The organism is Pseudanabaena sp. UWO311, assembly GCF_006937785.1.
Classification (GTDB): Bacteria; Cyanobacteriota; Cyanobacteriia; order Pseudanabaenales; family Pseudanabaenaceae; genus Pseudanabaena.
This window is the reverse complement of sequence record NZ_SJEE01000002.1, coordinates 170,327-227,997: the sequence shown is the minus strand read 5'-3', so window position 1 is coordinate 227,997 and position 57,671 is coordinate 170,327. Positions and strand designations below refer to the sequence as shown.

The 57,671-nt window shown below is 43.2% G+C and carries 50 protein-coding genes, 1 tRNA gene and 2 pseudogenes (2 of these 53 running past the window's edge); 28 read left to right on the top strand and 25 right to left on the bottom strand.

Annotation, left to right across the window (positions count from 1 at the left end; genetic code table 11):
- The 3 genes from glgA to PseudUWO311_RS02815 form a co-directional block, all read right to left on the bottom strand.
- Window positions 1-1,063 carry the 5' portion of a glycogen synthase GlgA gene (glgA, locus tag PseudUWO311_RS02825; RefSeq protein ID WP_142653565.1) on the bottom strand. Its footprint begins 314 nt before the window's first position, so the window shows 1,063 of its 1,377 coding nt (coding positions 1-1,063); the start codon lies at window positions 1,061-1,063; the stop codon falls past the left edge of the window.
- A 353-nt stretch (window positions 1,064-1,416) separates the two neighbouring features.
- Complete coding sequence (locus PseudUWO311_RS02820) at window positions 1,417-3,738, bottom strand: inverse autotransporter beta domain-containing protein (RefSeq protein ID WP_142653564.1); 2,322 nt, start codon at window positions 3,736-3,738, stop codon at window positions 1,417-1,419.
- A 238-nt stretch (window positions 3,739-3,976) separates the two neighbouring features.
- A complete protein-coding gene (locus PseudUWO311_RS02815) occupies window positions 3,977-4,717 on the bottom strand; it encodes a response regulator transcription factor (RefSeq protein WP_142653686.1) in 741 nt (246 codons plus the stop codon).
- 291 nt (window positions 4,718-5,008) lie between these two features.
- On the opposite strand from PseudUWO311_RS02815, the gene sds reads away from it, so the two are divergent.
- Both sds and PseudUWO311_RS02805 read left to right on the top strand, forming a co-directional pair.
- A complete protein-coding gene (gene sds, locus PseudUWO311_RS02810; protein WP_142653563.1) occupies window positions 5,009-5,992 on the top strand; it encodes a solanesyl diphosphate synthase in 984 nt (327 codons plus the stop codon).
- A 60-nt stretch (window positions 5,993-6,052) separates the two neighbouring features.
- Entirely contained in the window at window positions 6,053-6,748 is a 696-nt protein-coding gene (locus PseudUWO311_RS02805) for a Uma2 family endonuclease (protein WP_142653562.1), read from the top strand.
- 38 nt (window positions 6,749-6,786) lie between these two features.
- On the opposite strand, the gene clpX is transcribed toward PseudUWO311_RS02805, so the two are convergent.
- From clpX to PseudUWO311_RS02785, 4 genes are all read right to left on the bottom strand, one after another.
- Window positions 6,787-8,124, bottom strand: a complete 1,338-nt coding sequence (gene clpX, locus PseudUWO311_RS02800; RefSeq protein WP_142653561.1) for an ATP-dependent protease ATP-binding subunit ClpX — start codon at window positions 8,122-8,124, stop codon at window positions 6,787-6,789.
- Between the two features lie 17 nt (window positions 8,125-8,141).
- Entirely contained in the window at window positions 8,142-8,810 is a 669-nt protein-coding gene (clpP, locus tag PseudUWO311_RS02795) for an ATP-dependent Clp endopeptidase proteolytic subunit ClpP (RefSeq protein ID WP_142653560.1), read from the bottom strand.
- A 179-nt stretch (window positions 8,811-8,989) separates the two neighbouring features.
- Entirely contained in the window at window positions 8,990-10,399 is a 1,410-nt protein-coding gene (tig, locus tag PseudUWO311_RS02790; protein WP_142653559.1) for a trigger factor, read from the bottom strand.
- A gap of 261 nt (window positions 10,400-10,660) precedes the next feature.
- Entirely contained in the window at window positions 10,661-11,137 is a 477-nt protein-coding gene (locus PseudUWO311_RS02785; RefSeq protein ID WP_223807422.1) for an FHA domain-containing protein, read from the bottom strand.
- A gap of 179 nt (window positions 11,138-11,316) precedes the next feature.
- On the opposite strand from PseudUWO311_RS02785, the gene PseudUWO311_RS02780 reads away from it, so the two are divergent.
- Window positions 11,317-12,399, top strand: a complete 1,083-nt coding sequence (locus tag PseudUWO311_RS02780) for an NAD(P)/FAD-dependent oxidoreductase (RefSeq protein ID WP_142653558.1) — start codon at window positions 11,317-11,319, stop codon at window positions 12,397-12,399.
- Here PseudUWO311_RS02780 and crtD read toward each other — a convergent pair.
- Together crtD and PseudUWO311_RS02770 are read right to left on the bottom strand one after the other, a co-directional pair.
- Window positions 12,373-13,875 carry a C-3',4' desaturase CrtD gene (crtD, locus tag PseudUWO311_RS02775; RefSeq protein ID WP_142653557.1) on the bottom strand — a complete coding sequence of 501 codons (1,503 nt, stop codon included), beginning with the start codon at window positions 13,873-13,875 and terminating at the stop codon, window positions 12,373-12,375. The genes PseudUWO311_RS02780 and crtD overlap by 27 nt on opposite strands.
- 243 nt (window positions 13,876-14,118) lie before the next feature.
- Window positions 14,119-14,961 (bottom strand): response regulator transcription factor, encoded by an 843-nt coding sequence (locus PseudUWO311_RS02770; RefSeq protein WP_142653556.1) that lies wholly within the window; start codon window positions 14,959-14,961, stop codon window positions 14,119-14,121.
- Window positions 14,962-15,097: 136 nt separating this feature from the next.
- On the opposite strand from PseudUWO311_RS02770, the gene PseudUWO311_RS02765 reads away from it, so the two are divergent.
- Window positions 15,098-15,526, top strand: coding sequence for an NUDIX domain-containing protein (locus tag PseudUWO311_RS02765; protein WP_142653555.1), 429 nt, complete (start codon window positions 15,098-15,100; stop codon window positions 15,524-15,526).
- Between the two features lie 219 nt (window positions 15,527-15,745).
- A tRNA-Glu gene (locus PseudUWO311_RS02760) sits at window positions 15,746-15,818 on the top strand.
- Between the two features lie 73 nt (window positions 15,819-15,891).
- Here the strand turns inward: PseudUWO311_RS02760 and dapB are convergent.
- From dapB to PseudUWO311_RS02745, 3 genes are all read right to left on the bottom strand, one after another.
- The gene (gene dapB, locus PseudUWO311_RS02755; protein ID WP_142653554.1) at window positions 15,892-16,713 is read right to left on the bottom strand and encodes a 4-hydroxy-tetrahydrodipicolinate reductase; all 822 of its coding nucleotides are present in this window, start codon (window positions 16,711-16,713) and stop codon (window positions 15,892-15,894) included.
- Window positions 16,714-16,757: 44 nt separating this feature from the next.
- Window positions 16,758-17,156, bottom strand: a complete 399-nt coding sequence (locus tag PseudUWO311_RS02750) for a hypothetical protein (protein ID WP_142653553.1) — start codon at window positions 17,154-17,156, stop codon at window positions 16,758-16,760.
- A 93-nt stretch (window positions 17,157-17,249) separates the two neighbouring features.
- Complete coding sequence (locus PseudUWO311_RS02745) at window positions 17,250-17,621, bottom strand: cupin domain-containing protein (RefSeq protein WP_142653552.1); 372 nt, start codon at window positions 17,619-17,621, stop codon at window positions 17,250-17,252.
- A 409-nt stretch (window positions 17,622-18,030) separates the two neighbouring features.
- On the opposite strand from PseudUWO311_RS02745, the gene rpmB reads away from it, so the two are divergent.
- Both rpmB and PseudUWO311_RS02735 read left to right on the top strand, forming a co-directional pair.
- The gene (rpmB, locus tag PseudUWO311_RS02740) at window positions 18,031-18,267 is read left to right on the top strand and encodes a 50S ribosomal protein L28 (RefSeq protein WP_142653551.1); all 237 of its coding nucleotides are present in this window, start codon (window positions 18,031-18,033) and stop codon (window positions 18,265-18,267) included.
- A 48-nt stretch (window positions 18,268-18,315) separates the two neighbouring features.
- Entirely contained in the window at window positions 18,316-19,185 is an 870-nt protein-coding gene (locus PseudUWO311_RS02735) for a prephenate/arogenate dehydrogenase (protein WP_142653550.1), read from the top strand.
- Window positions 19,186-19,215: 30 nt separating this feature from the next.
- On the opposite strand, the gene PseudUWO311_RS02730 is transcribed toward PseudUWO311_RS02735, so the two are convergent.
- From PseudUWO311_RS02730 to PseudUWO311_RS02705, 6 genes are all read right to left on the bottom strand, one after another.
- On the bottom strand, window positions 19,216-19,686 hold the full coding sequence (locus PseudUWO311_RS02730; protein WP_142653549.1) for a low molecular weight protein-tyrosine-phosphatase: 471 nt from the start codon (window positions 19,684-19,686) through the stop codon (window positions 19,216-19,218).
- Window positions 19,687-19,849: 163 nt separating this feature from the next.
- Window positions 19,850-21,004, bottom strand: coding sequence for an iron-containing alcohol dehydrogenase (locus PseudUWO311_RS02725; protein ID WP_142653548.1), 1,155 nt, complete (start codon window positions 21,002-21,004; stop codon window positions 19,850-19,852).
- A gap of 51 nt (window positions 21,005-21,055) precedes the next feature.
- Window positions 21,056-22,828 (bottom strand): pyruvate kinase, encoded by a 1,773-nt coding sequence (pyk, locus tag PseudUWO311_RS02720; protein WP_142653547.1) that lies wholly within the window; start codon window positions 22,826-22,828, stop codon window positions 21,056-21,058.
- Window positions 22,829-23,091: 263 nt separating this feature from the next.
- The gene (locus tag PseudUWO311_RS02715) at window positions 23,092-24,570 is read right to left on the bottom strand and encodes a cyclic nucleotide-binding domain-containing protein (protein WP_142653546.1); all 1,479 of its coding nucleotides are present in this window, start codon (window positions 24,568-24,570) and stop codon (window positions 23,092-23,094) included.
- Between the two features lie 226 nt (window positions 24,571-24,796).
- Window positions 24,797-25,885 (bottom strand): two-component regulator propeller domain-containing protein, encoded by a 1,089-nt coding sequence (locus tag PseudUWO311_RS02710; RefSeq protein ID WP_142653545.1) that lies wholly within the window; start codon window positions 25,883-25,885, stop codon window positions 24,797-24,799.
- Window positions 25,886-26,073: 188 nt separating this feature from the next.
- On the bottom strand, window positions 26,074-27,198 hold the full coding sequence (locus PseudUWO311_RS02705; RefSeq protein ID WP_142653544.1) for a FecR family protein: 1,125 nt from the start codon (window positions 27,196-27,198) through the stop codon (window positions 26,074-26,076).
- Between the two features lie 211 nt (window positions 27,199-27,409).
- Between PseudUWO311_RS02705 and rplI the strand changes: the two genes are divergently transcribed.
- The gene (gene rplI, locus PseudUWO311_RS02700) at window positions 27,410-27,871 is read left to right on the top strand and encodes a 50S ribosomal protein L9 (protein WP_103667642.1); all 462 of its coding nucleotides are present in this window, start codon (window positions 27,410-27,412) and stop codon (window positions 27,869-27,871) included.
- 106 nt (window positions 27,872-27,977) lie between these two features.
- Here rplI and pdxA read toward each other — a convergent pair whose 3' ends face one another.
- The gene (gene pdxA, locus PseudUWO311_RS02695) at window positions 27,978-29,060 is read right to left on the bottom strand and encodes a 4-hydroxythreonine-4-phosphate dehydrogenase PdxA (protein ID WP_142653543.1); all 1,083 of its coding nucleotides are present in this window, start codon (window positions 29,058-29,060) and stop codon (window positions 27,978-27,980) included.
- Between the two features lie 189 nt (window positions 29,061-29,249).
- Here pdxA and dnaA point away from each other — a divergent pair, with 189 nt between their 5' ends.
- The 3 genes from dnaA to PseudUWO311_RS02680 all read left to right on the top strand — a co-directional run bounded on the left by dnaA (window position 29,250) and on the right by PseudUWO311_RS02680 (window position 32,191).
- Entirely contained in the window at window positions 29,250-30,722 is a 1,473-nt protein-coding gene (dnaA, locus tag PseudUWO311_RS02690; protein ID WP_142653542.1) for a chromosomal replication initiator protein DnaA, read from the top strand.
- A 46-nt stretch (window positions 30,723-30,768) separates the two neighbouring features.
- Entirely contained in the window at window positions 30,769-31,146 is a 378-nt protein-coding gene (locus tag PseudUWO311_RS02685) for a glutamyl-tRNA amidotransferase (RefSeq protein ID WP_142653541.1), read from the top strand.
- Between the two features lie 79 nt (window positions 31,147-31,225).
- Complete coding sequence (locus PseudUWO311_RS02680) at window positions 31,226-32,191, top strand: VOC family protein (protein WP_142653540.1); 966 nt, start codon at window positions 31,226-31,228, stop codon at window positions 32,189-32,191.
- Between the two features lie 46 nt (window positions 32,192-32,237).
- On the opposite strand, the gene PseudUWO311_RS02675 is transcribed toward PseudUWO311_RS02680, so the two are convergent.
- Window positions 32,238-33,917: a CocE/NonD family hydrolase gene (locus PseudUWO311_RS02675; protein ID WP_142653539.1), complete on the bottom strand. Its 1,680-nt coding sequence runs from the start codon at window positions 33,915-33,917 to the stop codon at window positions 32,238-32,240.
- Between the two features lie 57 nt (window positions 33,918-33,974).
- Window positions 33,975-34,160 carry a hypothetical protein gene (locus tag PseudUWO311_RS02670; RefSeq protein WP_103667647.1) on the bottom strand — a complete coding sequence of 62 codons (186 nt, stop codon included), beginning with the start codon at window positions 34,158-34,160 and terminating at the stop codon, window positions 33,975-33,977.
- Window positions 34,161-34,347: 187 nt separating this feature from the next.
- Between PseudUWO311_RS02670 and PseudUWO311_RS02665 the strand changes: the two genes are divergently transcribed.
- On the top strand, window positions 34,348-35,826 hold the full coding sequence (locus PseudUWO311_RS02665; protein ID WP_190303371.1) for a phosphoglucomutase/phosphomannomutase family protein: 1,479 nt from the start codon (window positions 34,348-34,350) through the stop codon (window positions 35,824-35,826).
- A 385-nt stretch (window positions 35,827-36,211) separates the two neighbouring features.
- Here PseudUWO311_RS02665 and PseudUWO311_RS02660 read toward each other — a convergent pair whose 3' ends face one another.
- A complete protein-coding gene (locus PseudUWO311_RS02660) occupies window positions 36,212-37,051 on the bottom strand; it encodes a sigma-70 family RNA polymerase sigma factor (RefSeq protein ID WP_142653538.1) in 840 nt (279 codons plus the stop codon).
- 319 nt (window positions 37,052-37,370) lie between these two features.
- Here PseudUWO311_RS02660 and PseudUWO311_RS02655 point away from each other — a divergent pair, with 319 nt between their 5' ends.
- The 4 genes and pseudogenes from PseudUWO311_RS02655 (at window position 37,371) to PseudUWO311_RS24800 (ending at window position 41,304) form a co-directional block, all read left to right on the top strand.
- The gene (locus PseudUWO311_RS02655; RefSeq protein ID WP_142653537.1) at window positions 37,371-39,731 is read left to right on the top strand and encodes a PAS domain S-box protein; all 2,361 of its coding nucleotides are present in this window, start codon (window positions 37,371-37,373) and stop codon (window positions 39,729-39,731) included.
- Window positions 39,682-40,305 (top strand): annotated as a pseudogene (locus PseudUWO311_RS24810) (PAS domain-containing sensor histidine kinase); the annotation flags it as partial. The gene PseudUWO311_RS02655 and the pseudogene PseudUWO311_RS24810, both read left to right, overlap by 50 nt.
- Window positions 40,306-40,317: 12 nt before the next feature.
- A pseudogene (locus PseudUWO311_RS24805) lies at window positions 40,318-40,845 on the top strand (sensor histidine kinase); the annotation flags it as partial.
- Between the two features lie 54 nt (window positions 40,846-40,899).
- Window positions 40,900-41,304: a response regulator gene (locus tag PseudUWO311_RS24800; RefSeq protein WP_411729372.1), complete on the top strand. Its 405-nt coding sequence runs from the start codon at window positions 40,900-40,902 to the stop codon at window positions 41,302-41,304.
- Window positions 41,305-41,603: 299 nt separating this feature from the next.
- Here the strand turns inward: PseudUWO311_RS24800 and cobT are convergent, their stop codons facing one another.
- Window positions 41,604-42,662, bottom strand: a complete 1,059-nt coding sequence (gene cobT, locus PseudUWO311_RS02645) for a nicotinate mononucleotide-dependent phosphoribosyltransferase CobT (protein ID WP_142653535.1) — start codon at window positions 42,660-42,662, stop codon at window positions 41,604-41,606.
- A gap of 344 nt (window positions 42,663-43,006) precedes the next feature.
- On the opposite strand from cobT, the gene PseudUWO311_RS02640 reads away from it, so the two are divergent.
- The 10 genes from PseudUWO311_RS02640 to PseudUWO311_RS02600 all read left to right on the top strand — a co-directional run bounded on the left by PseudUWO311_RS02640 (window position 43,007) and on the right by PseudUWO311_RS02600 (window position 52,141).
- Window positions 43,007-44,152, top strand: coding sequence for a Re/Si-specific NAD(P)(+) transhydrogenase subunit alpha (locus PseudUWO311_RS02640; protein ID WP_142653534.1), 1,146 nt, complete (start codon window positions 43,007-43,009; stop codon window positions 44,150-44,152).
- 267 nt (window positions 44,153-44,419) lie between these two features.
- Entirely contained in the window at window positions 44,420-44,710 is a 291-nt protein-coding gene (locus PseudUWO311_RS02635) for an NAD(P) transhydrogenase subunit alpha (protein WP_094533598.1), read from the top strand.
- Between the two features lie 18 nt (window positions 44,711-44,728).
- Entirely contained in the window at window positions 44,729-46,129 is a 1,401-nt protein-coding gene (locus PseudUWO311_RS02630) for an NAD(P)(+) transhydrogenase (Re/Si-specific) subunit beta (protein ID WP_142653683.1), read from the top strand.
- A 152-nt stretch (window positions 46,130-46,281) separates the two neighbouring features.
- Window positions 46,282-47,046, top strand: coding sequence for a GUN4 domain-containing protein (locus PseudUWO311_RS02625; RefSeq protein ID WP_142653533.1), 765 nt, complete (start codon window positions 46,282-46,284; stop codon window positions 47,044-47,046).
- Window positions 47,043-47,234 carry a hypothetical protein gene (locus PseudUWO311_RS02620; RefSeq protein ID WP_142653532.1) on the top strand — a complete coding sequence of 64 codons (192 nt, stop codon included), beginning with the start codon at window positions 47,043-47,045 and terminating at the stop codon, window positions 47,232-47,234. Before PseudUWO311_RS02625 ends, PseudUWO311_RS02620 begins: the two co-directional genes overlap by 4 nt.
- On the top strand, window positions 47,176-47,331 hold the full coding sequence (locus PseudUWO311_RS23875) for a hypothetical protein (protein ID WP_190303369.1): 156 nt from the start codon (window positions 47,176-47,178) through the stop codon (window positions 47,329-47,331). The genes PseudUWO311_RS02620 and PseudUWO311_RS23875 overlap by 59 nt, the downstream gene beginning before the upstream one ends.
- Before the next feature lie 149 nt (window positions 47,332-47,480).
- Window positions 47,481-48,017 (top strand): hypothetical protein, encoded by a 537-nt coding sequence (locus PseudUWO311_RS02615; protein WP_142653531.1) that lies wholly within the window; start codon window positions 47,481-47,483, stop codon window positions 48,015-48,017.
- A 107-nt stretch (window positions 48,018-48,124) separates the two neighbouring features.
- Entirely contained in the window at window positions 48,125-49,021 is an 897-nt protein-coding gene (locus PseudUWO311_RS02610; RefSeq protein WP_142653530.1) for an ABC transporter permease, read from the top strand.
- On the top strand, window positions 49,018-49,731 hold the full coding sequence (locus PseudUWO311_RS02605; protein WP_142653529.1) for a hypothetical protein: 714 nt from the start codon (window positions 49,018-49,020) through the stop codon (window positions 49,729-49,731). Before PseudUWO311_RS02610 ends, PseudUWO311_RS02605 begins: the two co-directional genes overlap by 4 nt.
- Window positions 49,732-50,350: 619 nt before the next feature.
- On the top strand, window positions 50,351-52,141 hold the full coding sequence (locus tag PseudUWO311_RS02600; RefSeq protein WP_142653528.1) for a proline--tRNA ligase: 1,791 nt from the start codon (window positions 50,351-50,353) through the stop codon (window positions 52,139-52,141).
- A 27-nt stretch (window positions 52,142-52,168) separates the two neighbouring features.
- Here PseudUWO311_RS02600 and PseudUWO311_RS02595 read toward each other — a convergent pair whose 3' ends face one another.
- Together PseudUWO311_RS02595 and PseudUWO311_RS02590 are read right to left on the bottom strand one after the other, a co-directional pair.
- Window positions 52,169-53,476 carry a plasmid pRiA4b ORF-3 family protein gene (locus PseudUWO311_RS02595; RefSeq protein WP_142653527.1) on the bottom strand — a complete coding sequence of 436 codons (1,308 nt, stop codon included), beginning with the start codon at window positions 53,474-53,476 and terminating at the stop codon, window positions 52,169-52,171.
- A gap of 123 nt (window positions 53,477-53,599) precedes the next feature.
- Window positions 53,600-54,880 (bottom strand): response regulator, encoded by a 1,281-nt coding sequence (locus tag PseudUWO311_RS02590; RefSeq protein ID WP_142653526.1) that lies wholly within the window; start codon window positions 54,878-54,880, stop codon window positions 53,600-53,602.
- Window positions 54,881-55,343: 463 nt separating this feature from the next.
- Here PseudUWO311_RS02590 and PseudUWO311_RS02580 point away from each other — a divergent pair, with 463 nt between their 5' ends.
- On the top strand, window positions 55,344-57,062 hold the full coding sequence (locus PseudUWO311_RS02580) for a DUF3352 domain-containing protein (protein WP_223807420.1): 1,719 nt from the start codon (window positions 55,344-55,346) through the stop codon (window positions 57,060-57,062).
- 225 nt (window positions 57,063-57,287) lie between these two features.
- On the top strand, window positions 57,288-57,671 hold the 5' portion of the coding sequence (locus PseudUWO311_RS02575) for a DUF3386 domain-containing protein (RefSeq protein WP_142653524.1). Its footprint extends 333 nt past the window's final position; 384 of the gene's 717 nt are visible here — the first part of the coding sequence; the start codon lies at window positions 57,288-57,290; the stop codon falls past the right edge of the window.

The window sequence follows — 57,671 nt, the reverse complement described above, 5'->3', positions numbered from 1 at the left end:
AACGACTTGGCATCAAAAAGGCATCTGAACCAGCATAAACACGATGGGAAAGCGCTGAGTTAAACAAAATTTGCGCTGACATGCGACCGGGGTAGCGGGCAGCAATTTGCCATAGTTGCGATTCGTAATAACGATCGCCTGTACCTAAGACCACAAACTGAGCATCTGTATATGCTAAAAAACGTTCTAAGGTTTGCAGTAACAAATCAATGCCCTTCTGCTCTACCAAACGACCGACCATACCGATCAAGAAAGTCGCAGGATTTACGGTTAGTCCTAACTCTTTTTGCAAAGCAATCTTATTTGCCATGCGATCGTCAAGGGTTTCGACAGAGTAGTTTTGCACCAAGGCAGAATCAGTAGCAGGATTTTCTAATTCCGTATCGATACCATTTAAAATCCCCCAAGGTTTCAAGAAAGAAAGAATACCTTCTAAACCTTCCCCATAGGTGGGTGTACAAATTTGCTGAGCATAGGTAGGAGATACAGTGTTCACGCGATCGGCATATTTGATCCCTGCTGCCATAGTGTTATGAGCATCCATGTACCAAGGAGTCCAAGTGATTTTGTCCAAAAACCATTTCCAAGGCCCCTGATAAGCAAGATTATGAATCGTGAATACAGTTCCAATATCCGAGACTTGATGCATCCACACAGGAATCATGCCTGTATGCCAATCATGGCAATGAATAATGTTCGGTTTCCAATAGTTCCATGCAAATTCCGCAACGGCATTGGCAAACATGGTGAACCGCCAATCTTCATCTTCCCCACCATAAACGCGGGCAGGAATAAATGAGCCATGCCCCATTAAATACAAGGGGACATCTGTACCTGGTAACACTGTCTCAAAAATATCAAATTCCTGAAACATGGCATAGCCTTTCCATTTCCATTCAGGCTTTTCCTTGAGCTTGTCTGGAATAACGCCGTAGTAAGGCATGATGATCCGCACATCATGTCCCATTTTCTTGAGAATCGGAGGGAGTGCGCCCACTACATCTCCCATGCCGCCAACTTTGGCAAGAGGAGCAACTTCAGCCGCCGCAAATAAAATTTTCATTCGTTGATTCAGTACTCGTATTTCAGGCTCTCACTATTTTCATGCATAGAGCGATCGCTAAAGCAGCAATTTTTTTCAAGCTACGCTTTGTATAAAAAAGAAACCTGCAAAGCGGGTTTCTTTTTTGTTATTAGCGCGATCGCTAACTTTGATGATGAGCGCGATCGCTAAAGCAGCAGTTTTTACAAACTATAGCTGTTGCCAATGTACTAGGACGTAAAACCCAAGAATTGATTGGCGGCGCGATGCGCCGCCAATCAATTCTTGGGTTTTGATTTGTCCTAAGACAAGTGACTGCAACTATATGCTTAAAGATTAAAAAGAAACTCACACAGTGAGTATCTTTTTAATCTTTAAGGAAATGTACAAGCCGCAGTGGGAACTTGCACTGTATTATTTTGAACTCTATATTTACTTGCTGTGCCTGTATTTCCTCTAGCTGTTAACTCAGTTACCAATGTTGGACTGGGGTTAGCCACAGCGATCGCTGTGGTTAGTCCTGCTAGTTGCAATCCTGATGCTGATGTACTTTGTCTGCGGAATAGATAATCAAGACTAGAGGTGGGATTGTTTAAGGTATTTCCTTCAAACCTGACGCAGAGCGAAGCAGCATTTTGCGATCTAATAATCATAGATGCATCATCTACACCAACTTGTGTATTGGTGTTTGTAACTTTATTATTCAATACCGCCGCGCGAACAGACGACTGTCCTCCAACTGCCGTTTCTCCCACACGCACCTGAATTGCTGCACCACCGACATTGCTAATGTTGTTATTAGCGATCGTTGTTGTACCAATAGAACCATCAACAGCACCAAAGCTAATGCCTTTGTTCACGATGTTATCAATGGTATTGTTGCTAATTGTCAGCGTGGCGTTTGCATTATTGCCTAAATTGATATCAATGCCATCGGCTCCATCGGTTGCACCTGTAATATTTCGGATAATGTTGCCTGTGATGTTGACAGTCGCAGTAGTCGTAGTAGCACAACCTGCTAAGTCTGGATAGACACGACAGAGACTAAACTCAATCCCGTCAATTTCGACAACGCCTGCGGTGGCAGTATTGTCTCTGACGATGTTGTTGGCGATCGTGAGATTGACATTCCCTGTATTGTTCCTGACCAGAATGCCTGCTTCTACCTGTGTTTGGACATTGGGCTGAATTGTGTTAGTGACTGTGTTACCAGTAATCGCAGCAGTACCACTGACATTGTCGAGACGAATTCCTTCAGCGATCGCATTGTTAACTTGGTTGTCCGAAACATTGGTATTGCCACTAGCACCTATCAAGACAATACCTCGCCCCGAATTACCCACTGGTGTGCTGCTAGGAGCCGTAATGTTGACCCTGTTATTGGCGATCAAGGCATTCACATTATTGTTGCCAATAATGCCAGCATTTGCACCAGTAGCCACATTTTTATTGATGCTAAAGCCAGATAGAGCTTGATTAGACCCTGATGCTAAAGTGACTGTATCACTGACGATGGGATAAACACCCGTGTTAGCTGGCAAAGGAATATTGGGCAAATTCGCACCTCCAGAGCCAGCTAAATATGACAGAGGCAATACAGATGGCGCACTAGAGAAGACTTTTACACCATCAGGAATTGTAAATCCAGCTAAAGTTGGTGCTGTAGAGCCTGTTGGGGTATAAGCATACACAATTCCATTTGCCCCAGCAGCGCTTGCATTAGCAAGAGCCGTCGAAAAGTTAGAAAAAGACACCACATTAGGGTTGCCAGATAAGCCTGTAGTGTTATTGGCAACAATAAAGAAACTATAAGGCTGACCAGTTAGAGGATTAATTGCGACGAGTTGATCGCGCACCGTTTGATTTTCGACTAGGACAGAACTATTACGCGAAATTGGTTCGTTCATGCGTTCCAGAAGCGTTGGCGGATTTACTCCTCGCGCTGGACGGTTGGAGAAATTAATACCAATATTAAAAAGAATACTCGTGCCGAAAATGCGATCGTTCTGAATCGATAAACCAGCATTGATGAGATCGCCATAGTATCCCAAACCACCTTTAATCCCCAAAGCTCCGACACTATTGGTAGCTGTGTAATAGTAAGTCCCGACATAGGGGCGGAGATATCCTGCATCGCCAGTAGTGATGATCGTGCCAGCTTCTAACTCCACACCACTCATAGCCGCATCAAAACGCCGATCGCGATCGATCAAAAACTGGGTGCCCTGAAAACTGCCAGAGTTCAGGATAGTTTCGCTTAGTTGTGTATTAGTCTTACCCACTGGAAGATAGGTATTGAGGCGCATATCCCAAGATTCTGCAAAAAACTCTAAACCTGCGGAAATTTGCTGAAAAAATTGCGATCCCGTATCACGATTGTCGTAGGCAAAGTAACCGCCTAATACATATTTGGCAACGTCATTTAGCGATCGATAGCCAACTGCAAGATTAGAGCCAATGCGCCCATTATTAAAGACTCGGATTTGAGGATTGAGATAGAAAAAATTATCTGGTGTTTGATTAAGAGGAATACGTAACTCAACACTAGTATTGCCATCTATTCCTGCACCACTACCGTTATAGCGAAGTTGAGCATCAAATGGAAATGGATTAGTTTGGCTAAACGCTTCTGTAACAATTATTCCGTTTACGCATACTATTGATAATAAGCAAAAAGCTTTGAGACCCCTAGACACTGATTTTTTCTGCATAGCCCTTAATAATCTATCTTTCCAAAGAAAATCCTCACTTTTCTATTTTGGAAGGTAAAGTATCACAAGCAATGTGTTGCCTAACACTTGAGCCTATAGAATTTAAAAATTTTTCTAGAAATTGCCAATCTCGTCACAAAAAAACAGGGAAGACATTTTATGCCTTTCCTGTTTTTCCTTTTTTAATCACAAATAACGAGCAAAGCAATTTCTTGGGTGATAGTTATTCAGCGATCTCGCCTTCAACTTGATTAGTATCGTTATCATGGGGAAGCTCTAAGCAGTAACCCGCACCATATACCGTCTTAATATATTTAGGATGGCGTGGGTCTGGCTCTAGCTTGGTTCGCAAGTGGCGGATATGCACACGAATAGTTTCGATATCATCATCAGGCTCATAGCCCCAAACCTCTTTGAGGATTTCGCTTGGTGATACAGTCTGACCATGACGTTGCAACAGGCAATGCAACAGCTCAAACTCTAGATGAGTTAACTTGACGGTTTTATTAAACCAAATCGCCTCAAAGCGCTCAGGCACAAGTGTTAATGAACCGAAAATCAAAATTTCGCCATGCTTAGCTGTGTCAATAATTCGATTAGTACGTCGCAATAAAGCACGCACTCGTGCCAGCATTTCTTCAAGTTCAAAAGGCTTAGTCAAATAATCATCTGCACCTGCGTTAAACCCTTCGACTTTGTCTTGGGTTTGCCCCATAGCTGTGAGCATCATTACAGGAATCTCTTTAGTGCGCTCATCACGACGCAGTCTTTGACAAACCGTAAACCCATCTACCCTTGGCAGCATCAAGTCAAGGATGATCATGTCTGGCATCAACTGAATGGCAAGTGCTTGTCCTTTAATGCCATCACTCGCTTGACTGACTTGATAGCCAGCATGTTCGAGGTTCAGCGTAACCATTTCAGAGATTATCGGATCATCATCGATCAGGAGCAGCCTAGGCATCATTAGTCAAAATTCCATCTATGTGATTGGATTACGATTTGTTAAATAATATATATCATCATGATACATATTCAGTGCGGAAGATAGGGTGTATTTACTCTTATTATTGCTATATATGTGGATCTCAAAAAATTTCTGGCTAAAGGAGTAGTAGGTATAGAGTAGCAGCTATTAGCAGTCTTCTAAACCATGTTAACTACGAAAACTAGCTAAGTCAGTCTTCAACTCTTGCAACATTCTCATACAATATATGAAGATATGTAAAAATTGATTTAAAACTGGTTTATTCGCATGAGCCTTCCAACTACTTCTGTCACCGAACTTTTTGCACCAGTCAAAGATGACTTGCGTATGCTAACGGATAATTTGAAGCAGTTGGTAGGAGCAAGACATCCAATTTTGTATGCTGCGGCTGAGCATTTATTTGAAGCTAAGGGCAAGAGTATGCGCCCCGCATTGGTCTTGTTGGTATCAAGAGCGACGATGAGCGATCGCGATATCACCTCACGTCATCGCCGTCTCGCTGAAATCACGGAGATGATTCATACAGCCAGCTTGGTACATGACGATGTGATTGACTCCGCTGATCTACGGCGCGGAATGCCCACAGTAAACAATAGCTTTGGCAATCGTATTGCTGTACTTGCAGGTGATTTCCTGTTTGCACAAGCATCTTGGTATCTTGCCAATTTAGACGATCTTGAAGTTGTCAAGCTCTTATCGAAGGTAATTACTGATTTTGCAGAAGGTGAAATTCGTCAGAGTCTTACTGCATTTGATGGGGATTTGACGTTAGAAGATTACCTCGAAAAGAGTTTTTATAAAACGGCATCATTAATGGCGGGTAGTGCTAAGGCTGCGGGCGTACTTAGCGGAGTAAGTCAAGTACAAGCTGAACAGTTATTTAATTTCGGTAAACATTTCGGCATCGCGTTTCAAGTTGTCGATGACATTCTCGACTTCACTAGTTCGACGGAAACTCTTGGCAAACCTGCTGGTTCTGATCTTAAGCAGGGTAATTTGACTGCGCCTGTCTTATTTGCATTAGAGGAGCATCCTCAGTTACGCGGTCTAATCGATCGCGAGTTTAGCGAGGTGGGCGATTTGGAAAAAGCTTTAGAACTAGTTCATAACAGTGAAGGCATTGCGCGATCGCGTGAATTAGCTAAGAGTCATGTTAAGTCCGCACTAGTAGCGATCGAGTGGCTACCATCTTCTGCACCCAAACAGTCTTTGATTGGCTTAACCAACTACGTTTTAGATCGGTTGTATTAAGATAAGTAGTATCGTGTAAAGCCCGACAATCCTAAATATTTGGCTAATGGAGGTGTAGATATGGTTGCTGTGTTAAGCATCGATAAAATTGCTGATCATCCATCTGACAACATAATTGAGCAGAACCTAAATACTTGGGTAAAGTTTTCTTGGGAGCAATTTATCCAAGTTGCTGACGATCCAAAATATCAAAAATACAAGTTTTATTACTTCAATGGAGAAGCGCGAGTTGAACCTATGTCCACTGGCTCAGACCATTCTGACGATCATCTATTAATTGTGATGGCAATAGGTTTATTCATTGCTGTTAATGGATTAATCATAAGAGGTAAAGATAATTGCTCATATCGTAAGGTTGGGAGCAAAGAAGTCCAGCCTGATATTTCATATTACGTTGGCGACCGCGCTCAGTTAATTCCTTGGGGGACTGGCATTGTCGATCTGGATGTTTATCCTGCACCTGATTTAGTGATCGAGATTGCCAATAGTTCTTGGTCTGATGATATTGGTAAAAAACGCTTGATGTATGAAGATTTGGGCGTAAAAGAATATTGGGTAATCAATGTAAAAAGTGCTGAGATTTTAGCCTTTGCGATCGCTGATTCAGAGAGTGCTAGAGGTAGTTACAGGATTACGCGATCGCAAATAATTACAGGTTTAGAGATTGCTCTTTTAGAAGAAGCTCTGCGCTTGTCGAGAGAAAACAATCATGGTCAAGTAACTTTATGGATATTAACTCAATTACAGAAAGCCTGAATCAGTATAAAAAAAGACTCGCTTTGCGAGTCTTTTTTTTATGCTGATTCAGGTTTTGGCATTGATGCAGGATGCTGCAAAATCTCTGCCGTGGATAATTTCTCCACCATATCGAGAGTTATCGAACACTTAGTTACATCCTTGCGCGAAGGCAACTCGTACATCATATCCAGCATCAACTGCTCGACAATACCGCGCAAAGCTCTCGCTCCTGTTTTGCGTCGATAGGCTTCTTTTGCGATCGCCTGTACCGCATCAGGCTGAAACTCAAGCTGGACATTATCCATTTTCAAGAGCTTTTGATACTGCTTGATCAACGCACTACGAGGCTCAGTCAAGATCGCCATCAGCGCTTTTTCATCTAAAGGATCGAGTACAGCCGTAACGGGCACACGACCAATAAACTCAGGTATCATCCCGAACTTAACAAGATCATCAGGCTGCACATTCTTGAGGATTTCAGCAGTGCGCTTTTCACGGGGAATCGACTCACCTTGCTGCACAAATCCCATGGATTTTTTACCGATGCGTTGCTCGATCAGTTTCTCCATGCCACCGAAAGCGCCGCCGCAGATAAACAAGATATTTTTGGTGTCAATCTGGATGCAGTCTTGGTAAGGATGCTTGCGACCACCTTGAGGAGGTACGTTAGCGATCGTGCCCTCTAACATTTTCAATAATGCTTGTTGGACACCTTCGCCCGATACATCGCGGGTAATCGAGGTGTTTTCACCCTTACGAGCAATTTTATCGATTTCATCGATGTAAATAATGCCACGCTGAGCCTCTTCGACATCAAGATCAGCAACCTGTAACAGCCTCAGTAAAATATTCTCTACATCTTCACCGACATAGCCAGCTTCGGTAAGTGTCGTTGCATCGGCAACTGCAAAAGGAACATCTAGCATTTCTGCTAGAGTTTGGGCTAGGAGTGTCTTACCGCAACCTGTGGGACCAATCAGCAAAATGTTCGACTTCTGAAGTTCAATTCCGTCTTCATTTTGGCCTTTTGCCGTCGATTCGATAAAACTCAGGCGCTTGTAGTGGTTATAAACCGCAACCGACAAAACTTTTTTAGCTTCGTCCTGACCAACTACATTTTCATCGAGATAACGCTTGATATCACGAGGCTTAGGGATCTGACTGAGATTAAGATTCGCCGCAGTTTTGGTTTTCCGCTTTTCATTGGCTGGTTCTTTGCGCTGGGTAGCTTGAGGTGGAGCGCTATTAAACAGCTCCTCATCGAGGATTTCATTACATAAATCCACACACTCATCACAAATGTATACCCCTGGTCCAGCAATTAGCTTGCGTACCTGCTCCTGCGATTTACCACAGAAGGAACATTTTAGATGAGAGTCATATTTACTGGGCATAAGCTATCTCGCTGTGGCTAGACTAGGGATAGGGCAGATGGCTGGAGGCTTTTGGAATTGGTTAAAACTTGATCGATTAAACCATATTGTTGAGCTTCCGCAGGTGACATAAAGAAATCACGCTCGGTATCTTGCTCGATCTGTTCGAGAGGCTTACCTGTGTTGGCAGCTAACATCTCGTTAAGCGATCGCTTAATGTACAAGATTTCCCGCGCTTGGATCTCGATATCAACTGCCTGACCTTGAGCGCCACCAAGAGGTTGGTGAATCATGATTCGCGCATTTGGCAAAGACATCCGCTTGCCTTTAGCGCCAGCCGCTAGCAAAAACGCACCCATACTTGCCGCCAGTCCCATGCAGATCGTGCAAACATCGGGGCGGACGTGGTTCATGGTGTCGAGGATCGCCATGCCTGCGTAGACTGAGCCACCAGGAGAGTTGATATAGAGGTAAATATCCTTTTCAGGATCTTCAGCTTCTAAAAACAAAAGCTGGGACATGATTAAGTTCGATGTGGTGTCATCTACTTGCGAACCCAAGAACACAATCCGCTCACGCAGTAAGCGTGAGAAAATATCAAATGCTCTTTCGCCTTTACCTGATTGCTCGACTACCATCGGCACAACCTGATTTTGGGTCGCGATCGCAAAGTTGTTTGATGCTAATTGACTAGATAAAGGGTACATGCGTTTTGAATTCACCGTAATTTTTGATGAGTTATCTTAAGCAAAGCTTGAGTGGCAAAGCTTAAGTTTTACCATACCAACTTAAAAGCCATTATGCCTCAAAAATAGTATTGGTATAGCTATACTATCTTACGCAATTTAAAAGAGAGAGGTGTGCTTTGCACTCCTCTCTCTTTTAATTAAGCTTCTTCAGATGTTGCATCAACAGTTACAACGTCTGCATCAGCTTCTGGTGAGATGCTTTCGAGAGCCTCTGGCTCTGGCTGGAGCGAGCCTTGCTCGACTAATTCGATTTCAGAATGCTCAATCAACCATGCCACTGCGATTTCAGTCAGCATTTCCTCACGAATCAAGCCAGCTAATCTAGCAGGATCGATATTGGGATCTTTGAGCATTTCCAAGGTGTTGGCAACTCTCTCCTTGAGTTCGGCTTCATCGACAGAAAGTTTTTCTTCCGCAGCGATTTTATCAAGGGCAACTTTGCGTCTGAGACGGTTAACCGCCTCTGGCTGATTGAGACGGCGCATTTCTTCGACCAATTCCTTGGTAAATAGTTGCTTTGCCATCGCAGGATCGATGCGCTCTTGCAAATAATTAGCTTGTTGTCTTACCAAAAAGTCTAGTTCTTGCTGCAAAAGAGTTGCAGGTAAATCAACATCAAGTTCGGCAGTTAGTGCATCAAGGACGGCACGTTCTTTGTTAGCTAGAGTTTTCGATTCTGCTTCGTCGATTACCCGCTTTTCTAGAAGTTCGCGCAATTCGGCGATCGTTTGTTTGTCGCTGATTGACTGAGCAAACTCGTCATCAAGGGCAGGAAGCTCACGACCTTTGATTGATTTGATTGTGACTACATACTTGATTTCTTTACCGACATATTCTTCAGGGTAATATTCTTCGGGGAAAATTGACTCAACTTCAACGACATCATCGATCGCTGCACCGATGATTGCTTTAACGACTTCAGGGATAAATGCCTTTTCATCAACATCTAACTGAAAATCTTCTTCGCCAGCATCTGGCAATTCTTCGCCAGTGGCGCGATCGAGGACTTTGAGATCGACGGTGACAACATCGTTTAGTTCGATTCCACGATCTTCGATGGGCACAATAGTAGCCTTGCGGACTTGAAAATCGTTTAAGGTGCGATCAACTTCGGTGAGATCGGGCTTAATTTCTTCAGCTTTGACCGTGAAGCCTTGATATTTCGTAAGAGTTACTTCTGGCTCCACGTCGATCGCAGCTTTAAAGGTTACTTCTTGGCCTGGGGTGAAGGTTTGGACAAGAGTTTCAATATCGGTAATTAGTTGAAAGCCGCCCAGAGCTTTATCTTTAACTTCTTTATTCTCAGCAAGGGCTTCGTTTAAGGTTTTTTCTAGCAACTCTTCAAGGACATTGGCTTTGAGCCGCTGACTGCCAACTTGTCTCAATACAAGCTGAGTGGGCGCTTTGCCTTTGCGAAACCCTGGGACTTGCATCGTGCGCGTCAAGTCTTTGACGATGCGATCGTATATTGCTTGAGACTTTGCTCCTTCTACTTGAATGTCAAAACCAATTTGACTAGCGGGAAGCTTCTCTAGAGTGACCTTCATTATTAAATATGCCTAGATTAAGTATGCCTAGATTGAATATATCTAGAAATCAAAAAACATTTTTTGGACTTTTGCCAACTTTTGGCAAAACTGTAAGCGAGTGCCAAATTATGCCAAGTCTATGATAATACGATATTGGCGATCGCATATTTCAAAAAGCTATAAATTAGGTAGTCCTAATAAGAAAAGGATTTATACGGTAAGGATAGGCGGCGCTTCGCGCTGACTATCCTTACCTGTTTAGCGCCATAACAAATCAAATTACTTTTGCGACTTGACAGTAGGGCGATCATCGGTTGGCAGAGTTGGAGCAGTTGATGAAGTGAGATTATCTGGTGATGTGGGTTTAGCAGGAACAATGTCACGAAGGGAAGGAGTGATCGCTTCAGACCCATCTAGTAAAATTTGTAATTTGGGACCAGCTGTAGCAAGGCGAATAATCATCCCATTATGCACGCGCTCACTATCTATTTGCTGATCATTAATGTACGTACCGTTTGCCCCGATATTGACAATTTCCCAATACTGAGAGTGACGATGAAGCTCAGCATGGTAGCGAGAAACAACAGAACTATAGAGAATCACGTCATTATCGCCCGATCGCCCTATCCTAATTACAGGCTCAGAGTTAAATTTCCATGTTTGGATTGGTATCGATTCGATAGGATGCAGCAGATTTAGCGTAATCACGGCTTTAATGTAGAGATTTTGCAGAGTTAGGAGTTTTTTGACTGCCAAAGCTACAGGATTTGTTCTTATTCCAAAAGTTTAGCATTGACTTTAATCATTAAAGAATCAGTTTTTTGCGACAACGCCTCGCCGCAAAAAACTGATTCTTTATTTTACTGTTAGTCCCCAATTAGATCTTAGAGTAGAGAATGCTGCGGAGCATTCTTTTCTACTCTATTGAAATATTTATGAGAACTGTCACGATCATTGGCTGCGGTGTAATTGGGGCAATGCTTGCCTATGAATTAAGTAAAGCTGAGCTAAAGGTGACGGTACTTGAATCAAATCCTCGACCTGCGATGGTGGCAACTGGTTCGGCGCTAGGGGTGTTGATGGCGGCTTCTAGTTCCAAAGCTAAAGGTCCTTTGGTCAAGTTACGTTTGGCGAGTTTAAGTCTGTACGATCGCTTGATTGATGAGTTAACTGCTCAAACTAACTGCAATATTCTCTATAACCGCAACGGGATTTTAAGTTTATTGCGATCGCCTGAGGAAAAAATTAAAGCGCGATCGCTTATTGAAATCCGTAAAGAGCAGGGCTTTGAGTTGCAGTGGCTTGAACGCGATGTCATTTCTCATCAATATTCGCAATGGCTAACTGATGACGGCTTGTTTAGTCCATGCGATCGGGCAGTGCATCCAACTCAGTTAGTTGATGCGCTAGTTACTGCCGCAACTCAAAATGGGGTGAAGTTTGACTGGAACGCGCCAGTCAAGAGCTTAGAAGATATCAAAAGCGATCGCATCGTAGTTACATCAGGCTTAGGCAGCAATGCCCTACTTGCTTCACTTTTAAAAAACTGTGCAAAAAATAGAGAGCAAGATCTTTTGCTACCAGTTGGCGGTCAAGCCTTACTTCTAAATATCCCCAATCTAAATTTGCAAACTGTAGTTAATGCCGAAAACGAGGATCATTCCGACATTAATATTGTGCCGTTAGGTAATGATCAATATTGGCTCGGCGCAACCCTAGAATTTGAGCCCAGTGAATTACCCCGCGAGGCAAATATCTCGTTATTGCTAGAACAGGCGATCGCATGGTGTCCCACTTTTAAGCAAGCTGAAGTTTTAAAAACATGGGCAGGCGATCGACCCAGACCCGATGGATTCCAGTCCCCTATTTTAGGTTTTGCCCCAGACCAACCGCATATTTTGATCGCGACAGGGCATTATCGCAATGGCGTAATGATGGCTCCTGTGACTGCTCAAATTACCAGAGATTTACTACTTACTGGCGCAAGTGATTTACCTTGGAAACCTTTTTCTCTCTAGTTGCTGCTCTATTTGCCTCACTACGGTCATTGCTGAATAGCTGACTCCTGCTGTTCCTTCTCCTGGGTGGGTGGAGTCGCCGACTAGCCAGATGTTTTTGAGTGGAGTGCGATTGGCAAAACCGAATGGACCAAATGTAGAAACACGCATTCCTACACCACCAACGATGCCACGATCTCGTCCTGTATATCGTTCAAAAGTTTGGGGTGTGGCAGACTCCACATGAATAATTGTTTGCTCATTGAGATGGAAGTATTTACTTAATTGCGCGATCGCTCGTTCTGTAAATCTCTTTTTAAGTTCCTGATAATCCTCATCGCCATACCAAACCGCCGCATCAGTGAATTCCGAAGCAATAATCGTCGCTCGTCCCTCTGGAGCGCGTCCATCACCTTCCTTACTAACAGAAATGAATAGAGAATGAGGTTTATCGCCAGATTCCAAAAACTGCAAATGCGGCGGACAGTTGTCAGGAATCGCAGCACGATCAACTCCCAAATAAACCACAAAAGCAACCGAAGCAGGCTTGAGATTGGCAACTCGATTAGAGTAGCCCTTGGGCGCTCTATCTCCCAATAGCTTCACAAAATTATTCACCGTTACATTCGCCACAACATGATCCGCGCTATCCCACAAAGTCTCACCCGTCCTCAGATTTTTTACTTTTACCTTTTTGCTTTTACCTTGATCCGCGATCGCAGTTACTTCATGCTGCATCAAAACCTTCCCTCCATCACGTTCAATACTCTCGATCAGGCGATCGCTTAAAACTTGCATACTGCCTTGAAGATGGAACAAACCTAAAGGTGCTTGCGAAACCGCTAAAGCCGTGGCTGCATAGAGTAAAGCAGTTTCTTCTGCATTTACCTGCGAATAGAGTTTTAATTGCAAATCGAGAAAGGTTCGCAATCTTTTATCACTATCCAATCCAAAACCGCGTAAAGCATCACCTACCGTCGAGAAAGTATAAGGAACAGTTGCTAAGGTATCGATTTGCAAAGCTTTAACTAATTGCCATATATCCCAAATATTACGTGGCGGCAAAATCGGATCGCGTCCTTGAAAACGCCAACTGCGCCAAAATAAGTCTTCTAAGAAATCCCAAAATGGTTCACTATTGGGAAATTGTCTTTGGCGTTCTAGTTTCCACTTATTGCGATCGCGCCAGACATTAATCTGTTCGCGCTCATTTGGCAAAAATACCGCACAAGCTGGATCGCAATAGGTCGCTTCAGGAAGTTCTATTTCTAATTCTTTAAAAATGCGATCGTGAATCCCTCCAGATTCTAATCCTGCCACCTGAGTCGCACCGACATCAAAGGTAAATCCGCGCCGCTTAAACGTCGATGCACAACCCCCAGCGATCAGAGCAAGATCGTAAACAATCACTTCATAGCCGCGCTTAGCTAATAAAGCTGCCGCAGTCAAACCGCCAATTCCCGCCCCAACAACAATAATTTTCTGTGGCACTTTCATTAATATCTAAAGACGTTTTAGTTTTTGCGAATTTGAATAAAGTAATTGCTTATTATTCTATAGCTGTCGCCAAGTGGACTAGGACATAAAACCCAAGAATGTTTGGCGGCGCGGAGCACCGCCAAACATTCTTGGGTTTTGATTTGTCCTAAGACAAGTGACATTAGCTATAATTCGCAAAAGAAAGCTTGCACCCCAAAAAGGAAAAGCGCCTGCTACGTAGGCGCTTTTCCTTTTTGGGGTTTAGTATTTGGCGAATGACCGACTAGGTGGAGCAGTGAATTGTGGCGGGCGATCGCTATTGGAATTATTTGAGCTTTGAGAATTAGGACGCAAAGGCGGACGCATTAACGCTTCAGGATTAAAGCGATAGCCAATATTTCGGACTGTTTGAATCAAATTTGGTTGTTGCGGATCAACCTCTAATTTTTTGCGTAACGATAAAACATGAGTATCGACAGTACGCGGATTATTAATCTCGTCAGGCCAAGCACGTTGCAGAAGTTCAGCGCGGCTAAGGGCAAGTCCCTCCGACTGAGCGAGAACATAGAGCAAACTAAATTCTTGAGGAGTTAAATCGATCGCATTGCCCTTGAGTCTTACCTGTCGTTGTACCAAATCGATCTTCAGCACACCATAATCAAGACAAGCAGGAGGTGCAGATGTGCGTAATCTTCGGGTCAAAGCCTCCACCCTTGCCAAAAATTCTTGCATCCCAAAGGGTTTCGTCAAATAGTCATCTGCACCCGATTTTAAACCCTCCACGATGTCAGATTCATTGGTGCGCGACGAAATCACGAATACTAACGAACTTCTTTGTTTATGAAGCCAGCGACACAACTCGATACCATCCCCATCAGGCAGATCGGTACTCAAGATCACCAAACTAGGCTGTTGCTTTTGAAACACAAGCTTTGCTTGCTGACAACTGACCGCCTGAAATACCGAATAGCCAATCTGCTGCAAATGCCAACCCAAGAGAGAAGCAAGATTCGGATTACCTTCTACAATTTCTATGCTGATTGGGATCAAAGAAATACTCTCCTGCCGAATAATGCTTATAGCTCTCGGATTATGAATCTGCATGATAACTTAGTGTGAAGCCGCATTTTGTAGCTGTAATTACCCTCTAGAGTGCGAAAAGCGCTGTCTTACTGCTTATAAAGCGAGTGGCGGCGCGAAGCGCCACAGCTCGCTTTTTTCAAATAACTTTGTAAATCAAGTGAAATACCGAAATCCAGTTCCTACGGTTGATATCATCATTGCCCTGCGCGATCGCCCTAATCAACCCATCGTGCTAATTGAGAGACTAAATCCGCCTCACGGCTGGGCGATCGTTGGTGGATTTGTCGATTATGGTGAACGACTAGAAGATGCCGCAAGGCGAGAGGCTCAAGAAGAAACAGGGCTACAGGTGGAGTTAATCGACCTGCTAGGGCTTTATTCAGATCCTAGTCGAGATGAGCGTCTCCATACGATTAGTGCGGTGTATATGGCTGAAGCAGTGGGCGAACCAAAGGCTGATGATGATGCTAAGTCTGTTGGTTGTTTTGCTGCTTGGGAAATACCTAGCCAGTTATGTTTCGACCATGCTCAAATCCTGCAAGATTATTGGCGCTATCGCAACTATGGTATTCGCCCCAAAATATAGCGAAAAGCCACAAAGTGCTGGATTTTTGCTACATAGCTACCGTCGATTGTGTTAGGACAAAATCAAAACCCAAGAAGAGAATGGCGGCGCGAAGCGCCGCCATTCTCTTCTTGGGTTTTATGACCTCATACACTTGGCAACAGCTATATACAAAAAAGTTTGCTTTAAGTGTTGACAAAGGTTCAGTCATGTATGTATCTTAATAAAGGTCAAGAACACGCCCCCATCGTCTAGAGGCCTAGGACACATCCCTTTCACGGATGCGACGGGGATTCGAATTCCCCTGGGGGTATTCTTGAATAATAAAAAGCACTTGCATTGCAAGTGCTTTTTTATTATTCAATTGCGCGATATGCAGTCGAACTTTATAGTAATTTTTCTAAACCATAAATAAGTGACTTGAGCACGAGGACTTTGCGGACACAGAGCAACACACCTGCCATATAACAGGTGCGATCGCTAGCATTATGCTCAATTTTTAAGGTTTCGCCCATTGCGCCAAAAATCACTTCTTGCCGCGCAACTATGCCAGGCATACGAACACTGTGAATGCGAATGTTTTCGCCGTAGGTTGCGCCCCTTGCACCTGAGAGATGTTCTTTTTCATCGACACTAGGGGGATTAAAAGATTGACCTAGTTCTGAGAGCATTTGTGCAGTTTTGATTGCAGTACCGCTAGGAGCATCAGCTTTTTGATTGTGGTGCAGCTCGATAATTTCCACATGCTGGAAATATTTAGCGGCAGCGATCGCGGCTTGTTGCATCAAAATTACACCGACGGAGAAATTTGGGGCAATAATACAGCCTGTACTTGCTTTGTCCGCAAAAATGGCAAGATCGGCAATTTGTTGCTCACTTAAGCCTGTTGTGCCAACGACAGGACGCACACCATAGGCGATCGCTGAGCGAATATTGTCATAAATGATGCTGGGGTGGGTGACATCGACCATCACTGGTAGTTGTGATTCTTGTGCAGCTTGGGCGAGAACAACTTCGAGATTATCGGTCACAGGTATTTCTAATTCACCAATACCAATAACTTCGCCGATATCTTCGCCAATGTGCGATCTGCCGATCGCACCTGCGAGCATCATGTCTGGTGATTGGGCGATCGCCTTAATAATTTCGCGCCCCATTTTGCCTGTCGCCCCAGAAACAACAACAGGGATTTGTGCATTATTGGTCATGGATTAAAAATGGAAAGCATATAGCTTTGAGCTTAGCTTACAAGTTAGCTGTTTTTTGGGTTAATCGCTCTATTCGCAAATTTAATCCCTCCAATAATCGACAAGAAAATACCACAGCTTAATATCGCCAATATTGTTTCCTGTGGCTTGGGGGAAATAATTACAATAAATCCTTTATCTTTAATCAATGATGAAAAGCTAGACACACAGAATGGCATTAAATACAGTCGAAATGTTTGCCAATAATCCACTTTGCTATCGCTAGCAGAAACGCTTAATACTAATGCAGTGCCAATTACTACACTGATTCCCATAGCATTAATCCATATTTTAAGTGTGGGGTCAAAATGAAAAATTATGACAACTAAATACCAAATTAAATAGCACCATAAAATCAATTTGTTGAGTTTGATATCTCGAAAATATTGCATTAATAATTTCATTGTTTTATGTTCCATTTTTATGCGCCGAAAATCACAATAAACCCCAAAGCGGCAGATTTGCTTTCTTCGCAAGCAAATCTGCCGCTTTGGGGTTTAGGAAATCGAAGCCTCGATCAATACAGGTTGATATCCTGCGGTAGCTGGTGAAACGGTTGAAATAAAAACTAGTGGCTCATCGCCATCGTTGAATACTCCATGGACACAACCAGTAGGCGCAATAACAATATCTCCTGCGGCGATCGCTGTAGTTGAACCTTGTTGATCTAAATAATATTTGCCTTTACCTTGCAAAATAGTCCAAGTGTCTTGCCCGTGAGGATGAAGATGTGGGGCAATTTCTTGATTTGGCTTAATATACCAAGCCACCACGATGGTGTCTGAGGACTCAGTAACGACAGAGCGAATAGGCTCATCTTCTGTTGATTGAAAAAATTCTGCGCTTTTAAAAATTCTGCTATTACTCATTTTTGCAATATCCTAGCCCAGCTTGTAATTTACAGACCTCATCGCTTTGATTGTCTTATACCAAAACACAAAATGGCTACACCATTTTGTGTTTTTAGGAATGAAAATTTAATAAAACCCAAAATTGGTTCGGCGGGCTACGCCCGCCGAACCAATTTTGGGTTTTATTTGCACATGTTATTTAATCTTTATTCCTTAAAACCCTTACTGGGTTTGTTTTTTAATTCACAAAAGTGTGAACACTTTCGTGAATTGGTATTACAGAGTGACTCAAAGCCCAAAAGAGAGACGAAGTGGAGCGTTGTCTCTCTTTTGGGCTTTGAGCGCTAAAATATTTTTCTTGATTGCCTAAGTATGCTTTGAGGCTGTACTATGGGTAGCTGGACTGAAAAAATAGGAGACTAGTACTATGAGTCGCGTATGCCAACTAACAGGCAAAAAAGCCAATAATTCTGTATCGATCTCTTTCTCACACAAGCGTCATAAGCACTTACAACACGTAAACTTACAAGACAAAAGAATTTGGTGGGAAGAAGGAAAGCGTTTTGTAAAATTACAAATTTCTACTAAAGCTATTAAGACTCTGCAAAAGAAAGGACTATCTGCATTTGCTAAAGAAGCAGGGCTTGATCTTCGCAAGTTCTAAAATAATAAAAGGGGTGCTTCGCACCCCTTTTATTATGTGGAAGCCTTTATGAATATTGGTATCGTTGGATTAGGTTTAATTGGTGGCTCGCTGGGGTTAGATCTGCTCGCTTCATCCCAAGGTCATAACTATGTGTGGGGCATCAGTCGCAATCCTGACACCTGCAAACAGGCTGAAGCGATCGCTGCCGTAAATATCGCTGATATAGATATTGAAAATATTCCCGATCGCATTCTTGCTCAAACAGATATCGTTGTCATCTGCACACCGATCGCCTCTATCCTGTCCACAATTACATTAATAGCGCCAAAGTTACCTGCTAATGTCATCTTTACAGATGTTGGCTCAGTCAAATCAGCGATCGTCGAGCCAGCATCGAAGATTTGCCAGCAATTTAATCAGCGATTTGTGGGAAGTCATACGATGGCAGGGACTGCATTTCAAGGAATTTCAGCCGCAGAAAAGGATCTCTTTCAAAATCGTCCCTGTGTAGTTACGCCCAGTAATGATATTGCTGCTGTTGAGAAAGTGCGATCGCTCTGGCAGTCAGTGGGTATGAATGTATTTGAATGTAGCCCTGAAGAGCATGATCGCGCTGTGGCGATAATTAGTCACGCACCTGTAATGATTAGTGCAAGTTTGATTGCGGCTTGTCAAGCAGAAGGCGATCAGACAGTTTTAAAATTAGCGCAAAATTTAGCGAGTTCTGGATTTCGTGATACTAGTCGCGTTGGTGGCGGCAATCCTGAATTAGGAAGGCTAATGGCGGAATACAATCAATCAGCTGTATTGCGATCGCTACATACCTATCAGCAATCTTTGCAAGAAGTAATTAGCTTAATTGAGAACAAACAATGGGAAGAACTAGAAGCCTTTTTGGCTAATACTCAACGCGATCGCTCATTTTACGTCGATTAAATTGAAGAGAGGGCGCTTTGCGCCCTCTCTTTAGTTTTTGGGAAAAGATTTGAGAAGACCACCACAGGCATCAAATAGCAGATCGATAACATAGTTAAACCCATCTGCACCACCGTAATAGGGGTCAGGAACTTCTTTATCGGTGTAGGTTTCGCAGTAGTCGCACATCATCTTCACCTTGTCGGTAAATTTCCCTTGCGGATCGAGAGCGAGAATATTGCAGTAGTTATCTTTGTCCATCGCTAGAATCAAATCAAATTCACGCAAATCCATCGCCTGAAATTGTCTAGCTGAACCAACAAAATCTAAGCCGCGTTCTTTGGCTGCTGCTCGCATACGGCGATCAGGTGGTGCACCCACATGCCAGCCACCTGTGCCAGCCGAATCACAGATAAAGCGATCGCCAAGTCCTTGCTTCTCAACTAAATGATTCATAATATTTTCTGCCGCAGGCGATCGGCAAATATTCCCGAGGCAAACAAATAGAAGTTTTTTAGTCATAATTTATATTCCAACAACCATGTAGTACAAAAACACAAAATGGCTACGCCATTTTGTGTTTTTAAAACCCTTACAGAGTTTGTTTTTAATTCATAAAAGTGTTGTCACACTTTTATGAATTAAAAACAAAGGTGCTGCAATGCAGCACCTTTGCAGATAAAAGTTAAGCACAGAGCGCTAAAATTTGCTCGACAACCTTGGGAGTAATATCTTGATTTTCGCCCAAAGCAACAAAACCACGTTTCTTGAAGCGATCAATTATTTTGGGGATTACATCTAGCCCTACGCCATAGTCTGAAAGATGGGTGCGAACACCAACAGACTCAAAAAAGTCGCGAGTTTTAGCGATCGCTCGATCAATGCGCACATCCTCTGTGCCATCGTCAAGACCCCAAACGCGATCCGCATATTGCAAAAGCTTTTGCCGTTTGCGATCGCGCCTAATCGTCATAGTATTCGGTAGAACAACTGCCAAAGTTTGAGCGTGATCGATGCCATGTAGCGCCGTTAACTCATGACCAATCATATGCGTTGCCCAGTCTTGAGGCACACCCACACCGATCAATCCATTTAGCGCCATCGTGGCACACCACATCACATTTGCCCGAGCTTCGTAGTTATGGAGATCTGCTAAGACTTTGGGGCCTTCTTCGATCAAGGTTTTGAGAATAGACTCAGCCATCCGATCCTGTAATGGCGCATTGGCAGGGTATGTCAAATACTGTTCCATAACATGAACATAGGCATCAACAATTCCATTACTGACCTGACGAATAGGCAACGAGAATGTTGTTTCAGGATCTAGCACTGAGAATTTTGGAAATACAAACGGACTAGAGAAAAATAATTTTTCTTGGGTTTTCCATTTGGTAACCACAGAGTTAGTGTTCATCTCCGAGCCAGTGGCGGGCAAAGTTAATACTGCACCAAAGGGAATCGCTGCTTTTACAGGGGCTTGTTTCGCACAAATATCCCAAGGATCACCTTCAAAGGGAACAGCAGCAGCAATAAATTTTGTGCCATCAAGGACAGAACCACCGCCCACGGATAGCAAAAAATCAATTCCTTCAGCTCGAATCAGTTCCACTGCTTTGAGCAATGTTTCCAGATGCGGATTTGCTTCAATCCCGCCAAATTCGAGAAAGTTATGACCTGCGAGGGCTGCCTTTACCTGCTCGTAAACTCCATTGGTTTTGATACTACCGCCACCATAGATGACTAGGATTTTGGCATCAGCAGGAATTTCTGCACTGATATTCGCAATTTGACCTTTGCCAAATAAAATCTTGACTGGATTGTAAAAAGCAAAATTTTCCATGACTAACTCAAAAAATATTAAATCTGATGCTTTGCATCAGATTTAATATAACTAAAATGCGAGATCGTCTGATCGCGAGCCTGAATAGATCATGCCTTTGCTGAAGTTAACGCTAAGCGGTTCGCCATCGCGAATGAAGCCTGTGGCATTGTGTACCCCGATCAAAACAGGTATACCCAGTCTGCGACCAATCACCACCGCATGAGAATCAAGACTTGATTCTTCAGTAATTACAGCGGATGCCTTGCGAATTACGTCAATATAGTCGGCATCAGTGCGATCAATAACAAGGATTTCACCTTCGTTAAAGTCTCGGACATCAAGGTGATGGAAAGCAACTCTAGCGCGTCCATGAACAATACCAGAGCCGATGCTTAAGCCTTTGCCAACTACCGATGAAACAAACTCAACTTTGATCAAATCCGTAGAGCCTGCCACGTCTTGCAATGTGCCTGCGGACATAACCACCAAATCACCTGCGGAGAGCAATTTCATCTCTTGCGCGAGGTTGAGAGCTGCTTCAAAATTTTGTCTTGCTGATGGCAAAGATATTAATACCATCGGCTGTACACCCCAGACCATTTGTAAACGCCTTGCTACTTGGACATTGGGTGTAACTGCCAAAATGGGAATTGGTGGTCGAAATTTGCTAACATTCCGCGCTGTTGAGCCTGTTTTGGTAAGAGTAACGATCGCAGCTGCATTAAGTTGAATGGCAATTCTGCCCACAGCTTGACTGATGGCATTGGGCACAGCCCGTCCCATGCTTTCAAGGGGTTGCATTTTAAGATCTTGTTCTCTTTCGATACGTACGGCAATTCTTGCCATCGTTTCCACAGCCAAAATCGGATATTTCCCCACGGCTGTTTCGTTAGAGAGCATCACGGCATCAGTGCCATCAATGATCGCATTTGCAACGTCAGAAATTTCGGCGCGGGTTGCCCGAGGACTGCTGACCATGCTATCGAGCATTTGTGTCGCGGTAATGACAGGAATGCCAAGGCGATTAGCGGTTTTAATCAATTGCTTTTGGGCGATCGGTACATCTTCGGCAGGAATTTCCACGCCCAGATCGCCTCTTGCTACCATTACGCCATCGCAGACCGAGAGAATCGCTTCCATATTAGCGATCGCTTCGTGCTTCTCGATTTTGGCAATGACGCTAGCCTTCCGACCTGAAGCGGCAATTAAGTCTTTTACCTCAAGCACATCTTCAGGATTACAGACAAAGCTAAGTGCTACCCAATCCACGCCTTCAGACAAGCCAAAACGTAAGTCTTCGCGATCTTTATCGGTCATCGCACTGACCAATAAGTGCACATTCGGGAAATTTACCCCTTTATTATTAGAAAGTGTGCCGCCAATGACCACGCGACAATAAAGATCACCTAATTCTACATTTACATCTTCGACGACCATCTCTACTTTGCCGTCATCGAGCATGATTACTGCGCCGATAGGCACTTCTTCGGCAAGGGTGTCATAGGTAATGCAACTAATCTCGTAGTTACCATCAACTTTGCGGCTAGTAAGGGTAAATTTGTCACCTTTATTAAGAGTAATTGGGCCTTCTTTAAATACCCCAAGGCGAATTTTTGGCCCTTGCAAATCCTGCAAAATGCCCACAGGTTGATTGAGTTCGCTAGATACTTGGCGAATATTGCAAATGCTGCGATGGTGGTCAGCATGAGTGCCGTGGGAAAAGTTGAGGCGAAAGGTGCTTGCGCCTGCTTCAATAAGCTGGCGGATCATATCGGGGCTACTGGTTGCGGGGCCAATAGTAGCAACAATTTTTGTGCGACGAAAAGTTTCTCTAACGGTCATGGATTGTCAGCTAACGGCGAACCTCAAACATACCAGAATCTCATGACAATTCTCCAAGTTGTCATCACTCTTTAGGTCATGATTTACACCAAAACGTAAAATGGCTATGCCATGTCACATTTTGGTAATACTCCTTATGATTTTTTTTGAGATAGGCGATCGCCTATCTCAAAAAATTAAACTGTCCAAAGATCTTTATTTGCAAAATGAGAAAGTAGCACTCTCAAATACTTATTGGTGCAGCTTTGAGCATACCTACTATATTAGTTTTTGCCTAAGCTAATCCCAAATAAATTATTTAAGCGATCGCGTACCCATGTCAGTGCGGCATATTGCGATCGCTGCAATTCTTCTTCATTCAATAATCCGAGACTGATTAAAATCTGTTGACGTTCTGATAATTTCACAGCTATTTGTTCACCTAACTCCTTATGTTCACTTAAAAGTTTTTGCAATTGTTGACGCTCAACCACAAAAAGAACTGTATTAACGACCAAAGCTCGGACAGTTGCAGTTCGAGGCGTACCAGTCAGTAGAGATATTTCACCAAAAAAATCACCTTCCCTTAAAGTTGCGATCGCTTGATTATTCCTTTCAGAAAAAACTTCTACTGCCCCAGACAAAATGATGTAGAACTCCTCACTAGGATCTCCTTCACGGCAAATCACTTCGCCTATATCAATATATTTACGATAACCCCTTGCAATTAAAGCAAATAGTTCTACTTCTGTACTTCTTTCAAAGTAGGATATTTTTCGCAATAAATCACGCAGACTGCTCGCATCTATTTCATGATTAGCGGAAGATGTTTGAGAACTTGTCTGTTTTGTGGTTTGTAGATTTTGAATATTTTCATAATCTTCTGGCTCTCTCTTAGTAACAATTTGACTAAGTACTTTAGGATTGTGCAGGATTATTTCTCTAGTTGGGAAAGGAATTCTAATGCCTTTAGCTCTGAACTCATAGGCAACCCGAAAATTAATAGAACTCCGAATTGGTTCGTTGGCATCAGGATCATCAATCCAAACCAATAGCTCAAACTCAAGTGATTCTCTACCAAATGATTTAAACCAAACTTCTGGTGGTGGGTTAGATAGTACACGGGGCTCATGCCGAGCCGCAGTTAGTAAGGTTTCAGTCAAGACCAATAGATCTGTGTCATAAGCAACACTGACAGGTATATGAATTCGGCAAGTATGTCCTTCATAACTCCAGTTGACCGTATTGTTCTCGATAAACCTTTGATTTGGCACAATCACGAATAGGTCATCTTCAGTACGGATAATTGTAGAGCGAATGGAAATTTTTTCAATTGTGCCCTTGAGTTCTCCGATTTCGATATAATCGCCAACCTTAATTGTTTGCTCGAATAGCAAAACTAGTCCGCTAATAAAGTTACTGGCAATATTTTGTAATCCAAAGCCGAGTCCAATTCCTACTACACCAGCAATTACAGCTAAGGAACTGAGATTAATTCCCGCCGTTTGTAAAATGATCACGCTACTAAGGGTGATCAATACATATTTGATAAATACGGTAATCGCTTCTTGTAATCCGCGATTAATGCGAAATCGATTTAAAAGTGTTCGCCGAATGATTTCGCTAATAAGTCTAGATACAAAAAAAGCTAGGATAATTAGTCCTAGTAAAGAGGCGATTGTCGCGATCGAAAACTTAGTACCTCCAATATCTAAAATTTGGGCTGTGAAGATTTCATACAGTTTTGTTAATAAAACATCCATCTTTTAGTCTATTTCTCCACAACTCAAGCCAAAATAAGTTTAGGCAATATCGCAAGGCAATATTGTCTAAACTTACTCATAACCTAATGATTTTCAAACCGCTATATAGCTTTTTCTGATCTAAAATATAGCCATAAAACCCAAAAGACGAGAAGCGACACTTTGTGCAACCTCTCATCTTTTGGGTTTTATAGCAAGTAAAAAGAGGGTGCTTCGCACCCTCTTTTTACTTGCTAGGCATTTTGTAGACGACTGTAGCAGTAGCTGTTGGTATTTCTGATTGTTTAAGATTACTGTTGATCTTGCCTAAGCCGTCCTCAGTGCCAACCCAGATCTGTTGATTGTGCACCAGTAAATTGATGACTGAACTACTTGGCAAATTGTAGATTGATGATTTAATTGCGCCATTGTCAGTACTTGCAAGCACTAACCCATCTCTCATGCCGATCCACAACTCGCCATTTTTACTACTTACCAGAGCCACAATATCCCTCCCTGTTACAGAATTAATGCGTGCGATCGCTTTATTAGTATTTGGATTAATTTCAATCACATTACGTGGCGTTCCTGCCCAAATCTTCCCCGATGGATCCACAGCGATCGCTTGAACAATTTGCCCTGATACATAGGGAATCCTTGCGGTGATTTTGGCTGTCCCAGGATTAAGTTTAAACAAGCCATTTAATGTGCCAACCCAAATATTGCCAGCATTATCAATCTGCATCACATTCGCGGCTGTCCCAGGAATATCGGGAAGTCTGGCATAGGTCTCAGCATTATAGGGACTGATGCGAGTAATTCCTTGATCAGTGCCAACCCAGATAAAGCCAGCTCGATCCATAGCTAGACTCAGAATCCGACTCGAAGATAGTTGGATTGCAATATTTTCAATTTTGCCTGAGTCAGGATCGATTTGGTACAAGCCCGAAGTTGTACCAACCCAGAAGTACCCACGACGATCTTCCAATAATGCTGTGACAGTAGAATTAGGTAAAGATATGGAGGCGATCGCTTTTCCAGACCTTTGATCAATTTGCATTAAACCTTGCCAAGTTCCGATCCAAAGCCGACCCTGTTCATCTACGAGGGTTGAACTAATTCGACCATCTACATTTAATGATGGATTACGGGCAAGACGAATATTTTGAGGTATGAGGTTATGGCTGTCAGGATTAATTGCCTCTGCGTTATTAATGACTCCATAGCTCAGGGCGCATAGACTAGCTACGTTAACTGTTATGGCTAATAGTGCCTTTGGGAAAATTTGAGAGAAAGTTTTCGCGATCGCCCCAGATATCTTTTGATTTGTCAACATCTTTATGTCCTCACTACACCCTATTTAGACTCTTTTAAGCGTCAGATGTTAACACAAGAGATTGCGATCGCCACATCAATTTTAGACTTATAGCGCTTTGCGCTCAGACCCAAAAGAGAATGGCGGCGCAAAGCGCCGCCATTCTCTTTTGGGTTAAACCAAAAACGGCGCGTTGCGCCGTTTTTAGTTTATGGTTTTGGTGCTGGAGTTACAGGCGCAGGGGCAGGTATCTCAGGCTGAACTGGCTGGGGTGGTGGTTCTAAAGGAGCAGGCTGGGGTGGTTCTACAGGAGTCGCCACGGTAGTATTTGCAGGCGTAGGAGCGGGTGTGTTTGCTCTTACTGGCTCTGGGGGATTGTTCGCTGGAGGTGGAGTTGTTGGTTTTACTTCTGGAGTAGCTGGAGGATCATTCTTATTAGCAGCAGTTTGGTCTCTTTGCTTGTTATCAGTCGGATCTTCTCGTCGATCATTGCGATCGCTATTTGCATTGCCTGAAGTATAAGTAACTTTATTCCGATTCTTGTTTTCACTAGTCTTGGGTAAGTCAGAACGGCGAAACTCGATTGTCTTCGCTTCTTTAAACGATGCTGTCACCCCAAATTCGGAGCTAATTTGAGGCAAGCTTGCTAACTGAGAGCTAAATCCAAAAATTAGTGAGTTATTGGCAATCCGCTTGTCAATACTTTCTTTGTCAATGCGTTTTGGTGCAGAAGCTTTGCCATCAGCTTGGATTCTAATTTCTTCACCTTTGCCAAGGGTAACAATCTCTGATGTGCTTTTTAGCAAAACCGTAACAGTGCCATCGAGAGCAATCACTCGACGCTCTTCAGAAGCCTTTTCAGGTATTTCTAGATATACAGTGCCATCATTGCTGGAAATTTCGCCAAACGGAGTTTGGACTTGGGCTGGAGATTTGAGATCTTTCGCAGCCCATGCGACTAAGCGTCCAGAGGTAAATTCAACTTGGTTTTGCGGCTTGAGGGTTAAAGTTGATTTTCCGCCAATTCTGATAATTGAACCACTGCGTAAGGTCACTTGAGCAGTTGAGGTATCCTCAGTGCTGACACTTTCATTGACCTTAAGTGGCACCCCAATAGTTGCAGGTCGGGAGGATGTAGCATTAATATACTTAACTCGCACTGGATAGCTGCGAATTTCACTGATTTCCGCGATCGCTTCTGTGGGTAAAGCTTCAGAACTAAAAGGTTTAGGAGGCTGATTACCTGTACAACTAGGCAACCCTACGGCTACCAGAGAAAGGAACAGAAGAGGCAAAATTTGCCCAGAGATTTTAGATAACTGCCAATGCTGCATCGTAAATTTTTTGTAGAGTCTACAAAGCCAGTTTTTTCGCTATACTAGAAAGTCTGGTTAAAACCGTAAATTCTAATATATCTATATTAGTTCTAACTTCGATGTTTGACCATAGCTATCAGTAATTCTCATAACGATTAATGAAAGCGTGCGGACTGTACACTTTCATAGATCCCAACCTATATTTTAAACGAGTAAGAGTCAAAAGCACATGGCAAAGAGTAATTTGCAGGTCATGCTGACCAAAAATGTTACAAAATTAGGTAAACTCGGCGACTTAGTATCTGTAGCGCCTGGTTATGCCCAAAATTTCCTCATACCTCAAGGTATGGCTATTCGTGCCACCACAGGTGTTGTTAGAGAAGTTGAAAGACGCAAAGAAGTTGAGCGTCAACGTTTGATCGCAATTCGCCAAGAAGCAGAAAGCCGTAAGACTGCACTCTCGACCATTGGCGGTTTTATTATCAAGAAAAAAGTTGGCGAAGGTAATGCAATTTTCGGTACTGTAACTGATCGCGAAGTTGCTCAGTTGATTACAGCGAAGTCGATGTTAGAAATCGATCACCGCGACATTACGATTCCTGAAATTAATCAAACAGGTACTTTTGATGTTTCGATCAAGCTTCATGCTGAAGTTACAGCTACCATCAAAATTCAAGTTATTGCTGAATAATCTCCAAAAGTAGGCGGCGCAATGCGCCGCCTACTTTTGGAAAATAAGGAAGCAATTTTTGTGTGGGGCGGCAAAGCCGCGCCACACAAAAATTGCTTCCTTATTTTTACGGCGATTCCCTACGTATTTTTGTGAGTTCTACAGCTAAAGCGATCGCTTCGATCGTACTAGCAGGATCGGCAATACCTTTGCCTGCAATATCAAAGGCTGTACCGTGATCGGGTGATGTCCTCACGAAGGGTAAACCAATCGTCGTATTCACAGCCCGATCAAAAGCTAAAAGCTTTACGGGAATTAAACCTTGATCGTGATACATAGCAAGATAGGCATCATGACCAAGTGAAACCCGATCTCGATCGCTCCAAGCTCTCGCTGGATTGATCCACATTGTGTCGGGAGGAATCGGATTAGTGATTTGCACATTAGGATGCTGTTGACGATAACGCTCAATTAAAGGCTGTAACCAGTCGCGCTCCTCGTGTCCCAGTTGCCCCTGTTCACCGCTATGGGGATTGATTCCTGATATAGCGATTCGTGGATTCGTGATACCAAAATCTTGTAACAGCGATCGGCGTAACAACTCTAATTTTTGCTCAATTAACTCTGGTGTAAGTTGCGTTGTCACTTCGCTCAAAGGAATATGCACCGTCGCTAGCAAAGTCCTTAATACCCAGTCTGTATGAGGAGATTTGCCCACAAACAACATGCCAAAATCATCGACTTGGCTACGCTCGGCTAGCAACTCAGTTTGTCCAGCATAGTCATGCCCCGCTTGTTTCCATGCTGACTTTGCGATCGGGGCGGTGACGATCGCATCAAAAGCACCAGCCAGAGTTGCAGAGATCGCAGCATCAAGATAAGCAAAACTAGCTGCCCCACTAGCTCGATTGCCAATTCCCAATGAAATCGCCTCATTCGTACTGATATCGACAATATCTAGGCGATCGGGATCGGCGATCAGTAGATTGCCATGATTTCTTAACAAATCATAGGTGTCTCTGAGATAGCGTTGATCACCAAACACCGTAAACTCAGCATCTAGAGCTAGTAAAGTGCGATCGGCAAGAGATTTCAAAATGATTTCCGTACCAATTCCTGCGGGATCGCCTATAGTGAGAGCTATTCGCGCTCTAGAATTGGATTGAGATTTTGCTCTGGAGCTTGTGTGAGGATTCCTCAGAATATTCATTAAGTCAGTTGATTTTAGATGTTTACATAATTAATTACAAACCCCAACCCGTAAAGTTGTGCCCTTGCGGGGCACAACTTTACGGGTTTCGATAATTTATTTTGCACAAGTAGTTAAGTAATTCTCCAAAATTTTAATCCACGCGATAAGATCGTGATCCGCTGTTAGCCCTCTTGACTAAAACCAACGATGTCAGTTGATATTTCCTTAGAAACCCTCTGGAATCAAGTTCTCGAACTGCTTGAAAGCCAACTTAGCCGTCCTACTTATGAAGGATGGATTAAAACAGTTGTGGCTGATGAGCTTACGGCTGATCGCTTGACTATTCGCACACCTTCAATTTTTGCTAAAAATTGGCTTCATAAATATTATGTTCAAAATATTACAGATGCTGTAACAGAGATCCTCGGTTATCCCGTGGAAATTCGTATTGAGGCGGCTCCAAGTAGTGAACCTCCCACTGGTCAGCCAGAACTAAATCTAAATCTCGAAGGTGTTGAAATTAGTCAAGATGGGATGCTAGAAACAGCGATCGCGGCGGAAGCAGTACAAGCAATGTCAGCGGCAATTCCAAATACGCTTAATACTCCAATCATCCCCCAGTCCGAAACCCACAGCAATGCACCCCGTCCTAGCAATCTCAATCCTAAGTACAATTTCAATCGTTTTGTAGTTGGCTCCACCAATCGCATGGCACATGCGGCAGCGCTGGCAGTGTCCGAGTCCCCTGGGCGCGAGTTTAACCCTTTATTTTTATGTGGCGGTGTGGGTCTAGGCAAGACGCACCTGATGCAAGCGATCGCCCATTATCGCCTGGAAATCGAACCGAAAGCTAGAATTGCCTATGTATCGACGGAGCAATTCACTAACGATCTAATTTCGGCAATTCGCAAAGATAGTATGCAGAGATTTCGGGAGCTATATCGCGAGATCGATATGCTGATTGTTGATGATATTCAATTTATCGAGGGTAAGGAATACACTCAAGAAGAATTTTTTCATACCTTTAATACGCTCTACGAAACTGGTAAACAAATCGTCATAGCAAGCGATCGCCCACCTGCTCAGATTCCGCGTTTACAAGAGCGACTTTGTTCACGTTTCTCCATGGGATTGATTGCGGATATTCAAGTTCCAGATTTGGAGACGCGCATGGCAATCTTGCAAAAGAAAGCTGAATACGATCATCTCAAAATTCCTGCTGATGTCCTCCATTATATTGCCGCTAGCTATACTTCTAACATTCGTGAATTGGAAGGAGCGTTAGTGCGTACTGTTGCCTATATTTCCATCTCAGGACTACCGATGACAGTAGAAAATGTTGCACCAGTTCTCAATCCTCCTAAAGAGCCTGTAGAAGTATCTGCGGAGATGGTTTTGAGTGTAGTTACAGAAATGCTGAATATTGATTTAGCGGATCTATTAGGAAATTCACGGCGCAGAGAAATTAGCCAAGCCCGTCAGTATGTGATGTATCTCATGCGTCAACACACTAATCTCAGTCTTCCCAAAATCGGTGAGGCTGTTGGTGGTAAAGATCATACGACGGTGATGTATAGCTGCGAGAAAGTCGCGCAACTACAATCAACTGATGGGGATATCGCCCAGTTATTGAGGCAGTTAAGCGATCGCATCTACCTCGTTGCTCAAACTAAAAACTAACGGAATAGAAGCAAAACGCCGTCCACCCTTACCACAATAAAAAACTATGCAGATGATTGATTTTGCCGTAAATGGAACTTTAATGCGAGGACTAGAGTTAAATGGTAACTTGCTGAAGGTTGGGGCAGTATTTGTAAGAGAAGATATAACTGCGCCTATGTATAGACTTTGGACGATTGCCGATCGCCATCCTGCGATGTTACGAGTTAGTGAAAATGGACGAGCGATCGCCTTGGAGATCTGGTCTATTACTCCTGATGCTTTGGGAGCAATTTTATTATCTGAGCCTGCTGGGCTATGTATTGGCAAAATTGTTTTGTCTGATGGACAAGAAGTTTTGGGCGTTCTCGGCGAACCGTTTTTATGTGAAGGTCAAAAGGAAATTACTTCCTATGGTGGTTGGCGAGCTTACACTGCAAGCTAAGCCAAAAATCAGTTTAGAATGTGGCAAAGCCACATTCTAAACTGATTTTTGGTAAACTCCAAAAAAAGGGAGACTGACTATGATTAGTGGAATTTTTGAAAACTGCATTGGTACAAGGGATTTAGATGCGGCACTAAAATATTGGGCAGAGTTTGGCTATCGGGAGGTAAAGCGTGGTCACTTAGATACAGAAGCAGCGCGATCGCTATATGGACATGCATCGCCCTTAATATCAGTGCGCTTACAAAATGGTGATTCTGCTAAACATAGTTCCCTCAGGCTAATGTATTGGCAGGAGATCCGTAATCAAGGGCTGGAAAACACTTTGCCTATGGTAGCTGGCAGTCGTTGGTTTGCTTCACTAGTACGCGACATTTTTGTAATTGCGGATGCCTTCGCAGATGACAATGCCAATGGTGGCAACTGGATCTATTCTGAGCCTGTGCGTGGGATTGAAGGAATTGGTCATGAAGGTACGGGGATTTTCAATCGGTTTGTTGGTGTGCGCGAAATGTTTGTGATTGGCGCAGAAACAAGGCAGGCTTTCTTTCAGCGTTACAACTACAATCGTGATGGCTATGGCACAATTCCCGAAAATTCTCCTTTGGGAGTGAGTGAAGGAACTCATTCTAGTTTTGTGACTACTGATCACGCATCGGTGACTTTTTATGAGGAGGTATTTGGCTTGACTATGACCCTCAACAACCGCCTTTCAGGTTATCAGAAGCCTGCCACTCGCCAGATTTTAATGCTTCAAGAAGGACAAGAGTTATGCTATTCGATGTTTAATTCTCCTGAAGCGATCGCTGGTGTATTTCAAGTTTATACCCCACTCTATCCCACCCCTGACAAGCGAGAATTTGCTCAGCCAGGATCGCTAGGTGTCTGCCTGTTCACCTATCGGGTTGATGACATTGATAGCTTTCGCGATCGCATCTTACAGAGTGATGCTTATGATGTCAGTGAGATCGTGATTAATGAATTTGGAGAAAGATCCTTTGGCTTTTTTGCTCCCGATGGTATGTATTGGGTATTTGTTACCTAAAGTCTCGTAGTAAAAAACAACCTAAAGATTCAATAAAGAGACTTATTTATTTGATTGGTAGTTGTAAATGGGAAGGATATTCAACACCATAAAAAATTTGCTGTGTTGCCTCCACCAAGTCACAGATTGTTGCCTCTGACGGTAACTTTTGCGTATTAGAATGTCGCTCGATCGCAGGAAAAGCTGAACTTGCGATCGCTACGCCAATCCGATGCCCTTGAGCAAAATTTTGACAGGTAGGACGTAATTTAATGCGATATTTATTCACCACATCCGATTCAACCCATTCAGGCTCAGTCCATGATTTACGGAACTTTGCTCGTAAAACACCCATTGACACTAGCATTTGCTTACCATCAGGATAAATATCTAAGAGCTTAATTACCCAATCGGTATCAGGCGCAGTGGTAGCCGCATAGAGAATAAATTCGGGAATACCTGCGATCGCGATCTCTTCATCCAGTTCTGCACTCTCATAAACCAATACATCCCAACGATGATGCACATTACGCTGGTCATAGAATCCGTAGGGAGTATTAGGGTTAGGATTACGGGGATCGTAGACGTAGATATCAGGTAATTGGTGATTGGTGATTGGTGATTGGTCGCTTAGTTGTTTTTGGGAAGAGAGATAGAGTGTTTTCGCTTGAGGATTTTTTGGAAATTCTGGTAAATCTAACCAGTGATTTTTGCCCATGAAGAACATCTTTACAGGAGCGCGATCGCAGATTCCATTCTCAATTCCTTTTAACCAAAAATCAAACCAATCCACTTGCAATTGATCAATTTTAGAAACGGCAACTTCACCAAAATCAATCTCACCGACTTTCGGTAGCCAAGGCATATGCTGCCAAGGTGCAACCACTAAATGCTGTGGCTTCTGCGTTGCAGATTTGGCTTGATGATATGTGTTAATCGTCGCCTCAATAAAAATATCTGCCCATCCAGCAATATGTAATGCAGGTAAATCATAGAGATCGAAATAACTCAGAGGATTTAGCTTTTGCCAATATTCATCATCAGCTTGCTGATTCCCAATCCAATCAAAAAAGAATCTACCGAAATCTCCAAAGGATTCATTCTTAAATAGTTCTATTTCACTTAGTGGTGTAGCACCTAACCATTTAGACATCTGCTTTTGGGCATCAAAAAGATTAGTGGCTTGAGGCTCTTTTTTTAAATACCATGCTCGATTCTGCGCCAATTGCAAAGCCCAGCCCAAGTCAAAATCCAGACAAAGTGCACCACCAAAATAAAACCAACCATGATATAAATCTGCTGTTGCCATACTTGGACAGATTGTAACTAGCCCTTGAGGCTGTTGCACAGCAGCTTGAAATTGGGTCACCCCCTGATAGGAAAATCCATACATTCCCACCTTGCCGCTACTGCCTTCAAGTTCTTTCGCACACCATTCAACCGTGTCAAATCCATCATCATATTCATTGCGAAATGGATAGAACTCACCCTCAGAAGTGCCACAACCACGCACATCTTGGATCACCACGATATAGCCTTGGCTGGCATACCAACTGGGATGAGCATAGGTGCAACTAGAGGCGATCGCTCGACCATAGGGTAAGCGCATCAATAGCACTGGTAAAGTACTATCAACATTTTTAGGTCGATAAATGTCAGCAGTCAAATTAATGCGATCGCGCATGGGGATTTTGACTTGGCGCTGGACATTAACTTGAGAATGGAATGCAGTTATTTTAGGAGGCATCAAGATATTCTAGGAGAAATATTTAGTAGCACGGCGAAGCCGCGCTACTAAATGTTATTAATTCTGCTGCCAATCAGGAAAGACTTTTCTGATTTCAATTAGCAAATCATCAAGCTCTTCTAGGGCTTGGATTACATCTATGCTCAAGCTACCCAAATTATCTTTGAGAGACAACTGCACCAATAATTCACGCTTGCTTGCGATCGCCACAAATCTTTCTTTTAAAGCTTCAGGAGTAGACATATCTATGGTTTTAGTAAGTTATTTAGGCTTGTGCCATTTAGTTTTTTATGGCGCGGCTTCGCCACATCACAAAAAACTGGTTCCTTAGCTATTTTACAGCGCTTTGCACTGAAGTAAAAATGGCACAGTTGCTCTAGATGACAAGAATTCAGGATAAACTTTACCTAAAAGAAATTTTAAAAGGCTTATGCACGGCAAATTCACATTGCATCCCCCCATACGCTTTGGGACTGACGGCTGGAGAGGCATCATTGCCGATGACTTTACATTTGATCGATTAGCAGCAGTTGCGCCGATCGCAGCACATATACTTCGCGAAACCTTTGGTGAATCTGGCAGCAACACAATTATTGTTGGATACGATCGCCGTTTCATGTCCGATGCTTTCGCCAAACGCACCGCCGAAGCCGTTGCCGCGATCGGATTTGATGTCTTACTTGCCGAAGAATTTGCACCAACACCTGCATTTAGTTGGGCTGCATATGATCGCAAAGCTTTGGGCGCATTGGTAATTACCGCTAGCCATAACCCCGCCAACTATTCGGGATTAAAAATTAAAGGTGCATTTGGTGGCTCAGTATCGCAAGATGTGACTGCAAAAGTTGAAGAAATTTTAGACCGTGGCGATTTTGTCTACGAAAGTCCCCAAAAAGGCAAAATCGAAACTTTTGATGCATGGGCAAGTTACTGCCAAGCTTTGCGCGGCAAGGTGAATATCGAAGCGATCAAAGAGGCGATCGCAATGGGAAAGTTAACCATCTTTGCAGACGTGATGCATGGAACCGCCGCAGGAGGTTTGGCGAAAGTTTTAGAATTGCCATCCACAACCCAAGCCAGTCTTATTGAAATCAACAGCAATACTGATCCTCTCTTTGGTGGTGGTGCACCTGAACCACTTCCCCGCTATATTGCCGAGCTATTTCGTCAAGTCAAAACCTATCATCATGACCATCCCGAAAAAACTCTAGTAGGATTTGTGTTTGATGGTGATGCCGATCGCATTGCGTCGGTGGATAGCGAAGGTAATTTTCTGAGTTCTCAAATCCTGATTCCGATCTTGCTAGAACATCTTGCTAAGCATCGCGGATTTAAAGGAGAACTGATTAAAACAATCAGTGGCTCTGACTTAATGCCCAAAGTCGCCGCTCTTTTCGATCTGCCCGTTTACGAAACTCCTGTTGGCTACAAGTATATTGCCGAAAGAATGCTTTCAGGAATTCCTTGCTTATTGGGTGGCGAAGAGTCAGGTGGCATCGGCTATGGCAATCATATTCCTGAGCGGGATGCTTTGCTTTCGGCTTTGTATGTACTAGAAGCGATCGCACAATCAGACAAAGATTTGAGCGTTCTGTACAGCGATTTGCAAAAGCAAACTAATTTTGTTTCCCATTACGATCGCATTGACAAAAAGCTATCTGGCATGGCAGCGCGTGAGAAGCTAGTCTCTACTCTTCAGCAATTCTCACTGACCGAAATCGCGGGACGAAAAGTAATTGATGCTAAAGCTCCTGATGGCTTTAAGTTCCGATTAGCAGATGGCAGTTGGCTTTTAATTCGTTTTAGCGGCACTGAGCCATTGCTACGACTCTATTGCGAAGCATCAACGCATGAACTTGTACATAAAACTCTCAACTGGATTTCCAATTGGGCAGAACAATTCAATTAAACACGTAGGGGCAATTCATGAATTGCCCCTACGTGTTTAATTGATATTGCACATACCACCGCATCCCGCCGTAGGGGTTAAGCATTTGCGCCACAATTGATCAACTCGTCACCAAAATCTCAATTCGCAAATGCTTAACCCTCTCCGCTTTCATCAATAATACCAATTCACGAAAGTGTAGCCACACTTTCGTGAATTAAAAACCAAACCCTGTAAGGGTTTTAAAAACACAAAATGGATACGCCATTTTGTGTTTTGGAATAAATTGTCCCTGCGCTTTGAGTTTAGGGCAGAGCATTCCCGAATTCGGGTGACCTGATAAATGCATAAATCTCTGCGGGAATGCTCTGCCCCTACGCCCCATATTGAATTGGAGAATCAAATATTAGCAAGCTTCAGCTTCTAATACACAACGTAAAGTTGACAAGCCTTTTTTGAGTTGGCGAGAAATTGTCACTGCGCTCACCCCTAGCATTTTAGCGACTTCTCTTTGAGGTAGATCTTCAATAAACACAAACTCCACGATTTCTCTAGTGCGTTGTTCTAGAACTGCTAAAGCCTGTTGTAGACGGAACTTCTCATCTTGCTGTAATTGCATATTGCTTTTAGGATCAGCAACTAAATCTCCAATGGAAGCAGCATCTTCTTCTTCAGAACGAATAGGTGCATCAAGACTTAAGGGAGCGCGATTTTGACAGGCAAGTTTCGCTTCTTGCCATTCGACAAGTGTCACTCCGAGGGCATTTGCAACCTCTTGCACCGAAGGCTCTCTTTGCAAAGTATTGCGTAACTTTTGCATCACCCGCACTGATTGCTGTTGCAAATCCATCCAACGGCGAGGGATGCGGACTGACGAACTTTTATCACGTAAATAATGTTGAATCTCACCGCGAATGTAGCGGACAGCAAAAGAACTAAATGCATAACCACGATTTAGCTCAAAGCGATCAACGGCTCCGATTAGACCAAGTGCCCCCACTTGCAATAAATCATCGTATAGCTCAGAATTACGATCTGCCCAAAAATGTACTTCTTTTTTGACGAGACCGATATTTAAACGCACAAGGCGATCGCGTAGATATGTTGATGGTGCTTTGCGATATTGCTTGAGTAGTTCGAGGGTTGTGGTTTTGTCTTCAGCCGAAAACTCACGGACTTTGTGAGTATAGGTGTTGCCAGAGTGCTCAGAAATATTGGATTTGACGGCGAATGTTACGGTGGTCATAGTTTTGCCCTGAACTAATCAAGCCCATTGATCAAGTCATTTAAAAAAGCTACTTGTTTGATGTATTTAGATTAGTTGTTACAGGGGCGATCGGTCACCTTGCAAGCTGTTAGGGATTTTTAAGGGTAAAAAATAGCCAACACCTAACAAGTTGTTAGGTGTTACCAATTAAAGAGGGAAAGTTGTGCAATCCCTTTTTTGAAATAAGCCACAGCTACTTTAATAAAAGGGTTTTGGTATCACCTATTGAGCAAAAATTTTTATGGGATAATTTTAAAAGATAAGTCAACGTTAAATACAATAAGTATAAATACTATAAATGACTGATCAACTCTTGCAGACTGCTATAACCCTGTTGATAGTCGATGACGCTGAGACCGATCGCGAAACTTACTCGCGTTATTTGCAATCAGACTCAGAGATAACTTATCGCATTATCGAAGCGGCAACCCTAGCAGAAGGTTTAGAACTGTGGCGATCGCATTCGCTTGACATTGTGTTGCTCGATCTGAGTTTGCCCGATGGCAATGGGCTGGAATTTCTAGAAGCAATCAATATCGATCATGCAGAAGATCGAGTTCCTGTGATTATGTTGACGGGGCAGGGAAATGAAAAAACGGCTGTAAGTGCTATGAAATTGGGGGCGGCTGACTACTTGCTGAAAGGGGATATCACGGCAAAATCACTCACTACTACGGTTAATCGCGTGCTGCGAGAAACTGCGCTAAGTCGTCAACTTTTGCGATCGCAACAACAGCAAATATTAATTTCCGAAATCGCACTGCGGATTCGCGAATTTACGAATTTAGACGATATCTCGAATGCAATTGTTAAAGAAGTCCGTCAATTTATAGATGCCGATCGCGCCACTATTTATAAGTTCAACCCAGCAGATATGAGTGGCAAAATTGTTGCCGAAGATATTGTCTCACCTTGGCAGCCTTGCTTAGATATGCAAGTTCAAGATACTTGCTTTCTAGAAAATCTTGGTGGTGCATATTGCGAGGGGAGGATTTTCGTCGCGAATGATATTTATGCAGCTAATTTGACAGCTTGCCATATTAAACTGCTCGAAAGATTTCAAGTACGCGCCAATCTGGTAGTGCCGATCCTGTTACCAAATGCTAACAAACGCATTTTATGGGGTTTGCTAATTTTGCATCAATGCGCGGCTCCAAGGATTTGGCTAGAGTCAGATGTTCAGCTAATTCAACAGCTAGCGGTGCAGCTAGCGATTTCTATTAAACAAGCGATCGCCTATCAACAAATTCAAAATGAGTTGGCAGAACGCAAACGAGTTGAGGCTTTATTCCTAGAGCAGCAAGCAGAGTTAGAAACCCGTAATAACTTGTTAGAAATTACAGCAGCAGACTTGGAATGTACTTTAGAGGAATTGCGGGTCACTACTGAAGAACAGGTTTTGCAAAATCGACTACTGGAATACGAACAGTATCGCTACCAAAATTTATTTGACTTTGCGCCTGATGGTTATCTGGTGACAGACTTATCGAGCAGGATATCAGAAGTAAATCAAGTTATTTTAGAATTGCTAGCAATTAGTCGTGAGTTTATTTTAGGAAAGCCACTGGTGATGTTTGTTGCCTCTGAAAACAGAGATTTTTTCTATAGCCAACTCAATAGTCAGTCACCTTCAAGCAATGCAAAAACAACTTGGGAAATTACGCTGAGAAACTATCATGGCGATCTTTTTCCTGCCGAAATTAGCGTCATCCAAAATAGCAATCTTGGTAATAATAAGCCTCAACTATTCTGGATGATTCGCAATATCAGCGATCGCAAACGCGCTGAACAAGAACTGATACAACTCAATCAATCCCTAGAAGTAAAAGTTACAGAACGCACTCAAGAAATACAACTGCAATCGCAAATGCTGGAGCAGATTCATGATGCAGTAATTTCTACAACGATTGATGGCACAATCCAAACTTGGAACTTTGGGGCGGAGAGACTCTATGAATACAAGTCTGATGAGGCGATCGGGCAGAACGTTAGTATGCTTTATCTAAATGAAGATTTGTCTCTTATGATATCCGCAGTCTTTAGACCGCTATTAGAAAATGGAACTCATGAAGTTGAGTTACGGAATCGGACAAAATCAGGAAAAATAATTTATATAGGCTTGCGTCTTTCGCTCGTTCGGGATGAAATGGGAAATCCCATTCGCTTAATTGGTTGCTCTGACAATATTAGCGATCGCAAACAAGCTGAAAAAGCCTTAAAAGAAAGCGAACGCCTTTTCTCAACATTGGTCTCTACTTCTCCTGTTGCCATTACTCGCTTCGATCTTTGCCCATTAAACTGTATCTACGTCAACGAACGTTGGAGCGAAATGACAGGAAGATCCGCCGCATCAGCAATGGGGAAAGGATGGCTCGACGCAGTGCATCCCGATGATCGAGATATGATTAGAGGCTTGACAGAACATGAGTTCTTCTCGCCTTCATCCCGACAACTTATGATGACTGGGGAAGGCAGACATCTTCGCCCAGATGGCACTATTAACTGGTATTTTTCTCAACTCGTCAAAGAATTCAATGATAGCGGGGAAGTCACTGGCTACATCGGATCGTTAACCGATATTAGCGATCGCAAAAAATGCCGAAGCAGTCTTGAGAGCAAGCGATCAACGTTGGCAATTTGCCTTAGAAAGCGTTGGTGATGGCATTTGGGACTGGAATGCTCAAACCAATGAGGTCTTCTTCTCCCAGCAATGGAAAGCCTTGCTGGGATATGCAGATGATGAAATTGAGAATAGATTTGAGTCATGGGAAAATCTCGTCCACCCCGACGATATCGCCCAATCCTACGCGGATATCAACAAATGCCTCAATAGGGAAACTCTCTTTTACGAAAACGAGCATCGATTACGATGTAAAGATGGTAGCTATAAATGGATCTTAGCCCGTGGCAAAGTGTTTGAGTGGGATGTCAATGGTCATGCCTTACGAATGATGGGTACACATACCGATCTAAGCGATCGCAAACAAGCTGAAGCCCAACTAAAATATATTAACGATGAACTGCTCCGCGCCACCAAGCTCAAGGACGAATTTCTCGCTAACATGAGCCACGAACTCCGCACGCCACTAAATGCCATCTTAGGGCTATCAGAATCCCTTAAAGAAGAGATTTTGGGTGCACTAAACGAAACGCAATTAAAGGCGATCTCTACAGTCGAGTCAAGCGGCGAACATTTGCTATCACTGATTAACGACATTCTCGATCTATCAAAAATCTCAGCAGGGATGATGGAACTAGATATTGAATCAGTCTCAGTCAATGCTCTCTGTAATTCCAGTCTAGTCTTCGTCAAGCAGCAAGCATTTCAAAAGAGAATCAAAATCCATAGCCATATTCCGACCCATATAAACAACATCAATATCAATATCGATGAACGTCGCATCAAACAAGTATTGATTAACCTGCTCACAAATTCCGTCAAATTTACTCCCAATGAAGGAAATATAAGTCTCCTCGTTGCGATCGGTAGCGGCGATACATGGCAAGGTGAAGCGACAATTCCCCAACAACTTAGAGATATGAATTCGCCGACGATCCTATTTCAAGTAGTCGATACGGGCATTGGTATCTCCGCTAAAGATTTGCAAATGCTCTTCCAGCCCTTTATACAGGTCGATAGCGCCCTTAATCGTCAGTACGAAGGCACTGGCTTAGGACTAGCCCTAGTTAAGCAGATTGTCGAACTGCATAGTGGTCAAGTTATAGCTGAGAGCGAAGTTGGACAAGGTAGCTGCTTCACAGTTGCTCTACCCTATGATCACTCTCCTTATTGCACATTAGAATCTGAACCAACCGTCACAAATTCACTGCCACTAGCTGAAAATCCTAAAATTGCGATCGCGCCACTTATTTTACTCGTCGAAGATAACGAAGCAAATATCCAAACCACAACCTCCTATTTGACTGCCCTCAATTACCGTATCATCGTCGCCAAAAATGGAGAAGAAGCTGTGAGCATGGCGAAGGCAAATTCCCCTGATATCATCCTTATGGATATTCAGATGCCGGGCATCGATGGTCTAGAAGCAACTAGACAAATTCGCCTCGATCCTAACTTGATTAACACTCCCATCATTGCCCTAACTGCTCTGGCGATGGAAGGCGATCGTGAAAGATGTCTAGCGGCTGGTGCTAATGACTATGTGTCTAAACCTATCAAGCTTCGACAACTTAACCTCTTAATTCAGCAGACTTTAGGTTCCGTAAATTGAGAAAAGGAGCTAAGGGATTTGTGATTTATAGCTGTCGCCAAATGCACTAGGACATAAAACCCAAGAATTGGTTGGCAGCGCGGAGCGCTGCCAACCAATTCTTGGGTTTTGATTTGTCCTAAGGCATGTGATACCAATTCACAAAAGTGTGACAACACTGTGAATTAAAAAACAAACCCTGTAAGGGTTTTAAAACACAAAATGGCTACGCCATTTTGTGTTTTGGTATGACATTAGCTATATGATTGCTGGCTATCGGGATAGAGAGACTGTCAAGCAAAATGTGTAAAGTCTGGAAACTATAGCTGAGATTCGATCGCATTCAACAATTTCTCTTGCGTCCAATTTTGATATAAATGCGCGGCGATCGCTGCGCCCCCAGCGCCAACACCTTCTTTCACAAAACCTTGTTCATAGGCTCGCAATTGTGCAAACTTAGACTTGGCAAAACTTAGCTGTGTGGCTAGTAAAGGCACATCTTGAACAGCTAAGGCTAGATCGACGGTATTACCCGTGGGATCTTCAGCAACCCATCTGGTTGTGCCTGCAATAATCGCATCAGGATTCCATACAAGATTTTGATGGGCAGCGATCGCTCTTGCTAACGCATATACCGCTAACATTTGAGTCCCACCTGCCAGCAATACACCTGCATGACGACTGGCTGCGATCGCCATTCCTGCCACTGCGATTTGCATGGGATCTCCTACTGCTGCAACGATCTCGAAGGGCGTGGCTGGTTGTTCTAGATGCTGTAATCCAGCTTGCACGATTTCCCACTTTTGCGCATGGTTACAAGTGGAATGAGAGCTATTTACTTTATCCTTTGCAGCAATTCCTAATCCTGTTAGCACCGCTAAAGCGGTAGTTGTCCCACCAACTACGCATTCACTCAAAATTACATAAGCGCCTGATTGGGCGAGCTTTTCGCCCCATACTAAACCTTGGACAAATAATTGCAGCACAATTTCAATTGGCAAAGCCTTACCTGTACTTAGACACTTTGCTGGTAATCCAGAGAGGGGGATCGCTTGAATAGTCGGCGCGATCGCTAAACCAGCATCAAAGATAAACAGCGGTAATTCTTGGGCAGCGACAACGGCTCGGGAAATTAAGACTGGCGAGGCTCCAGCAACTAGGGGTGGTAAAGGGAAACTGGTGTTAATTCCTGTTGCCAGAAATTCAGCATCAGCGATCGCTGTATATTTACGATCCTCAGGAGTTGCTCCTGCTGCGGAAATATTGGGGATTAATCCTGTCTCTGTAAATCCCAGCACACAAGCAAATACTGGACGTTTTCCACGATAGTTTTTGAGCCAAGACTTGGCTTTTTTGCGTTGTGTGTAGGTCTTGATCATTTAGACTTGTTTGCAAAAGTTATTGAAAGTAAATATTTCTACGGTACTTTCGTTAAGACAGTTAAAGATTATCCGAAGAAGTAGCCAAAAGAGCACATGTAGGTTCTTACAATGAAACTAACACATATAGCAATCCTAAATAAATTGCTGTAAGTAAGGGCAAATCATGAATTGTCTCTACTTCCAGCAATTTATGATCGAAAGAGCCACAATAAAATTTCTATAAGTGTTAATTTGCGCCACTTATAGAAGTTTTATTGGTTCGGTTTTAAGTACAAAGCGCTGTATCTGGGTTGACCGATCATACATTTCGGTAAGTGAAGATAATTGAATAAGGTGCATGAATGAAGATAGGCGTAATCAAAGAAATAGAATTTGGAGAACGTAGAGTCGCTCTAATTCCTGAAGTGGTGAGTCGCTTGGTCAAAAATGGTTTGGAAGTCTTGATCGAGAGTCATGCTGGTGAATCATCTTTTTTTGCGGATGCAGCTTATGAAGAGGTTGGAGCCAAAATTATTTCTGACAAGAATGTTCTGATTAATGAATCAGATATTTTGCTAAAGGTGGGTGCACCTCGCGAAGAAGAAGTTAGCATGTTCAAATCTGGGCAAATCACGATTGGTTTTCTCAATCCATTAGGAAGACCTGAACTGATCCGCCGCCTCGCGCATCAGGGAGTAACAGCCATGAGCATGGAGATGATCCCCCGTAGCAGTCGGGCGCAAAGTATGGATGCACTCTCCTCACAAGCCTCGATCGCTGGTTATAAAGCCGTACTGATCGCAGCAGCGGCTTTACCAAAATATCTCCCCATGCTAACTACCGCAGCAGGCACAATCCCGCCTGCGAAAGTGGTGGTATTGGGTGCAGGTGTTGCTGGGCTTCAGGCGATCGCAACGGCGCGTCGTCTCGGAGCACAGGTGGAAGCCTATGATATTCGTCCTGCGGTGCGGGAGGAAGTGCAAAGCCTTGGTGCAAAGTTCATCGATGTAACCTTGGATGAGGATACGACCGCCGATGGTGGATATGCAAAAGAAATTTCTGAAGCAGCAAAACAACATGCTCAAGTCATTCTTGCTAAGCATATTAAAGAAGCTGATATTGTCATTACCACTGCCCAAGTCCCTGGACGTAAAGCCCCAGTAATGGTGACTGATGCCATGATTGCCCATATGAAGCGTGGCTCGATCATCGTTGATATGGCTGGTGAACAGGGGGGTAATTGCGAAGGGACGATCGCTGGCAAGGATGTAATGTGTCATGGCGCAATGATTATTTCACCAATCAATTTGCCATCATCAATGCCAATTCATGCTTCGCAAAAATACGCTAAAAATCTGCTCAACCTTCTCAATCACTTGATCAAGAAAGGTGAACTGGATCTTGATTTTGATGATGACATTATCAGCAGTACTTGTATCACTCACGCTGGCGAAATTCGCAATCAGCGCGTTAAAGATGCTCTCTCTCAACTAGCTGTCCCAGTCTAAGAAACCATGTAAGAAGTACTTTCTGCGGTCAAAAGCTTTAAGAGATCCCCCTCAATCCCCCTTAAAAAGGGGGAAGAATTTAATTCTCCCCCCTTTTTAAGGGGGGCTGGGGGGGATCTAGACAATTCTTAAATGATTTCTAATATCAAAAAACAAAATGGCTACGCCATTTTGTTTTTTGAAAACCCTTACTGTGTTTAAGTCTTAATTCACTTTCAATTGATTTGAACTTGTTGGCACTGAAGTCAACAAGTTCGTTAAACAACTATGAACGAATCATTAATTAGTGCTCTATTTGTCTTTGTGCTTGCTTCCTTTGCAGGATTTGAAGTAATTAACAAGGTTCCCCCAACATTACATACTCCCCTGATGTCAGGGTCTAACGCCATTTCAGGCATATCCGTCATTGGTGCTTTGATTGTGGCAGGTAGCGATGTGAATCCTAATCTCTCAGTAATTTTAGGACTGATCTCGGTAGTCTGCGCCACGATCAATGTTGTTGGCGGATTTCTGGTTACCGATCGCATGTTGCAAATGTTCAAAAAGAAAGAGGCGTAAAGCACCATGCTAGAAAATATTTTGGATTATGTCCCGACGGGGATTCAGCTTACCTATTTGGTGGCAGCTTCCTTATTTATGATTGGTCTCAAACAGATGGGATCACCTGCTACAGCACGTCAGGGGAATTTACTTGGCGCGATCGCCATGTTGCTAGCGGTTGTAGCTACGTTACTTGACAAGCAAGTATTGAGCTATAGCTTGATTTTGGTAGCGATCGCGATCGGCTCAGCGATCGGCTCTCTGATTGCTTACAAAGTTGCGATGACCGATATGCCGCAGATGGTTGGCTTACTCAATGGTTTGGGCGGTTTGGCTTCATCTTTAGTAGCTGTAGGCGAATATTGGCGGGTAGTCAGTCATGGGTTGACCCTCCCATTAGTCGATAATCTTTCGATTACCGCTAGTGTCCTCATTGGCAATATTACCTTTACGGGTAGCATGATTGCCTTTGCTAAATTGCAAGGAATCATGAAGGGCGCACCGATTCGCTTTGGCTATCAGCAGACAATCAATATTTTGCTACTGGTCACTTTTGCTGCTGGTTCAGTCATGCTGATTGTCAATCCTGCTGATCTGGTCGCATTCATTGGCATAAATATCATTTCGCTCCTAGTTGGCGTATTGTTTGTAATCCCCATCGGTGGCGGTGATATGCCCGTGGTAATCTCGCTGCTGAACTCGCTGTCAGGGGTCGCAGCCAGTGCCGCAGGCTTTGTGGTGATGAATAATGTGTTGATTATTTCAGGTGCATTAGTTGGCGCTTCAGGTTTGATCCTCACCCAGATTATGTGTAAGGCAATGAACCGAACTCTTCCCAATGTGCTATTTAGCGGCTTTGGCACAACCTTAGTCACAGATGGTGACGCAGGCGATAGCAGCAACAAAACCGTGAAAACCATTGACCCTGAAGAATGCGCGATGATGTTGGGCTATGCGCGATCAGTAGTAATTGTGCCTGGCTATGGCATGGCTGTCGCTCAAGCTCAGCACGCTGTGCGAGAGTTATCGGACATGCTCGAACGCAAAGGCGTAGAAGTAAAGTTTGCCATCCATCCAGTTGCGGGGCGGATGCCAGGGCATATGAACGTGTTGCTAGCGGAGGCTAATGTGCCTTACTCGCAACTCTATGACATGGACGATATCAATACGCAGTTTGAGAATACCGATGTGGTATTGATTATCGGCGCGAATGATGTGGTCAATCCTGCGGCAAGGACTAATCAAGCTAGCCCCATTTATGGAATGCCGATTTTAGATGTGGATAAAGCTAAAAATGCGATCGTGATTAAGCGCGGTATGAGTGCTGGTTTTGCAGGTGTCGAAAATGACTTGTTCTATCAACAAAAAACAATGATGTTATTTGGTGGCGCAAAGGACATGGTTGGCAAGCTTGCAAATGAGTTAAAACAAATCTAGCTTTTGGCTTTGACAGAAAGGTGTTTTGAAGGAAGACTTGCTAAGTGAGTCTTCCTTTTCTTTAGGAACTTATTTAAGAATTATGTCAATTCTCTCTAATTCCTTAAAAATTTGTTTTTTAATCATTTCAATTCTTAGATCGTGAATTCATAATGGCAATTCCTAAACTTGGGAAAAAAATATGGATACTAATCGGTGTATTCTCTGCTATCGCTACTTGTGCAGGATGGTTTTGGGCGAAAAATAGCTATCCCTACTTACTAGAAAACCCCATCTGGCAGTTTAACAAGCCATCGGATGAAACGATTATTCAATCCTTGCCATCGGTGCGAAATATTGACTATCGCCAACTGCGATCGCTACTAGAAATGCAGCAATGGGAAAAAGCAGATCAAGAAACAGGAAGAGTATTTGCGAAAGCTAGTGATTTGGAGTTATTCATGCCAATGAGTAGACAAGATATCCTTAATTTTCCTTGCACAGATCTCACAACAATTGATCGACTATGGCGAAAGTCTAGTAGCGGACGGTTTGGTTTTAGTGTGCAACAGAAAATCGTAGAAAGAGATCGCAACTTGTCAGATCCTGAACGCGATCAACAAATTTGTATGCAAAAATGTAGCGCTGAAATAGATAAGATAAGCTCAAAGAGTTCTAATTCAGAACAAGACTATCTCAACACTACGGCATGTAGCAGCCGTTGCATTGCCAAAAAGATTAATAACTTAATAAGTAGAATTCCTGAAAGAATGGGACGAGGGGATATCAAGTCTTTGAGCAAAGGTTTAAAAAAAGGGCTGCAATTACCAGACGGCTATTATCCCTCTTGGGGTATTTACGGGGAATCGGATTTTAGTAATTCCCTGACCTATACCTATCGTGAGTTTGCAGAGCGCTCGGCTATGTGTGGACTATGATAGATATGTGGGTCATCTTTACAGATAAAGATTTTGTCATCTATGCTGTGCGCCCATTTCCGCAGTTACGTATGGGATTGAATCAAGCTTTTGCGGCAATGGCAGAACAGGGAGACGATATTTTGCTCGATGCTGTTAGCCCAGCTGATTGGGAGCGCGTTGATTGGGCGTGGGATTATTCGCACTGATAAAACAAGATTGGTGAAGCAGCGTAATCAAGGTAGTCCAGTAGGATGGGTTACGCGATCGCTAACCCATCCTACTGGACTGTTTTATCTAAAATAGTGCAATAGAAAACTTTGTTAAGCCAGTCTTGACACCCTTTTAATAAATCAACTATTGCATCACTTTAGATGAAACAGTCCACTACATTTCTCTGTACAGAGCGCTTTAATTTGCTTGCGTATATTTGAATAGGATCGAATTTATTAGTCATGAGTTTACGACGAATTTTTGGATTACTTCTCATAGTCTTTGGCACAGTGACATTGATCTTTGCAGTGACCAGCATTTCTTATAATCCCTTTGCTGCTCTGATGTTTGGAGTTGGTGGATTGGCAATAGCGATCGCAGTTTTGTTGTATCGTCCGACTAGCTTGCTCGACGGAACTCGCGCTATAGTCTCATGGATTCTGATCTTGGCAGGTATACCTGCGATTGTTTTTACTCTGAGGGTACTGATGGCGGGAGGGGATATCTATATGATTATGCTGTATGGGTTGCTAGGATTAGCTGCTGGTACTTTGGGCTGGACATTGCTCAAGCCCAAGTTCCCCATCGGTATAGCGCGAAAGATTATCAGTGGAATTTGTATTACATCAGGAGCTGGGGCTATTCTTTTTCCTATTTTGATTTTGTCTATCTATGGCACTAGAATTCCCTTTGTCTCCGTTGTGCCTATTTATGTCATATCTGGTGTAGGACTTGTTGCAATCGGTAGCTTATTACGAAGATTTCCCCAACCAAAGTAGAAATAGCCGCCTTTATTTATAAATCGCGTATTGCCTCTATTCATTTTTTTTCTCTCTCTAACAAAACGTTATGATTGGTATTGTGGCTAATTTGTCCAAATAAACCTATGACTCAAACCTCCCCTCCGCCTTTACCAATCCAAGAACCACAAATCCAGCAATTTGTTACGCCCGAAAGTCCCAAGCCCAATTTTTTGTCAGCAGATTTTCGGCAAGAGGTGACAGCTTTAACTACGAGGCTATTTATCCAACTGCGTCGTCGCCCTACAACTTTGATCGCAGGGGTGTTGCAGCCATTGATGTGGTTATTGCTGTTTGGCGCGTTATTTAGTGGGTTGCCCAAAGGTTTAGTCGGTGATGGTCAGACCTATGTGCAGTTTTTAGCGGCGGGGATCATTGTATTTACTGCTTTTAGCAGCGCACTTAATTCGGGATTGCCAATGCTATTCGATCGCGAATTTGGTTTCCTCAATCGCATCTTAGTCGCGCCCCTAGTATCCCGATTTTCGATCATTGCTGCTTCCGCGATTTTTATCATTGCTCTGAGTATGGTGCAAACTTTAGCGATCGTAGCGGTCAGTGGACTTATGGGTGCAGGGTTGCCGAGCCTAAGTGGTTTAGCGGTAATGTCTTTAATCTTGATGTTGCTAATCGTAGACTTTACGATGTTGAGTTTGGGACTTGCTTTCGCAATGCCTGGACATCAAGAGATGCTTGCGTTTATTTTCTTGGTGAATTTGCCATTGATGTTCTCTAGTACGGCTCTTGCACCACTTGCCTTTATGCCCACTTGGTTGCAATGGATTGCTAGCCTTAATCCTCTATCTTGGGCGATTGAGACGATCCGTTATGTGTACAGCCATAGCACATGGGCATGGGATAGCGTTGTGTTTACTGCGCCTTGGGGAAATATGACAATCCTTTCCGCCGCGATCGCTTTATTGGGTTTCGGCATATTCGTTAGCGTATTCATTCGTGGTACTTTGCGCCGAGGCATAGCATGATTGCAGAAACAGGTGAAGTCCCTGCTTTTCCTGAAGTTCAACCTTTTGCAGATAACTGGTCATACCTGAAAGCGGAATTAGCTTGGCTCGATCGCATATTAATGAGATCGCTAGCTAAGCAGCGCCAAAACAATCAAGAAGTCGATCGCGTGGCAAAGTCGGCCGCCGATCGAGCTACTAATCATTGGTGGAAAGGCTTTATTGCGATCGACCCATCTAAAGGTGGGAGCCTTGCCCCAAAAAATCCACCACAGATTATTCATCCCCTTGGGCGCTATGGCGATCGCGTTGAAGCTAGTCTCGCTCAAAATATTCGCCTCGCAATCCCTACTCTATGCGATCGCTTAGAGCTAGGGCTCTTTGAGCGCGATCTGTTAATTCTCTGTCTCGCACCTGAGATTAGCCGCCGTTATGAAAGGATTTATACTTTCCTCAATAATGATGAAACTAATTGCCGACAGCCAACCGTTGATTTAGCGCTGCGGCTCTTTTGTCGCTCCGATGCCGAATGGCGTAATGCGCGTAGTACGCTCTCAGCAACATCGCCACTGATCAAGCGGAAAATTATCCAGCTTTATTTGCCAACCACTAGCACAGCGCGATCTCTACTTTCTAAAGCAATAGTCCTCAGTGAAAAAGCAGCTACTTATCTACTCAGCGAAGATATTCCAATTGAAACAGTCCTTCCTAAACCTAGGAAGAGAAAATAGCAGTAGGTCAGAAAATGCATTGATTGGATCGCGCTAATGAGGATTATTTAATGCCGTCACAGTGGTTGCGATCGCTTACATTCTTCAAGTTTTGATAGTCTTGTAAATAATTCCAAGATAGGTTACATACTTCGAGCAACAGTCGCTCCAAATCAAAATCTGCAATCAATAGGTTTATTACTAGATGTTGTCAGAGTCATCACCTTTCCATCAGGGCTCAATTACATATTTGTCAAATAGCCCCGAATTTGGAGATAATACCAATTCACAAAAGTGTGGCGACACTTTTGTGAATTGAAAACCAAACCACATAAGGGTTTTAAAAAGACAAAATGGCTACGCCATTTTGTCTTTTGGTATAAATAGAATAATCAAATCGCGGTCTTTCTTTATTGCAATAGCACCAACACCAAGGCTACAAGTCCTGATATGATCGACAGGCAGAATCACAGTTAATACAAATTCACGAAAGTATTGTCACACTTTCGTGAGTTGAAACCCAAACCCAGTAAAGTTTTTTAAATCAAGAAATGGCTAAGCCATTTCTTGATTTGGTATAACGGATTAACGAAATTCTAGCGAATATCCCTAGCGAACATCAGCGAACACCTCCAGCAATATGCGTCTATCTCAAATGCTCTGGGTCACTCTGCGAGAAGATCCCGCCGAAGCAGAACTCACAAGTCACAAACTCTTACTCCGTGCAGGCTATATCAGGCGCGTAGGTGCAGGTCTGTATGTGTACTTGCCGCTCATGTGGCGCGTCCTGCAAAAGATTTCGGCGATCGTCCGCGAAGAGATGAACGACACAGGGGCGCAAGAATGTCTATTAACGCAACTACAACCTGCGGAACTATGGCAAGAGTCTGGGCGCTGGGATACCTATACCAAAGCTGAAGGGATCATGTTTGCCCTCACCGATCGCGCCAATCGTGAAGTCGGGCTGGGTCCTACCCATGAAGAAATTATTACGGCAATCGCTAGAGATATGATTCGCTCCTATCGCCAACTGCCGCAGCATCTGTATCAAATCCAAACCAAGTTTCGCGATGAGATTCGCCCTCGCTTTGGTTTGATGCGTGGTCGCGAATTCATCATGAAGGATGGCTACTCATTCCATAGCTCCGAAGCAAGTCTGAAAGAGACTTATTATGAAATGGATCTCGCCTATCGCAAGATGTTTGATCGCTGTGGTTTGAAATTCCGTGCGGTCGAAGCTGACTCAGGTGCGATCGGTGGTTCTGGTTCGCAGGAGTTTATGGTACTTGCTGAAGCTGGCGAAGATGACATTCTCTTTACCGAAGATAGCAGCTATGCCGCCAATGTAGAGAAGGCAATCTCAATCCCTCCAGATGCTGTACCTTCGCATTTCGATAAGTTTGAGAAAGTGCATACACCCAAAAAGGGAACCATCGAAACTGTATGCAAGTTTCTCAAATGCTATCCTACGCAGATTGTGAAGCAGGTTCTCTATCAAGTTGTATATGACAATGGTACAACTGTTTTAGTGCTAGTTAGCATTCGTGGCGATCGCGATGTTAATGAAGTGAAATTACAAAATGAACTGACCAAATTAGCTGCCAATTACGGCGGGAAAGCAGTTATTAACCTCCAAGTTGCCGATGCTGAATCTCAACAAAAATGGGCGCATTCCAAACTTCCTGTCGGATTTATCGCCCCAAGTCTGGAAGATTCCTATATTGATCCAACCGCAAATGTTACGCCGAAGTTCTTACGCTTAGCCGATCGCACAGTTGCAGATTTGCAGAACTTTGTGACGGGTGCTGATGAAGCAGACTATCACGTTGTGGGTGCAAATTGGGGTAAGGATTTCACGTTGCCCACCGTTGTAAATCTAGATAAAGCCAAAGCAGGCGATCGCGCTGTTCACGATCCTTCTCAACTCTTACAAACTGCCAGAGGCATTGAAGTTGGTCATATCTTCCAATTGGGAACCAAATATTCCAAGGCGATGAAGGCGACCTTTACTAACGAGCAAGGCGAAGAGATGCCTTTAGTCATGGGTTGCTATGGCTTAGGGGTATCGCGCCTCGCCCAAGCTGCTGTTGAGCAGTCCTACGATAAAGATGGCATCATTTGGAATAAGGCGATCGCACCTTACCATGTGATCGTCACTGTGCCGAATGTGGGTGATGCTAAGCAAATGGATGTTGGCGAAAGGCTTTACACGGCTCTCGATGCTGCGGGTGTCGAAGTATTGCTTGATGATCGCGATGAACGAGCTGGCGTTAAGTTTAAGGATGCTGACCTTGTTGGTATTCCCTATCGTGTGGTTACTGGCAAAGCGATCGCTGATGGCAAAGTCGAAATTGTCAATCGGGCGACGAAGGTCGCAACGTTAGTGGAAATCGAATCAGTTATCGAATACTTACAAAACGAACTCAGGTAAGAAAGCGGCGCGTTGCGCCGCTTTCTTTTATTCTTCATCATAATCAGGATATTGCTCTGATGCTTTCCCCTTTTTATCGACAACCTTTGCTTTCTTGAATTTAGGATCAGGTTCTTCAATACTTTCTAACACCACATTAAATTCCCACCAGTCACCAAAGTCAAACACATAGGTAATGCGATCGCCAATCCCAATTTGCCAATCCCTAATCAAAACCTCATCAGTAGAAGGTGGATCTTGGGAATAAGGATGTGTGATACGTTGCTTACATCCTTGACGATCTTTATAGGTGAATTGATGCAGATGATCGTTATCGAAATTGAAAGCTTTCAGAATTGCCGAACTGAAATCATAGAGTGTTAGATTAGAAGGAATGGCAATCTTGCGCCACGCAGTTTTGAGCGACACCTTAAAAATAAATACACCATCTTTGGATTCAGCCTCAGGTAGCTGCAAATTTTTCTCCCATTCTGGGAATAGATCCAAAGCCTGAAATTCCTCTTGTAATATTTCTGTGGGTGTAGATTGCTGGACAACAACATCTACGCCAAGCAATCGCTCTTCTTCAAGTTCTTCTTCATATTCGAGAAACATTCCTCTCTGCCAATCAGTAGCATGCAACAAATGCATCAATGCCGTACCAAAAGGGAGTGGTTTAGCCTCGGTAATTCGCCATCCTTTTCCTGCTAGAGGCTCAGCATCTTTTACTTCAATAAATCCAAATAAATATAACAAAGCGACATTATGTAGCCTCAATTGTCTCAGCCAGTCTTCATCTTTGGAACTGGTGAAATTCAAACCTTTTGCAGGTAAATTGTTCCAAAAATTGAATATATACCACCAATCGTTCAAAGATCTACTTGCATTGTCCATAATGCCTTCATGAGCGTAGAAGATCCAGGTGGCAAGAAGATTGAAATACTTTTCGGTGTCGTTTAGCTCTTGCCATAACTGGAGAATTTGTGGATCGATTCGCAGTATATTCTTCTTTTTGTCTAATTGCACTTGTGCGATCGCAGAACTACGCAAAAGCAAATAGAGTCCATGAATATAAGGATAAGATTTTTGGCTAGGTCGCTGAAAGTCGATTTTGGTTGGGTGACTAAGGCGTTCATTGATATCTGCGAGATATTTTGGTGCGATCGCATTTTGATTGGCACTGACTTCAACCTTATGAAGTTGCAGAAACTCGATAAATGTCTCAAAATCCTGCACAATTGTATTTGGTTGATTAGTTGTGAATACTTGTTTGCTTAGTAATTGCTTTGATGATTCAGACAAAGGAGCTTTTTCTTGTTGTATTTCAGTTGGGAAGAGATTAAATAAATTAAACATAGTTTTCTATCTTTACAAAAATAGATTTGATTGATCTCTCGAAACGTTGTCCGTCCTACGGTATTTTTAGCTCAAATTAGAACGAATAGATTTATTAAAAGGGTTGTTTTGCAACTAATAAATCTATTGCGGTTCGTTTGATCGAGAATTGCTGTAACTAGGAGATTCTAACGAGTCATTTGGAGATACTTCTTCTGGATCTTTATCTTTATTAAAAGGAAGTAAATATCTCTGGATTTGCTTGCCAATTTTGTCGTTCCCAGACGTTTTCGATATAAAGGCTGTTGCACCCACAAATTTTGATCTAATCCGATCAACAAAAGTGTCATTACTAGTCAAAATTAGGATCGGCGTATCCTTAAACTCTGGTATGCGACGGATTTGGGTGCAGAGTTCATAACCACCAACAACAGGCATCACTAAATCTAAAATAACCATCTCTGGCTTGAGTTCAACTAGTAATGGCAATACATTGATAGGGTCTCGAATTCCCAGAAAACCAAATCCAAATCCTGAAACTATCTGTTCAATAGTGGCACAAACCTGATTGCTGTCATCGACGCAGGCTATGAGAGGACGTGCCATCAGGTCTGTTTTTTTCTGATTCTGGCTACTGTCTGGCAACTGAGTCGATTCATTTCTTAAAGATTCACTTGGAGAAAGCCCCGCAATGGGAGATTCAATATCGGCAACTTCCACTAGCCCGATCATGCCACGATGGTAATATGCCATTAGCGACTGCACAAGGTTCAGTAAGTCTTTCTTCATCCAAGTCGATAGCTCTCTCAGCGATCGCCTACCATCAAGAATTGTGATCAGCGTTTTGTAAGTGAGTTCTGAAGCTTCTTCCTTCAGTTGGGAAGGGCGCTTAATCCAAGGTGCAAGATTTGGCGAAAAATCGGCAATTCCAGCTTTTCGCCATGTTAACCATTCTTGATGGGCATAATCAATCGCATGTTCTGCATGGATCAGTGAAATCACTGGCGTAATCTCATCCTCAAAATCACAATAGTAAGTAATCTTTTCATTAGCTGCACATTGGATGATGTCAAACAATACTTCGTGAACAAAACCCTCAATAATAGGCGTGATTTGCTCACGACTTAAAACCATTCTTTTCATCAGGATTACCAGTACATGGTAATCCCATAGTCTAATTTCCTCGATTGTGCGGAAAGAGATTTTATTAAAATCTATCTGTAGCTTGTACTTACTAATCAGCCTGCGCCAACGCCGATGATGATGCACTCCCCCCGCAGCCCACACCAACCGACCATGACAGTAGTAGATGCTCCATTTGTAATCTTTGACACTATGTAGTTCCAGCTTGCCAGTAAACTGCTTGCGCCCATAGCCTCGCAACTGTTCAACGAGGCTATAAACGGCTAGATTATCTGTATCCATGTGTCATCTATACGTTTTAAATAAAGTTGAGTTTTTTAGCTTTAAACATGAAAAATCCATGTTTTTAAAGTCAAGATGAGTTTGCTAATCAAAAGCTTGCTCGCTATTAAAAATTCATTTTCTGCAAAACTATATTCAAAAGAATACAGCAATTATCATTGTCAAATCGTTTTTTTGATTTTCACCGATCAACTCTTGTAATTAAATTGATTTTGATTTTTAACTATGACAAAAGCAAACCCAAAAAGAGAGTTGCGGCGCGAAGTGCCACAACTCTCTTTTTTGGTTTGCTTTTGTCTTAACATAAGTGGTTATAGCTATAAAAATATATATAAGAGTAGATTTTATCAGAAATTATTTTTATATGGCGATTGGCGCTCTGATTATTTATGCCCGATTCTGTAGTATCTTGATTGAGACTTGGCGCTCAACATCTTGCAACTTTTAGGTTTATTCCATACCCATGTCGAAGTCATCTAAACCCAATAAATCTGCTAAACAAAAACAATCACCAATACTGATGTATATCGGCATTGGTGCGGCTGTGATTGCCGCAGGGGCTGGGGGTGCTTATTTCTATTTTAATCAGCGATCACAATCAATTAAAGGCATTTTGGGTGCGGCAGCGGCGATCCCCCAAGAGGCTCAAGTGGTGATGGCTTTTAATACTAAGTCTGAGCCTTGGAATAAACTAGCCCAATTTGGTACGCCCGCCTCACAAAAACTGATTGGTGAAGGGCTTACCAAATCTCCTCTAAATTCGTTATTAGTCCAGAGCAAAACTGAATATAGTCGCGATGTGCAACCTTGGTTAGAGGGGTACATCATTACAGCGCTTGTGCCTAATGCCGCGCAACCACAAGCGCCTGCGGCAACCTTAGTCATTGCCCCAACCCGCGATCGCAGTAAGTCCGAGGCTTTTTTGTCAAAATATCGTGGGGCTTTGACACAACAAGGCGCAAATTTTACCGCCAAGCAGTACAAAGATGTTACCTATTACGAGTCCCCCACAAAAGATCCCAATAACAGTGTGGTGACCGCTGATATTGGTGGGCAATATGTGGCGATCGCCACTAGTCCGCTCTTGATCCAACAGGCGATTGACACCTATAAAGGCAGCAATCCGTCCCTTGCGAAGAAGCCAATTTTTGCCAAAATTTATGGCGCTACCAATCAAACCAAAGTTGTAGAGCCATTACTACAGGTTTATCTAGATGGCGATGTTGCCCTAGAGTTTATTGGCTCTCAGGCTAATCTTAATCTTAACGAAGCAGCGATCGCGCAGTCAAAGCGAGAACTGGATGCAATGACTTTGACAGGCGGTACGCAAAAAGAAGGCTTGCGTTTTGAGATTAATACTTATCTCAAAAATGATAATTCTAATCCCCTAGCTAATAACGATGCGAAGGTTCTAAGTCTCTTACCACAGGAAACTTTCTTGTTGGTTTCGGGAGTAAATCTTTATCAGTCTTGGCAATCGCTAGTTCTCCAAGCCAAAGGAAATGCTAGTTCCGCTCAGCTGATCGAGCAGATTCGTAAGTCTGTAAAAGATAGTACGAAGCTTGATCTCGACCAAGATATTCTCAAATGGATGAACGGTGAATTTGCGATCGCGGCTATCCCCAACAATCAGGGCATTTTGGCAAATCCTGGGTTTGGATTTGTTGCGATCGCCCAAGCTAGTGATCAGAATGCTGCCAAAACCGCGCTTGACAAAATCGATAAGGTCGCACAAGTAAATTCTGGAGGGTTATTGCCCAAAGGAGTTGATCTAAAACCCAAACAAATTGGTGATAAATCGGTAATTGCTTGGGCGATCGGCAATACCAATGTGGCTACTCGCGGCACTTTAGATAATAATTTTGTTTTTTGGTCTATGGGCGATCTTGCCGATACCTTTGTTCCTAAGCCTGCTAAAAATTTGCCTGAAAGTAGTTCTTTCAAAATTCTAACTACAGATATTCCTAAGTCTAATGGCGGTTATTTCTATCTGAATATGACTACCGCTCTCTCCCTTGCCGATCGCCTTTTACCGCCTGAGGTGAAGTCAAATCCTAGTTTTACTGAAATTCGTTCTGTGCTAGATGCAATTAATGGCATTGCCGTTACATCCACGAATGTTGATGCCAAGACAACCCGCTTAGACTTCTTATTTACGCTCAAACCCACCCCAGGCAACTAACACCAAAGCACAAAATGGCGTAGCCATTTTGTGCTTTTAAAACCTTTACTAAGTTTGGTTTTAAAAGCACAAAAGTGTCGTCTCACTTTTGTGAATTGGTATAGAAATAATGCACAGCTCATTGCGCTGCAACTCATTGCTCCTAAAAATGTCATTTTTTCAAGGCTAGCAGAAAGTAAAATATTGAAGATACTCAATACCTTACTTAATTACCTTTAACAAAAAATGGTTACCACAGTCCCCGATACCAAATCCGATACTAGCGCCCGTGATCTATTTCAGGCTGCTTACGAAAACCGTTATACATGGGACAGCAATTTCCCAGGATTAACTGCCGATGTCTCCGTAGCAATCGATGGCGTAGCCCGCACTGGCAAGGTAAGTATTAAGCCAGATCTATCCGTCGAAGTGAGCATGGATGAGCCACAACTAATTGATCGCACCACCCGCACCCCTAGCGGCGAAGAAAAGACGGTTTCTGTGGATGAGGGTCAAGAATGGCTATACAACCAATTGCGCGATGTAGTAACCCATCGCAAGCGCAAAACCTTTGAAGAAGCTCACGGTAAATCAGCGTTTAACCTTGGTGCAGCCGATGAGTCAGGAGCC

Coding starts and splice junctions, on each gene's coding strand:
- PseudUWO311_RS02815 (WP_142653686.1), bottom strand. CDS start 4,717: ATGCCTAGGCTGCTCCTGATCGATGATGATCCGATAATCTCTGAAATG.
- sds (WP_142653563.1), top strand. CDS start 5,009: ATGAGCCTTCCAACTACTTCTGTCACCGAACTTTTTGCACCAGTCAAA.
- PseudUWO311_RS02805 (WP_142653562.1), top strand. CDS start 6,053: ATGGTTGCTGTGTTAAGCATCGATAAAATTGCTGATCATCCATCTGAC.
- clpX (WP_142653561.1), bottom strand. CDS start 8,124: ATGCCCAGTAAATATGACTCTCATCTAAAATGTTCCTTCTGTGGTAAA.
- clpP (WP_142653560.1), bottom strand. CDS start 8,810: ATGTACCCTTTATCTAGTCAATTAGCATCAAACAACTTTGCGATCGCG.
- tig (WP_142653559.1), bottom strand. CDS start 10,399: ATGAAGGTCACTCTAGAGAAGCTTCCCGCTAGTCAAATTGGTTTTGAC.
- PseudUWO311_RS02780 (WP_142653558.1), top strand. CDS start 11,317: ATGAGAACTGTCACGATCATTGGCTGCGGTGTAATTGGGGCAATGCTT.
- crtD (WP_142653557.1), bottom strand. CDS start 13,875: ATGAAAGTGCCACAGAAAATTATTGTTGTTGGGGCGGGAATTGGCGGT.
- PseudUWO311_RS02770 (WP_142653556.1), bottom strand. CDS start 14,961: ATGCAGATTCATAATCCGAGAGCTATAAGCATTATTCGGCAGGAGAGT.
- dapB (WP_142653554.1), bottom strand. CDS start 16,713: ATGACCAATAATGCACAAATCCCTGTTGTTGTTTCTGGGGCGACAGGC.
- PseudUWO311_RS02750 (WP_142653553.1), bottom strand. CDS start 17,156: ATGAAATTATTAATGCAATATTTTCGAGATATCAAACTCAACAAATTG.
- PseudUWO311_RS02745 (WP_142653552.1), bottom strand. CDS start 17,621: ATGAGTAATAGCAGAATTTTTAAAAGCGCAGAATTTTTTCAATCAACA.
- rpmB (WP_142653551.1), top strand. CDS start 18,031: ATGAGTCGCGTATGCCAACTAACAGGCAAAAAAGCCAATAATTCTGTA.
- PseudUWO311_RS02735 (WP_142653550.1), top strand. CDS start 18,316: ATGAATATTGGTATCGTTGGATTAGGTTTAATTGGTGGCTCGCTGGGG.
- PseudUWO311_RS02730 (WP_142653549.1), bottom strand. CDS start 19,686: ATGACTAAAAAACTTCTATTTGTTTGCCTCGGGAATATTTGCCGATCG.
- PseudUWO311_RS02725 (WP_142653548.1), bottom strand. CDS start 21,004: ATGGAAAATTTTGCTTTTTACAATCCAGTCAAGATTTTATTTGGCAAA.
- pyk (WP_142653547.1), bottom strand. CDS start 22,828: ATGACCGTTAGAGAAACTTTTCGTCGCACAAAAATTGTTGCTACTATT.
- PseudUWO311_RS02715 (WP_142653546.1), bottom strand. CDS start 24,570: ATGGATGTTTTATTAACAAAACTGTATGAAATCTTCACAGCCCAAATT.
- PseudUWO311_RS02710 (WP_142653545.1), bottom strand. CDS start 25,885: ATGTTGACAAATCAAAAGATATCTGGGGCGATCGCGAAAACTTTCTCT.
- PseudUWO311_RS02705 (WP_142653544.1), bottom strand. CDS start 27,198: ATGCAGCATTGGCAGTTATCTAAAATCTCTGGGCAAATTTTGCCTCTT.
- rplI (WP_103667642.1), top strand. CDS start 27,410: ATGGCAAAGAGTAATTTGCAGGTCATGCTGACCAAAAATGTTACAAAA.
- pdxA (WP_142653543.1), bottom strand. CDS start 29,060: ATGAATATTCTGAGGAATCCTCACACAAGCTCCAGAGCAAAATCTCAA.
- dnaA (WP_142653542.1), top strand. CDS start 29,250: ATGTCAGTTGATATTTCCTTAGAAACCCTCTGGAATCAAGTTCTCGAA.
- PseudUWO311_RS02685 (WP_142653541.1), top strand. CDS start 30,769: ATGCAGATGATTGATTTTGCCGTAAATGGAACTTTAATGCGAGGACTA.
- PseudUWO311_RS02680 (WP_142653540.1), top strand. CDS start 31,226: ATGATTAGTGGAATTTTTGAAAACTGCATTGGTACAAGGGATTTAGAT.
- PseudUWO311_RS02675 (WP_142653539.1), bottom strand. CDS start 33,917: ATGCCTCCTAAAATAACTGCATTCCATTCTCAAGTTAATGTCCAGCGC.
- PseudUWO311_RS02670 (WP_103667647.1), bottom strand. CDS start 34,160: ATGTCTACTCCTGAAGCTTTAAAAGAAAGATTTGTGGCGATCGCAAGC.
- PseudUWO311_RS02665 (WP_190303371.1), top strand. CDS start 34,348: ATGCACGGCAAATTCACATTGCATCCCCCCATACGCTTTGGGACTGAC.
- PseudUWO311_RS02660 (WP_142653538.1), bottom strand. CDS start 37,051: ATGACCACCGTAACATTCGCCGTCAAATCCAATATTTCTGAGCACTCT.
- PseudUWO311_RS02655 (WP_142653537.1), top strand. CDS start 37,371: ATGACTGATCAACTCTTGCAGACTGCTATAACCCTGTTGATAGTCGAT.
- cobT (WP_142653535.1), bottom strand. CDS start 42,662: ATGATCAAGACCTACACACAACGCAAAAAAGCCAAGTCTTGGCTCAAA.
- PseudUWO311_RS02640 (WP_142653534.1), top strand. CDS start 43,007: ATGAAGATAGGCGTAATCAAAGAAATAGAATTTGGAGAACGTAGAGTC.
- PseudUWO311_RS02635 (WP_094533598.1), top strand. CDS start 44,420: ATGAACGAATCATTAATTAGTGCTCTATTTGTCTTTGTGCTTGCTTCC.
- PseudUWO311_RS02625 (WP_142653533.1), top strand. CDS start 46,282: ATGGCAATTCCTAAACTTGGGAAAAAAATATGGATACTAATCGGTGTA.
- PseudUWO311_RS02620 (WP_142653532.1), top strand. CDS start 47,043: ATGATAGATATGTGGGTCATCTTTACAGATAAAGATTTTGTCATCTAT.
- PseudUWO311_RS23875 (WP_190303369.1), top strand. CDS start 47,176: ATGCTGTTAGCCCAGCTGATTGGGAGCGCGTTGATTGGGCGTGGGATT.
- PseudUWO311_RS02615 (WP_142653531.1), top strand. CDS start 47,481: ATGAGTTTACGACGAATTTTTGGATTACTTCTCATAGTCTTTGGCACA.
- PseudUWO311_RS02610 (WP_142653530.1), top strand. CDS start 48,125: ATGACTCAAACCTCCCCTCCGCCTTTACCAATCCAAGAACCACAAATC.
- PseudUWO311_RS02605 (WP_142653529.1), top strand. CDS start 49,018: ATGATTGCAGAAACAGGTGAAGTCCCTGCTTTTCCTGAAGTTCAACCT.
- PseudUWO311_RS02600 (WP_142653528.1), top strand. CDS start 50,351: ATGCGTCTATCTCAAATGCTCTGGGTCACTCTGCGAGAAGATCCCGCC.
- PseudUWO311_RS02595 (WP_142653527.1), bottom strand. CDS start 53,476: ATGTTTAATTTATTTAATCTCTTCCCAACTGAAATACAACAAGAAAAA.
- PseudUWO311_RS02590 (WP_142653526.1), bottom strand. CDS start 54,880: ATGGATACAGATAATCTAGCCGTTTATAGCCTCGTTGAACAGTTGCGA.
- PseudUWO311_RS02580 (WP_223807420.1), top strand. CDS start 55,344: ATGTCGAAGTCATCTAAACCCAATAAATCTGCTAAACAAAAACAATCA.